The organism is Chitinimonas naiadis (assembly GCF_054780835.1).
Genome location: NZ_BAAGVO010000009.1, coordinates 285,072 through 329,454, shown reverse-complemented (window position 1 = coordinate 329,454; position 44,383 = coordinate 285,072). Strand labels below are relative to the sequence as shown.

The 44,383-nt window shown below is 60.5% G+C and carries 60 protein-coding genes (1 of these 60 running past the window's edge); 41 read left to right on the top strand and 19 right to left on the bottom strand.

What is annotated here, in order from left to right; genetic code table 11:
* The 30 genes from ACYVHK_RS24695 to rplQ form a co-directional block, all read left to right on the top strand.
* Positions 1–220: EF-Tu C-terminal domain-related protein (locus ACYVHK_RS24695; RefSeq protein WP_460537126.1), on the top strand; the 220-nt coding region annotated here is incomplete at its 5' end.
* Positions 221–316: 96 nt separating this feature from the next.
* Complete coding sequence (gene rpsJ, locus ACYVHK_RS24690) at positions 317–628, top strand: 30S ribosomal protein S10 (RefSeq protein WP_072428332.1); 312 nt, start codon at positions 317–319, stop codon at positions 626–628.
* A gap of 164 nt (positions 629–792) precedes the next feature.
* A complete protein-coding gene (gene rplC / locus ACYVHK_RS24685; RefSeq protein ID WP_460537735.1) occupies positions 793–1,437 on the top strand; it encodes a large ribosomal subunit protein uL3 in 645 nt (214 codons plus the stop codon).
* Positions 1,437–2,060 (top strand): 50S ribosomal protein L4, encoded by a 624-nt coding sequence (gene rplD, locus ACYVHK_RS24680; RefSeq protein ID WP_460537733.1) that lies wholly within the window; start codon positions 1,437–1,439, stop codon positions 2,058–2,060. The genes rplC and rplD overlap by 1 nt, the downstream gene beginning before the upstream one ends.
* A 5-nt stretch (positions 2,061–2,065) precedes the next feature.
* Positions 2,066–2,362, top strand: a complete 297-nt coding sequence (gene rplW, locus ACYVHK_RS24675) for a 50S ribosomal protein L23 (RefSeq protein ID WP_349258173.1) — start codon at positions 2,066–2,068, stop codon at positions 2,360–2,362.
* 11 nt (positions 2,363–2,373) lie between these two features.
* Positions 2,374–3,204, top strand: a complete 831-nt coding sequence (gene rplB / locus ACYVHK_RS24670; protein WP_460537731.1) for a large ribosomal subunit protein uL2 — start codon at positions 2,374–2,376, stop codon at positions 3,202–3,204.
* Positions 3,205–3,210: 6 nt separating this feature from the next.
* Positions 3,211–3,486 carry a 30S ribosomal protein S19 gene (gene rpsS / locus ACYVHK_RS24665; protein ID WP_028446086.1) on the top strand — a complete coding sequence of 92 codons (276 nt, stop codon included), beginning with the start codon at positions 3,211–3,213 and terminating at the stop codon, positions 3,484–3,486.
* A gap of 9 nt (positions 3,487–3,495) precedes the next feature.
* On the top strand, positions 3,496–3,825 hold the full coding sequence (rplV, locus tag ACYVHK_RS24660) for a large ribosomal subunit protein uL22 (RefSeq protein ID WP_460537729.1): 330 nt from the start codon (positions 3,496–3,498) through the stop codon (positions 3,823–3,825).
* Between the two features lie 7 nt (positions 3,826–3,832).
* Positions 3,833–4,537, top strand: a complete 705-nt coding sequence (gene rpsC, locus ACYVHK_RS24655) for a small ribosomal subunit protein uS3 (RefSeq protein WP_460537726.1) — start codon at positions 3,833–3,835, stop codon at positions 4,535–4,537.
* Positions 4,521–4,937: a 50S ribosomal protein L16 gene (rplP, locus tag ACYVHK_RS24650; RefSeq protein ID WP_072428324.1), complete on the top strand. Its 417-nt coding sequence runs from the start codon at positions 4,521–4,523 to the stop codon at positions 4,935–4,937. The genes rpsC and rplP overlap by 17 nt, the downstream gene beginning before the upstream one ends.
* Position 4,938: 1 nt before the next feature.
* Complete coding sequence (rpmC, locus tag ACYVHK_RS24645; protein ID WP_460537724.1) at positions 4,939–5,127, top strand: 50S ribosomal protein L29; 189 nt, start codon at positions 4,939–4,941, stop codon at positions 5,125–5,127.
* Positions 5,128–5,391, top strand: coding sequence for a small ribosomal subunit protein uS17 (gene rpsQ / locus ACYVHK_RS24640; RefSeq protein ID WP_460537722.1), 264 nt, complete (start codon positions 5,128–5,130; stop codon positions 5,389–5,391).
* Positions 5,392–5,616: 225 nt separating this feature from the next.
* A complete protein-coding gene (gene rplN / locus ACYVHK_RS24635) occupies positions 5,617–5,985 on the top strand; it encodes a 50S ribosomal protein L14 (protein ID WP_099407148.1) in 369 nt (122 codons plus the stop codon).
* Between the two features lie 11 nt (positions 5,986–5,996).
* Positions 5,997–6,314 carry a 50S ribosomal protein L24 gene (rplX, locus tag ACYVHK_RS24630; protein WP_460537719.1) on the top strand — a complete coding sequence of 106 codons (318 nt, stop codon included), beginning with the start codon at positions 5,997–5,999 and terminating at the stop codon, positions 6,312–6,314.
* A 10-nt stretch (positions 6,315–6,324) separates the two neighbouring features.
* On the top strand, positions 6,325–6,864 hold the full coding sequence (rplE, locus tag ACYVHK_RS24625) for a large ribosomal subunit protein uL5 (protein ID WP_460537717.1): 540 nt from the start codon (positions 6,325–6,327) through the stop codon (positions 6,862–6,864).
* A gap of 8 nt (positions 6,865–6,872) precedes the next feature.
* On the top strand, positions 6,873–7,178 hold the full coding sequence (gene rpsN, locus ACYVHK_RS24620; RefSeq protein ID WP_331982249.1) for a 30S ribosomal protein S14: 306 nt from the start codon (positions 6,873–6,875) through the stop codon (positions 7,176–7,178).
* Positions 7,179–7,189: 11 nt separating this feature from the next.
* A complete protein-coding gene (gene rpsH / locus ACYVHK_RS24615) occupies positions 7,190–7,585 on the top strand; it encodes a 30S ribosomal protein S8 (protein WP_460537714.1) in 396 nt (131 codons plus the stop codon).
* Positions 7,586–7,596: 11 nt separating this feature from the next.
* Positions 7,597–8,130, top strand: coding sequence for a 50S ribosomal protein L6 (gene rplF, locus ACYVHK_RS24610; protein WP_460537712.1), 534 nt, complete (start codon positions 7,597–7,599; stop codon positions 8,128–8,130).
* A 14-nt stretch (positions 8,131–8,144) separates the two neighbouring features.
* Positions 8,145–8,498 (top strand): 50S ribosomal protein L18, encoded by a 354-nt coding sequence (gene rplR, locus ACYVHK_RS24605; RefSeq protein WP_460537710.1) that lies wholly within the window; start codon positions 8,145–8,147, stop codon positions 8,496–8,498.
* A gap of 9 nt (positions 8,499–8,507) precedes the next feature.
* Positions 8,508–9,023 carry a 30S ribosomal protein S5 gene (rpsE, locus tag ACYVHK_RS24600; protein WP_460537708.1) on the top strand — a complete coding sequence of 172 codons (516 nt, stop codon included), beginning with the start codon at positions 8,508–8,510 and terminating at the stop codon, positions 9,021–9,023.
* Positions 9,023–9,208 (top strand): uL30 family ribosomal protein, encoded by a 186-nt coding sequence (gene rpmD, locus ACYVHK_RS24595; RefSeq protein ID WP_460537706.1) that lies wholly within the window; start codon positions 9,023–9,025, stop codon positions 9,206–9,208. Before rpsE ends, rpmD begins: the two co-directional genes overlap by 1 nt.
* Entirely contained in the window at positions 9,209–9,643 is a 435-nt protein-coding gene (rplO, locus tag ACYVHK_RS24590; protein WP_460537704.1) for a large ribosomal subunit protein uL15, read from the top strand. It abuts the gene before it with no gap.
* Between the two features lie 37 nt (positions 9,644–9,680).
* Positions 9,681–10,979: a preprotein translocase subunit SecY gene (gene secY, locus ACYVHK_RS24585; RefSeq protein ID WP_460537743.1), complete on the top strand. Its 1,299-nt coding sequence runs from the start codon at positions 9,681–9,683 to the stop codon at positions 10,977–10,979.
* A gap of 39 nt (positions 10,980–11,018) precedes the next feature.
* Entirely contained in the window at positions 11,019–11,237 is a 219-nt protein-coding gene (gene infA / locus ACYVHK_RS24580; RefSeq protein WP_005674242.1) for a translation initiation factor IF-1, read from the top strand.
* A 28-nt stretch (positions 11,238–11,265) separates the two neighbouring features.
* Positions 11,266–11,379: a 50S ribosomal protein L36 gene (gene rpmJ / locus ACYVHK_RS24575; protein WP_018748524.1), complete on the top strand. Its 114-nt coding sequence runs from the start codon at positions 11,266–11,268 to the stop codon at positions 11,377–11,379.
* 73 nt (positions 11,380–11,452) lie between these two features.
* Positions 11,453–11,815: a 30S ribosomal protein S13 gene (gene rpsM, locus ACYVHK_RS24570; RefSeq protein WP_460537700.1), complete on the top strand. Its 363-nt coding sequence runs from the start codon at positions 11,453–11,455 to the stop codon at positions 11,813–11,815.
* A 17-nt stretch (positions 11,816–11,832) separates the two neighbouring features.
* Positions 11,833–12,225, top strand: coding sequence for a 30S ribosomal protein S11 (gene rpsK / locus ACYVHK_RS24565; protein ID WP_072428309.1), 393 nt, complete (start codon positions 11,833–11,835; stop codon positions 12,223–12,225).
* Positions 12,226–12,240: 15 nt separating this feature from the next.
* Complete coding sequence (gene rpsD / locus ACYVHK_RS24560; RefSeq protein ID WP_460537697.1) at positions 12,241–12,861, top strand: 30S ribosomal protein S4; 621 nt, start codon at positions 12,241–12,243, stop codon at positions 12,859–12,861.
* A 68-nt stretch (positions 12,862–12,929) separates the two neighbouring features.
* Positions 12,930–13,913: a DNA-directed RNA polymerase subunit alpha gene (locus tag ACYVHK_RS24555; RefSeq protein ID WP_460537695.1), complete on the top strand. Its 984-nt coding sequence runs from the start codon at positions 12,930–12,932 to the stop codon at positions 13,911–13,913.
* 30 nt (positions 13,914–13,943) lie between these two features.
* Positions 13,944–14,333 carry a bL17 family ribosomal protein gene (gene rplQ / locus ACYVHK_RS24550; protein WP_460537693.1) on the top strand — a complete coding sequence of 130 codons (390 nt, stop codon included), beginning with the start codon at positions 13,944–13,946 and terminating at the stop codon, positions 14,331–14,333.
* Positions 14,334–14,386: 53 nt separating this feature from the next.
* On the opposite strand, the gene ACYVHK_RS24545 is transcribed toward rplQ, so the two are convergent.
* A complete protein-coding gene (locus tag ACYVHK_RS24545; RefSeq protein ID WP_460537691.1) occupies positions 14,387–15,292 on the bottom strand; it encodes an HDOD domain-containing protein in 906 nt (301 codons plus the stop codon).
* Positions 15,293–15,412: 120 nt separating this feature from the next.
* Between ACYVHK_RS24545 and ACYVHK_RS24540 the strand changes: the two genes are divergently transcribed.
* A complete protein-coding gene (locus ACYVHK_RS24540; RefSeq protein ID WP_460537689.1) occupies positions 15,413–16,231 on the top strand; it encodes a diadenosine tetraphosphatase in 819 nt (272 codons plus the stop codon).
* Here ACYVHK_RS24540 and ACYVHK_RS24535 read toward each other — a convergent pair.
* The 9 genes from ACYVHK_RS24535 to ACYVHK_RS24495 all read right to left on the bottom strand — a co-directional run bounded on the left by ACYVHK_RS24535 (position 16,170) and on the right by ACYVHK_RS24495 (position 24,495).
* The gene (locus ACYVHK_RS24535) at positions 16,170–16,988 is read right to left on the bottom strand and encodes a lysophospholipid acyltransferase family protein (protein WP_460537687.1); all 819 of its coding nucleotides are present in this window, start codon (positions 16,986–16,988) and stop codon (positions 16,170–16,172) included. The two genes, ACYVHK_RS24540 and ACYVHK_RS24535, sit on opposite strands and share 62 nt — an antisense overlap.
* A 122-nt stretch (positions 16,989–17,110) precedes the next feature.
* Positions 17,111–17,866: a GNAT family N-acetyltransferase gene (locus ACYVHK_RS24530; protein WP_460537685.1), complete on the bottom strand. Its 756-nt coding sequence runs from the start codon at positions 17,864–17,866 to the stop codon at positions 17,111–17,113.
* 87 nt (positions 17,867–17,953) lie between these two features.
* Positions 17,954–18,151: a DNA gyrase inhibitor YacG gene (locus ACYVHK_RS24525; protein ID WP_460537683.1), complete on the bottom strand. Its 198-nt coding sequence runs from the start codon at positions 18,149–18,151 to the stop codon at positions 17,954–17,956.
* Complete coding sequence (gene zapD, locus ACYVHK_RS24520; protein ID WP_460537681.1) at positions 18,151–18,909, bottom strand: cell division protein ZapD; 759 nt, start codon at positions 18,907–18,909, stop codon at positions 18,151–18,153. Before zapD ends, ACYVHK_RS24525 begins: the two co-directional genes overlap by 1 nt.
* A gap of 71 nt (positions 18,910–18,980) precedes the next feature.
* Positions 18,981–19,601, bottom strand: coding sequence for a dephospho-CoA kinase (coaE, locus tag ACYVHK_RS24515; protein ID WP_460537679.1), 621 nt, complete (start codon positions 19,599–19,601; stop codon positions 18,981–18,983).
* 3 nt (positions 19,602–19,604) lie between these two features.
* Positions 19,605–20,477 (bottom strand): prepilin peptidase, encoded by an 873-nt coding sequence (locus ACYVHK_RS24510; protein WP_460537677.1) that lies wholly within the window; start codon positions 20,475–20,477, stop codon positions 19,605–19,607.
* A 3-nt stretch (positions 20,478–20,480) separates the two neighbouring features.
* Positions 20,481–21,704 carry a type II secretion system F family protein gene (locus tag ACYVHK_RS24505; protein ID WP_460537675.1) on the bottom strand — a complete coding sequence of 408 codons (1,224 nt, stop codon included), beginning with the start codon at positions 21,702–21,704 and terminating at the stop codon, positions 20,481–20,483.
* A 19-nt stretch (positions 21,705–21,723) separates the two neighbouring features.
* Positions 21,724–23,433 (bottom strand): type IV pilus assembly protein, encoded by a 1,710-nt coding sequence (pilB, locus tag ACYVHK_RS24500; protein ID WP_460537673.1) that lies wholly within the window; start codon positions 23,431–23,433, stop codon positions 21,724–21,726.
* Positions 23,434–23,679: 246 nt separating this feature from the next.
* The gene (locus ACYVHK_RS24495; RefSeq protein WP_460537671.1) at positions 23,680–24,495 is read right to left on the bottom strand and encodes a cytochrome C assembly family protein; all 816 of its coding nucleotides are present in this window, start codon (positions 24,493–24,495) and stop codon (positions 23,680–23,682) included.
* A gap of 82 nt (positions 24,496–24,577) precedes the next feature.
* Between ACYVHK_RS24495 and ffh the strand changes: the two genes are divergently transcribed.
* The 6 genes from ffh (at position 24,578) to xerD (ending at position 29,070) form a co-directional block, all read left to right on the top strand.
* Entirely contained in the window at positions 24,578–25,927 is a 1,350-nt protein-coding gene (ffh, locus tag ACYVHK_RS24490; protein ID WP_460537669.1) for a signal recognition particle protein, read from the top strand.
* 116 nt (positions 25,928–26,043) lie between these two features.
* Positions 26,044–26,286, top strand: coding sequence for a small ribosomal subunit protein bS16 (rpsP, locus tag ACYVHK_RS24485; RefSeq protein ID WP_460537667.1), 243 nt, complete (start codon positions 26,044–26,046; stop codon positions 26,284–26,286).
* Between the two features lie 24 nt (positions 26,287–26,310).
* Positions 26,311–26,859, top strand: a complete 549-nt coding sequence (gene rimM / locus ACYVHK_RS24480; RefSeq protein WP_460537665.1) for a ribosome maturation factor RimM — start codon at positions 26,311–26,313, stop codon at positions 26,857–26,859.
* Between the two features lies 1 nt (position 26,860).
* On the top strand, positions 26,861–27,622 hold the full coding sequence (gene trmD, locus ACYVHK_RS24475) for a tRNA (guanine(37)-N(1))-methyltransferase (protein ID WP_460537663.1): 762 nt from the start codon (positions 26,861–26,863) through the stop codon (positions 27,620–27,622).
* Between the two features lie 5 nt (positions 27,623–27,627).
* Complete coding sequence (gene rplS / locus ACYVHK_RS24470; RefSeq protein WP_460537661.1) at positions 27,628–28,014, top strand: 50S ribosomal protein L19; 387 nt, start codon at positions 27,628–27,630, stop codon at positions 28,012–28,014.
* Positions 28,015–28,089: 75 nt separating this feature from the next.
* Complete coding sequence (gene xerD, locus ACYVHK_RS24465) at positions 28,090–29,070, top strand: site-specific tyrosine recombinase XerD (RefSeq protein ID WP_460537659.1); 981 nt, start codon at positions 28,090–28,092, stop codon at positions 29,068–29,070.
* A gap of 47 nt (positions 29,071–29,117) precedes the next feature.
* On the opposite strand, the gene ACYVHK_RS24460 is transcribed toward xerD, so the two are convergent.
* Entirely contained in the window at positions 29,118–29,429 is a 312-nt protein-coding gene (locus ACYVHK_RS24460; RefSeq protein WP_460537657.1) for a PsiF family protein, read from the bottom strand.
* Between the two features lie 129 nt (positions 29,430–29,558).
* Between ACYVHK_RS24460 and ACYVHK_RS24455 the strand changes: the two genes are divergently transcribed.
* From ACYVHK_RS24455 to ACYVHK_RS24440, 4 genes are all read left to right on the top strand, one after another.
* On the top strand, positions 29,559–30,284 hold the full coding sequence (locus ACYVHK_RS24455) for a YebC/PmpR family DNA-binding transcriptional regulator (RefSeq protein WP_460537655.1): 726 nt from the start codon (positions 29,559–29,561) through the stop codon (positions 30,282–30,284).
* Positions 30,285–30,408: 124 nt separating this feature from the next.
* Entirely contained in the window at positions 30,409–32,286 is a 1,878-nt protein-coding gene (locus ACYVHK_RS24450) for a CHASE2 domain-containing protein (RefSeq protein WP_460537653.1), read from the top strand.
* 20 nt (positions 32,287–32,306) lie between these two features.
* Complete coding sequence (locus ACYVHK_RS24445) at positions 32,307–32,810, top strand: SH3 domain-containing protein (protein WP_460537651.1); 504 nt, start codon at positions 32,307–32,309, stop codon at positions 32,808–32,810.
* Positions 32,811–32,821: 11 nt separating this feature from the next.
* The gene (locus ACYVHK_RS24440) at positions 32,822–33,664 is read left to right on the top strand and encodes a M48 family metalloprotease (RefSeq protein WP_460537649.1); all 843 of its coding nucleotides are present in this window, start codon (positions 32,822–32,824) and stop codon (positions 33,662–33,664) included.
* Positions 33,665–33,932: 268 nt separating this feature from the next.
* Here the strand turns inward: ACYVHK_RS24440 and ACYVHK_RS24435 are convergent, their stop codons facing one another.
* From ACYVHK_RS24435 to nagA, 8 genes are all read right to left on the bottom strand, one after another.
* A complete protein-coding gene (locus ACYVHK_RS24435; protein ID WP_460537647.1) occupies positions 33,933–36,650 on the bottom strand; it encodes a TonB-dependent receptor in 2,718 nt (905 codons plus the stop codon).
* Between the two features lie 94 nt (positions 36,651–36,744).
* A complete protein-coding gene (locus tag ACYVHK_RS24430) occupies positions 36,745–37,854 on the bottom strand; it encodes an ABC transporter ATP-binding protein (protein ID WP_460537645.1) in 1,110 nt (369 codons plus the stop codon).
* Positions 37,855–38,012: 158 nt separating this feature from the next.
* Entirely contained in the window at positions 38,013–39,509 is a 1,497-nt protein-coding gene (gene nagZ, locus ACYVHK_RS24425; protein ID WP_460537643.1) for a beta-N-acetylhexosaminidase, read from the bottom strand.
* 6 nt (positions 39,510–39,515) lie between these two features.
* A complete protein-coding gene (locus ACYVHK_RS24420) occupies positions 39,516–40,403 on the bottom strand; it encodes a carbohydrate ABC transporter permease (RefSeq protein WP_460537641.1) in 888 nt (295 codons plus the stop codon).
* A gap of 3 nt (positions 40,404–40,406) precedes the next feature.
* Positions 40,407–41,291: a carbohydrate ABC transporter permease gene (locus ACYVHK_RS24415; protein ID WP_460537639.1), complete on the bottom strand. Its 885-nt coding sequence runs from the start codon at positions 41,289–41,291 to the stop codon at positions 40,407–40,409.
* A gap of 72 nt (positions 41,292–41,363) precedes the next feature.
* Entirely contained in the window at positions 41,364–42,626 is a 1,263-nt protein-coding gene (locus tag ACYVHK_RS24410; protein WP_460537637.1) for an extracellular solute-binding protein, read from the bottom strand.
* A gap of 166 nt (positions 42,627–42,792) precedes the next feature.
* A complete protein-coding gene (locus tag ACYVHK_RS24405) occupies positions 42,793–43,791 on the bottom strand; it encodes an SIS domain-containing protein (RefSeq protein WP_460537635.1) in 999 nt (332 codons plus the stop codon).
* 20 nt (positions 43,792–43,811) lie between these two features.
* Positions 43,812–44,383 carry the 3' portion of an N-acetylglucosamine-6-phosphate deacetylase gene (nagA, locus tag ACYVHK_RS24400; protein WP_460537633.1) on the bottom strand. It continues 538 nt past the right edge of the window, so 572 of the gene's 1,110 nt are visible here — the last part of the coding sequence; its start codon lies beyond the right edge, outside the window — the gene reads right to left on this strand; the stop codon is at positions 43,812–43,814.

The following is a 44,383-nucleotide window of genomic DNA, read 5'->3' as shown; positions in this document are numbered from 1 at the left end:
GTTCTTCAACGGCTACCGTCCTCAGTTCTACTTCCGCACCACCGACGTGACCGGCGCAGTTGAACTGCCTGCTGGTACCGAAATGGTGATGCCAGGTGACAACGTTGAAGTGGTTGTTGCCCTGATCGCTCCGATCGCCATGGAAAACGGTCTGCGCTTCGCGATTCGCGAAGGTGGCCGTACCGTTGGCGCCGGCGTTGTCGGTAAGATCATTGAGTAATATGTGAATCGGACGGGCAGGCCGTGAGGTTTGTCCGTCTTCGTTCTTTAATGCAATCCGGTGGCCGCAAGGTCGCCTCGCTCTTTAGGAATCATCATGGCTAACCAAAAGATTCGCATCCGCCTCAAGGCTTACGACTACGCGTTGATCGACCGTTCGGCCCAGGAAATCGTTGACACTGCCAAGCGCACTGGCGCTGTGGTCAAGGGTCCGGTTCCGCTGCCGACCAAGATCGAGCGCTTCGATGTGCTCCGTTCGCCGCACGTGAACAAGACTTCGCGCGACCAGCTCGAGATCCGTACTCACCTGCGCCTGATGGACATCGTCGATCCGACCGACAAGACGGTTGACGCGCTGATGAAGCTGGACCTGCCGGCTGGCGTGGATGTAGAGATCAAGCTGCAATAATTTCTTGCATTAAGTCAAGAAGTTGCGATAAGATCGCGGGCTCGCTGTATAGGCGAGCCCGTTTCGCATTCTGGAGCGGGAGTTTCGTTCGATGCAGGCCGCCCTGCGCGGCTTGCGAATGATCGCCGGCCAATCGTAGCTGGCCCTTTTAAAAGGAAAGAACGATGAGCTTAGGACTTATCGGGCGCAAGGTCGGTATGACCCGCGTGTTCGTCGAGGATGGTGCTTCCATCCCGGTGACCGTGCTGGATCTGTCGTCCAATCGCGTCGCGCAAATCAAGACGCCGGATGTAGATGGCTATGCCGCTGTGCAAGTCACCTTCGGCGAACGTCGCGCCAATCGTGTTAACAAGGCTGAAGCCGGTCACTTCGCTAAGGCGGGTGTCGAGGCTGGTCGTGGTCTGCACGAGTTCGCGCTGACGGCTGACGAGCTGGCAAAGTTCCAGCCTGGCAGCCAGATCACCGTTGAGATCTTCTCGGTGGGTCAACTGGTCGATGTGACCGGTACCTCGCAGGGTAAGGGTTTCTCTGGTGCTATCAAGCGTCACAACTTCAGTTCGCAACGCGCTTCCCACGGTAACTCCGTGTCGCACAATGCTCCTGGTTCGATCGGTATGGCGCAGGATCCGGGTCGTGTTTTCCCGGGTAAGCGTATGGCCGGTCAGTACGGTAACGTCAAGAGCACCGTACAAAACCTGGAAGTGGTTCGTGTTGACGCCGAGCGCGGCCTGTTGCTCGTCAAGGGTGCCGTTCCTGGCTCCAAGGGCAACGATGTCGTCGTTCGTCCTAGCGTGAAGGCAGGTGCGTAATGGAACTTAAAGTCATCAATGCAAGTGGCGAAGCTGCCGCTAGCGTGACCGCTTCCGACACCCTGTTCGGTCGCGATTACAACGAAGCCCTGGTTCACCAGGTCGTTACTGCTTACCTCGCTAATGCCCGTAGCGGCAACCGCGCCCAAAAGGGCCGTAGCGAAGTGGCCAAGTCCACTCGCAAGCCGTGGCGTCAAAAAGGTACGGGTCGTGCTCGTGCTGGTATGGCGTCCAGCCCGCTGTGGCGTGGTGGCGGTAAGATTTTCCCGAGCTCGCCTGACGAGAACTTCACCCAGAAGGTCAACCGCAAGATGTATCGCGCTGGCCTGGCGACCATCCTGTCGCAACTGGTTCGTGAAGAGCGTTTGGTAGTGGTTGATGCCTTCACGGCTGACACCCCTAAGACCAAGGCGTTTGCCGCCAAGCTGGCTGCCATGGGTCTGAACGAGCGTACCCTCATCGTTACCGACAACCTGGACGAGAACCTGTACCTGGCTTCGCGCAATCTGCCGAACGTCCTGGTGCTCGAGCCGTCGCAAGCCGACCCGGTCAGCCTGGTCCGCTTCAAGAAGGTGCTGGTAACCCGCGAGGCGCTCAAGCAAATCGAGGAGATCCTGGCATGACTCAGCTGAATGAAGATCGTTTGCTGCAAGTTCTGCTGGCCCCGGTGATCTCTGAAAAGAGCACCCTGGTTGCCGAAAAGAACGAGCAAGTTGTTTTCCGCGTGGCCAGCGATGCAACCAAGCCTGAGATCAAGGCTGCGGTTGAGCTGCTGTTCAAAGTGCAGGTCGAATCCGTCCAAGTCACCAATGTGAAGCCGAAGCAGAAGCGCTTTGGTCGTAGCACTGGCTGGCGCAAGGGCTGGAAGAAGGCCTACGTTGCCCTGAAGCCTGGTCAAGAAATTGACCTGCAGGCTGCGCAGTAAGGAGAACGACGATGCTGGTAAAAGTAAAACCAACTTCCCCCGGTCGCCGCGCGGTCGTTAAAGTTGTCAGCCCTGAGCTGCACAAAGGCAAGCCGCACGCCGCCCTGGTGGAAAGCCAAAGCAAGAACGCCGGTCGTAACAACCGCGGTATTATCACTGTCCGCCATCACGGCGGCGGTCATAAGCAACACTACCGCATGATCGATTTCCGTCGTAACAAGGATGGCATCACTGCCACCGTGGAACGTCTGGAATACGACCCGAACCGTACCGCCCACATCGCGCTGCTGTGCTACGCCGATGGTGAGCGTCGCTACATCATCGCTCCGCGTGGCCTGAAGGCCGGCGCGCAAGTGGTGAGCGGTTCGGAAGCACCGATCAAGGTCGGCAACACCCTGCCGCTGCGCAACATCCCTGTCGGTAGCACCATCCACTGCATCGAAATGCAACCAGGCAAGGGCGCGCAGATTGCTCGTTCGGCCGGTGCTTCGGTTCAGCTGTTGGCTCGCGAAGGCGCTTACGCCCAGTTGCGTCTGCGTTCCGGTGAAATCCGCAAGGTGCACGTCGATTGCCGTGCCACCATCGGTGAAGTCGGTAACGAAGAGCACAACCTGCGCAAGATCGGTAAAGCCGGTGCAAACCGCTGGCGTGGTATTCGTCCGACCGTTCGCGGTACGGCGATGAACCCGATCGATCACCCGCACGGTGGTGGTGAAGGCCGCACTGGTGAAGGTCGTGTGCCGGTTAGCCCATGGGGTACCCCGACTAAGGGTTACCGTACCCGCAGCAATAAGCGCACCGACAATATGATCGTGCGCCGCCGGTATTCGAATAAGGGGTAATTAGACATGGCTCGTTCCGTTAAAAAAGGCCCGTTCGTCGACGCCCATCTGCTCAAGAAGATTGAAGCAGTGCGCGCGACCAACGACAAGCGCCCGGTAAAGACCTGGTCCCGTCGCTCCACCGTGCTGCCCGACTTCGTCGGTCTGACTATCGCGGTGCACAACGGCAAACAACATGTTCCCGTGTATATCAACGAGAACATGGTCGGTCACAAACTAGGCGAATTCTCGCTGACCCGTACGTTCAAGGGTCATGCTGCCGACAAAAAAGCCAAGAAGTAAGGTGCTGCCATGCAAACTTCCGCTATTTTGACTGGCGCACGCCTGTCGGCTCAGAAAGCTCGCCTGGTCGCTGACCTGGTGCGCGGCAAGCCGGTTGAGCACGCCATCAACATTCTGACCTTTAGCCCCAAAAAGGGCGCGGTCCTCATCAAGAAGTTGTTGCTGTCGGCGATTGCTAATGCCGAACACAATGACGGCGCCGATATCGACGCTCTCAAGGTGACGACCATTTATGTAGACAAGGGACCTTCCCTGAAGCGTTTCGCTGCTCGTGCCAAGGGCCGCGGCAACCGCATCGAGAAGCAAACTTGCCACATTACCCTTACTGTGGGCGAATGAGGACGTTATGGGACAGAAAATTCATCCGATTGGCTTCCGTTTAGCCGTCAACAAGAACTGGGCCTCGAAGTGGTATGCGAATAGCAAAAACTTCCCGGCCATGCTCGCCGAAGACATCAAGGTGCGCGAGTTCCTGAAGAAAAAGTTGTCGCACGCCTCGGTTGGCCGCATCGTTATCGAGCGTCCTGCCAAGAACGCCCGAATCACCATTCATAGCGCCCGTCCGGGTGTTGTGATCGGCAAGAAGGGCGAAGACATCGAGATCCTGAAGCGTGACCTGGTCAAGCTGATGGGCGTGCCGGTGCACATCAACATCGAAGAAATCCGCAAGCCGGAAACCGATGCTCAGGTGATCGCCGACTCCATCGCCGCTCAGCTGGAAAAGCGCGTGATGTTCCGTCGTGCCATGAAGCGTGCGATGCAGAACGCCATGCGTCTGGGTGCCCAAGGCATCAAGATCATGTCGTCCGGTCGTCTGAATGGTATCGAAATCGCCCGTACCGAATGGTATCGCGAAGGCCGTGTGCCCCTGCACACCCTGCGCGCTGACATCGATTACGCGACGTCCGAAGCCAAGACCACCTACGGCATCATCGGTATCAAGGTGTGGGTGTACAAGGGTGAAGTGAAGGCTGGCCAAGAAGTTGCCGCTCAGCCGGAACAAGCCGAACGCAAGCCGCGAAAGGGGCCACGAAATGCTGCAGCCAACTAGACTCAAGTACCGCAAACAGCAGAAGGGCCGTAACACCGGCGTTGCTACCCGCGGTAACAAGGTTAGCTTCGGTGAGTGGGGCCTGAAGGCCATCGGCCGTGGTCGTTTGACCGCGCGTCAGATCGAAGCCGCTCGTCGCGCCATGACCCGTCACATCAAGCGTGGCGGTCGTGTGTGGATCCGTGTATTCCCGGACAAGCCGATCTCTTCCAAGCCCGCTGAAGTCCGGATGGGTAATGGTAAGGGTAGCCCGGAATACTACGTTGCAGAAATCCAGCCTGGTAAGGTGCTGTACGAGATGGACGGCGTGGACGAGACTCTCGCCCGCGAAGCCTTCCGTCTGGCCGCCGCCAAGTTGCCGATTGCGACGACTTTCGTAACCCGACATGTGGGGCAGTGAGATGAAAGCGACTGAATTGCGTAACAAGTCGGTCGATGAGCTCAAGTCCGAGCTCACCTCGCTCCTGAAGGCCCAGTTCGGCCTGCGCATGCAGCTGGCTACCCAGCAGCTTGCCAAGACCAGCGAACTGAAGCGCGTTCGCCGCGATATCGCGCGTGTTCGCACCATCCTGGCTCAGAAGGTGGCGTAAATGACCGAGACCAAACTGAAACGTTCGCTGACCGGCCGTGTGGTTAGCAACAAGATGGACAAGACTGTGACCGTGCTGGTCGAGCGTAAAGTGAAGCACCCGCTCTACGGCAAGATCATCCGTCTGTCCAAGAAGTACCACGCGCACGACGAAACCAACGCCTACGGCGAAGGTGATGTGGTGACGATCGAGGAAACCCGTCCGCTGTCCAAGACCAAAGCTTGGATCGTGACTGGTCTTATCGAAAAGGCTCGTAACGTTTAATTTGTGATTTAACATCACAAACTTACGTTAGTTGCTTGTCAGGGCATTCTACTTCTTGTAGAATGCCCTGCTGTTTATCCCTTGCCGAAAAGTAGCGTTCTGCTGCTTGATGGTTTGGGAAGTGTCTCCCTATCGGGATCCAAAACTGGCCGTTGTGCCGTGGTTTGCTACGGCGCTGCCGGGTACGCCGGCGGAATTGACGGGTTAAGTTGGAGGTTTATTTAAATGATTCAAATGCAATCCATGCTGGATGTTGCTGACAACACCGGTGCGCGCTCTGTTATGTGCATCAAGGTGCTGGGTGGCTCCAAGCGTCGTTACGCCTCGGTGGGTGACATCATCAAGGTGACTATCAAGGACGCCGCTCCCCGTGGTCGCGTGAAGAAGGGTGACGTCTACAACGCCGTCGTCGTTCGCACCGCCAAGGGTGTTCGTCGTGCCGATGGTCAGCTCATCAAGTTTGATGGCAATGCCGCCGTGCTGCTCAACAACAAGCTTGAGCCTATCGGGACCCGCATCTTCGGGCCAGTTACGCGTGAACTGCGTACTGAGCGTTTCATGAAGATCGTCTCGCTCGCGCCAGAAGTGCTGTAAGGGGTTAGCGCATGAATAAGATTCGTAAAGGCGACGAAGTCGTCGTAATCACCGGTAAAGACAAGGGCAAGCGCGGCACCGTGCTGCGTGTCCTGGTAGGTGACAAGGTTATCGTTGAGGGTATCAACGTTGCGAAGAAGCACCAGAAGCCGAATCCGGTTCGCGGTGTTGCTGGCGGCGTGATCGAGAAGACGATGCCGATTCAGGTTTCCAACGTGGCCATCTTCAATAAAGCGACCCAAAAGGCTGACCGTGTCGGCTTCAAGTTGCTCGACGACGGCAAAAAGGTTCGCGTGTTCAAATCGAACGGCGAAGTGGTCGGGGGCTAAGGGGTAGAACATGGCTCGTTTGCAAGAATTCTACAAAGAGACGGTCGTTCCGCAGCTCACCGAAAAGTTCGGCTACAAGTCGATCATGGAAGTGCCGCGGATCGAGAAGATCACCATCAACATGGGCGTGGGCGAAGCTGTAGCCGATAAAAAGGTTATGGAACACGCTGTTGGCGACCTGACCAAGATTGCCGGTCAGAAGCCAGTAGTTACCCTGTCCAAGAAGTCGATTGCCGGCTTCAAAATCCGTGACAACTATCCGGTTGGCTGCAAGGTCACCCTGCGTCGCGATCGTATGTATGAGTTTCTGGATCGTCTGGTCACCATCGCCATGCCGCGTATTCGCGACTTCCGCGGTGTTTCCGGCAAGTCCTTTGATGGCCGTGGTAACTACAACATGGGCGTCAAGGAACAGATCATTTTCCCGGAAATCGAGTACGACAAGATCGACGCGCTGCGTGGTATGAACATCACGATTACCACCACCGCGAAGACCGACGAAGAAGCCCGTGCGCTGCTCGCCGCGTTCAAGTTCCCGTTTAAGAACTGAGGTTTGCCATGGCTAAACTCGCTTTGATCAACCGTCAAGACAAGCGCGAAAAGCTGGTGGCGAAGTTCGCCGCCAAGCGCGAACAGCTGCTGGCAATCATCAATGACCAGAACCTGAGCGACGAAGAGCGCTTCGCCGCCCGCCTGAAACTCCAGGCCCTGCCGCGTAATGCCAACCCGACGCGTCTGCGTAACCGTTGTTCGGTTACCGGTCGCCCGCGTGGTGTGTTCCGCAAGTTCGGCCTTGGCCGTAACAAGCTCCGTGAAATCGCCATGCGTGGTGAGATCCCGGGTGTCGTCAAGGCCAGCTGGTAAGGAGATCACGAATGAGCATGCATGATCCCATCGCCGATATGCTGACCCGCATCCGCAACGCTCAGCGTGCGGACAAGCCGTCGGTAACGATGCCCTCGTCCAAGCTGAAGGTGGCTATTGCCGCCGTGCTGAAGGATGAAGGTTATATCGAAAACTTCGCCGTAACTGGCGATGAGAAGAAGCCCCAGCTCGATATCGAGTTGAAGTATTACGCCGGTCGTCCGGTTATCGAGCGCATTGATCGCGTTTCGAAGCCTGGTCTGCGTATCTACAAGGGCGTAAACGACATTCCCAAGGTCATGAATGGCCTCGGTATCGCCATTGTCTCCACCTCCATGGGTGTGATGACCGATCGCAAAGCACGCGCCCAGGGTATCGGTGGCGAATTGCTCTGCTTCGTGGCGTAAGGAGCTGAACAATGTCACGCGTAGCTAAGAACCCAATCGCCCTGCCGTCTGGTGTTGAAGTCAAGATGGCCGGTGGCGAGATTGTTGTTAAGGGCCCGCTCGGTACCGCTTCGCGTCCTCTGGACGTCGCAGTCGAGATCGCAGTCGAGAACAATGCTCTGACCTTCAAGGCGGCAGACGAAAGCAAGCACTCCCGCGCCATGTCCGGCACGATGCGCGCTCTGCTGAACAACATGGTAATCGGTGTCTCGAAGGGTTTTGAGCGCAAGCTCAACCTGGTAGGCGTGGGTTACCGTGCTGCTGCTCAAGGTGAAAGTCTGAATCTGACGCTCGGTTTCTCCCATCCCGTCTCGCACAAGATGCCGGCCGGTGTGAAGGTTGAGACCCCGTCCCAGACCGAAATCATCCTGAAGGGTGTGGACAAGCAGCAGGTTGGTCAGGTTGCCGCCGAAATTCGCGCTTACCGCGCGCCTGAGCCTTATAAGGGCAAGGGTGTTCGTTATAGCGACGAAGTGGTGGTCCTGAAAGAAACCAAGAAGAAGTAATCGAGGCTGAAATCATGGACAAGAACGAAACACGCTTGCGCAGGGCCCGCAAAACCCGTGCCCGTATCGCTGGCTTGAAAGTGGTGCGCCTGTCGGTGCATCGCACCAACGGCCATATCTACGCTCAAGTTATTGATGAGACTGGTGGCAAGGTGCTGGCCAGCGCGTCGACCCTGGAAGTCGAAGTTCGCAAGGACATCGCTAACGGTGGCAACGTTGCTGCAGCCGCAGCTGTTGGTAAGCGTATCGCCGAAAAGGCGAAGGCTGCTGGCGTAACCGCCGTCGCCTTTGACCGCTCGGGCTTCCATTACCACGGCCGCGTCAAGGCCCTGGCCGATGCGGCTCGTGAAGCCGGCCTCGAATTCTAAGGAGTAATCATGGCTAAGTCTGAAATCGAAGATCGCGGCGACGGCTTGCGGGAGAAGATGATCAGCGTCAACCGCGTCACGAAAGTGGTGAAGGGTGGCCGGATCATGGGTTTCGCCGCGCTGACCGTGGTTGGTGATGGTGATGGCCGTATCGGCATGGGTAAGGGCAAGTCCAAGGAAGTGCCTGTCGCCGTGCAGAAGGCAATGGAAGAGGCCCGTCGCAAGCTGGTGAAGATCAGCTTGAAGAACGGTACCGTACAACACGCAGTGGTCGGCAAGCACGGTGCAACCACCGTGTTCATGCAGCCCGCCGCCGAAGGTGCTGGTATCAAGGCCGGTGGCCCGATGCGCGCTGTGTTCGAAGTGATGGGTGTTACCAACATTTCGGCCAAGTGCCACGGTTCGACCAACCCTTACAACCTCGTGCGCGCTACCCTGGACGCTTTGTCCAAGCTGCGCAGCCCGGCTGAAGTTGCTGCAAAGCGTGGCAAGGCGATCGAGGACATCCTGGGAGCTGACGCGTAATGGCTACTACTTCCAAGATCAAAGTAACGCTGGTCAAGAGCCTGATCGGCCGCCTCGAAGCACACAAGGCGTGTGCCCGTGGCCTGGGTCTGCGTCGCATCAACCAATCGGTTGAAGTGATCGACACCCCGGAAAACCGCGGCATGATCAACAAGATCAGCTACCTGCTGAAAAGCGAGAGCTAAATGGAACTGAATACGATTAAGCCCGCTGAGGGCGCCAAGCACGCTTCCAAGCGTGTTGGCCGTGGCATCGGTTCTGGCCTGGGCAAGACCTGCGGTCGTGGCCACAAGGGTCAGAAGTCGCGTTCGGGTGGTTTCCACAAGGTTGGCTTCGAAGGCGGTCAAATGCCGCTGCAACGTCGCCTGCCGAAGCGTGGCTTCAAGTCGTTGACCAAGGGTCTGACGGCTGAGCTGCGTACGGGTGACCTGAGCCGTCTGCCGGTTGAAGAAGCCGACATCCTGGTCCTGAAGCAAGCCGGTCTGGTGCCTCACGGCGCCAAGGTCGTCAAGCTGATACTGGCTGGTGAAGTTGGTAAGGCGATCAAGCTGCGCGGTGTTCTGGCTACGGCCGGTGCTCGTGCTGCTCTGGAAGCCGCTGGCGGCAGCATTGCCGAATAAAGCTTGAGATAAGGCGATATACGTGGCAAATCCCGCGATGGCCAGTACCGCAAGCAAGTTTGCGGATCTGAAAAAGCGTATCTGGTTCCTGATTGGTGCCTTGATCGTTTATCGCATTGGCGCGCATATCCCGGTGCCGGGTATCAACCCGGTGGAGCTCGCCCATCTCTTCGATACCACGAAGAGCGGGGCGGGCCTCCTGAACATGTTCAACATGTTCTCCGGCGGTGCGTTGTCGCGATTTACTGTGTTTGCCATCGGCATCATGCCGTACATCTCGTCCTCCATCATCCTGCAGCTGGCTTCCGAGGTGCTTCCGGCACTGAAGGAGCTGAAGAAGGAAGGTGAGGCAGGTCGGCGCAAGATCACGCAGTACACCCGCTATGCGACGGTGATACTGGCGACGTTCCAGAGTTTTGGTATCGCCGTGATGTTGTACCGCACGCCTAACTTGGTAATGACCGGTCAGGTGGAGTTCTACTTCACTACCGTCGTTACCCTGGTTACCGGGACGATGTTCCTGATGTGGCTTGGTGAGCAGATCACCGAGCGTGGCCTGGGCAATGGTATTTCGATCCTGATTTTCTCGGGCATCGCTGCAGGTATTCCGGCTTCGATCGGCAAGACCCTTGAGCTAACTAGCCAAGGTGCTTTGCCCATTCTGCTGGTGCTTGCTCTGGCAGCTGGTGTGGTACTGATCATTGCGGGCGTCGTGTTCGTTGAACGCGGTCAACGCAAGGTCTTGGTCAATTATGCGAAGCGCCAGGTTGGCAATCGCGTAATGCAGGGCCAGAGTACGCACTTGCCGCTGAAGTTGAATATGGCTGGTGTCATTCCGCCGATTTTTGCTTCGAGCATCATTCTGTTCCCTGCCACGGTACTGTCGTGGACGGGTAATTCGGAATCGTTCTCCTGGCTCAAGCGCGTGGGCGACATGCTGCACCCCGGCCAGCCTTTGTATGTGCTGCTTTACGCAGCTGCAATTATCTTCTTCTGCTATTTCTACACGGCCTTGGTTTTCAACCCCAAGGAAACGGCAGATAACCTGAAGAAGAGTGGCGCGTTCATTCCTGGCATCCGCCCTGGTGAACAAACTGCAAAGTATATTGAACGAGTCATTCTGCGTTTGACGTTGATCGGTGCGATCTACATCACGACGGTTTGTCTGATTCCGGAATTCTTGCTGCTGCAGTGGAACCTTCCGTTCTACTTTGGTGGTACGTCGCTCCTGATCGTTGTCGTGGTGACCATGGATTTCATGGCGCAGGTTCAGTCCTACTTGCTGTCCCACCAGTACGAAAGTTTGCTGAAGAAGGCGAACTTCAAGGCTGGTTGAAGAGCACTGGACTAACCATCTAGATAATCCGAACTCGTCATGTCGAAAGAAGACGTAATTCAGATGCAGGGGGAGGTTCTTGAGAACCTTCCCAACGCGACTTTTCGCGTGAAGTTGGAAAATGGGCACGTGGTTCTGGGCCATATTTCCGGGAAGATGCGGATGCACTACATCCGCATACTGCCTGGCGATAAGGTGACAGTTGAGCTAACCCCTTACGATTTGTCCCGTGCCCGAATCGTCTTCCGCGCGAAATAGAGCGGTTTTTCATTGAAAGGAAAGAGCGATGCGAGTTCAAGCTTCGGTCAAAAAAATCTGCCGTAACTGCAAAATCATCCGCCGCAACCGCGTTGTGCGTGTGATCTGCACGGATCCGCGGCACAAGCAACGTCAAGGCTAAGCCGCGATCAGTTGTCGTCGGCTAGCCTTAGTGCTAGAATCCGCAACTTTTTACATCTGGGGTAACGAGAATCATGGCCCGTATTGCTGGGGTAAACATTCCCAATCATCAGCATACCGTCATTGGCCTTCAGGCCATTTACGGGATCGGACAGACTCGCGCCAAGGCTATCTGTGCTATCGCCGCCGTTCCTACTGATCGCAAGATCAAGGATCTGACGGACGCAGAGATGGACAAGCTGCGCGAAGAAGTCGGCAAGTTCACGGTTGAAGGCGATCTTCGCCGTGAGATTACGATGAACATCAAGCGTCTGATGGACCTCGGTTGTTACCGTGGTCTGCGCCATCGCAAGGGCTTGCCCGCGCGTGGTCAGCGCACCCGCACGAACGCGCGTACCCGTAAGGGCCCGCGTAAGTCGATCGCAGGGAAGAAGTAAGCACTTAAGGAATAGCAATGGCTAAAGCAAACACAGTGCGTGTACGTAAGAAAGTCAAAAAGGTCGTATCTGAAGGCATCGTGCACGTGCACGCTTCTTTCAACAATACGATCGTGACCATCACTGATCGTCAAGGGAATGCTCTCTCCTGGGCTACCTCGGGCGGTGCTGGTTTTAAAGGCTCTCGGAAAAGTACACCATTCGCGGCTCAGGTAGCTGCGGAGCATGCTGGTAAAGTTGCCCAGGAATATGGTGTCAAGAACCTCGAAGTCCGCATCAAGGGACCCGGCCCCGGCCGTGACTCCGCTGTGCGTGCGTTGAATGCGCTGGGTTTCAAGATTACCAGCATTTCCGACGTTACCCCCGTACCGCACAACGGCTGTCGTCCGCCGAAAAAGCGTCGTATCTAATTCCGGAGACCCGAGATGGCACGTTATATCGGACCGAAATGTAAACTTTCGCGCCGCGAAGGCACTGATCTGTTCCTCAAGAGCGCTCGTCGCGCTCTGGACACCAAGTGCAAGCTGGATAGTAAGCCTGGTCAACACGGTGCTAAGCAGCCCCGTCTGTCCGGCTTTGGCATACAACTGCGGGAAAAGCAAAAGATCCGCCGTATTTACGGCGTTCTGGAGCGTCAGTTCCGCCGTTACTTTGAAGAGGCTGCTCGCCGCAAGGGCTCGACCGGTGAAAACCTGTTGAAGATCCTGGAAGCACGCCTGGACAACGTCGTTTATCGTATGGGCTTCGGCTCGACCCGCTCGGAAGCTCGTCAGCTGGTCAGCCACAAGTCGATCACGGTCAATGGCGTCGTTGTGAACATTGCGTCTTACCAGGTCAAGGCCGGTGACGTCGTGGCTGTGCGCGACAAGTCCAAGAAGCAGGTTCGTATTCAGGAAGCGCTCGCGCTGGCTGAACAAATCGGTTTCCCGGGCTGGGTCAGTGTCGATGGCAAGAAGATGGAAGGCGTTTACAAGAGCGCTCCAGAACGCAGCGACCTGTCCAGCGACATCAACGAGCAGCTCGTTGTCGAGTTCTACTCGAAGTAATTGGGCCTTAAGCAGACGAACCGGCTAGTCCGGTTCGCCGCTCGTTTCGATAAAGGGATTGATTGTTTATGCAAAGCAACGCGAATGACTTGCTGAAGCCGCGCATCATTGATGTGCAGGCGTCGTCGTCTACCCAGGCGCGTGTCGTGATGGAGCCGTTTGAGCGTGGTTATGGCCATACGCTCGGCAATGCATTGCGTCGCATCCTGTTGTCGTCGATGCCTGGCTATGCTCCGACCGAAGTTAAGATCGAGGGCGTGCTCCACGAGTACTCCGCGCTGGACGGTGTCCAGGAAGATGTCGTTGATATCTTGCTGAACCTCAAGGGCGTGGTCCTCAAGTTGCATGGTCGAGGCGAAGCACTGCTGACCCTCAAGAAAGATGGCGAAGGCGTTGTCAAGGCCAGCGATATCGAAGTCCCGCACGACGTCGAGATCGTTAACCCGGATCACGTGATCGCCAACCTGTCTTCTGGCGGCAAGCTCGCTATGGAGATCAAGGTTGAGAAGGGTCGTGGGTATCAACCGGCCGTGGTTCGTGTGGACAAGGAAGAGGGCCGTAACATCGGTTCCATCCTGTTGGATGCCTCGTTCAGCCCGATCCGTCGCGTCAGCTATGCTGTTGAAAGCGCTCGCGTTGAACAGCGTACCGACCTCGACAAGCTGGTTATGGACATCGAGACCAACGGTGCGATCGATCCTGAAGAGGCGGTGCGTTTTGCTGCCCGCGTCTTGGTCGAGCAACTGGCTGTGTTCGCTGACCTCAAGAGCACCGAAGTCGAACCTGAAGCGCCTCGCGCGCCGCAGGTCGATCCGATCCTGCTCCGTCCGGTTGACGATCTTGAGCTGACCGTACGTTCGGCGAACTGCCTGAAGGCTGAAAACATCTATTACATCGGCGACCTGATCCAGCGTACCGAAACCGAATTGCTGAAGACTCCGAACCTGGGTCGCAAGTCCTTGAATGAGATCAAGGAAGTGCTGGCCTCCAAGGGTCTGACGCTCGGCATGAAGCTGGAAAACTGGCCGCCGGTCGGCCTGGAAAAGCCTTAATCCAGGCTGGAAAGACAAGGGATAAACACCATGCGTCACCGTCAAAGTAACCGCAAACTGAATCGCACGACGAGCCATCGTCTGGCGATGCTGCGCAACCTGGCCAACGCACTGCTGAAGCACGAAGTCATCCAGACGACGCTGCCGAAGGCAAAGGAACTGCGTCGCGTGGCTGAGCCGCTGATCACCCTGGGCAAGCAGGAGCGCTCCGTCGCTAACCTGCGCTTGGCTTTCGACCGCACTCGCGATCGTGAGCTGACGCTCAAGTTGTTCGATGTGCTGGGCCCACGTTACAAGAACCGTAACGGCGGCTATCTGCGTATTCTGAAGAACGGCTTCCGCAAGGGCGACAATGCTCCTATGGCATTGGTCGAACTGGTTGACCGTCCTGATGTGGCAGAGGTTGTGGAAGCGGCTTAATCAGCGCTTGCCAGACACAGAAAAGCCAACCGCGAGGTTGGCTTTTTTGCGTTCTAGGCCTGGCTGCCGTCATCAAGCTCGAACGGTGGGGGTGGGGGTGGTATTTTGTCGCCGTACCAGGCCCAGGCTTCCTGTGCCTTGCGGCTGGCTTCGAGGCTGATGTAGCGCGCCTTGTCGTAACCCAGGCCAGTGATTTCCGACGCTGCCTGGTAATCGTCCGGCAGGGCGGCGTCTTCCCAGCTGGTGGCGGCGTGGCGGGCATAGGCGACGGCGGTGGCGACGGTGCGGACGCGGGGGTGTTCGGCGTGGTGCTCGTCCATCAGCATCTTGAGGATGGGCGGCAGCTTCCATTGCTCGATCAGCATGAGCTGCAGGTCGATGAAGGGAAAGCCCAGTACGGCTTTCTGGGCAACCTGGCTGCGCAGCCGCCGGTCCAGCTGTTGCATGGCACGGATGCGCAGGATCAGCTTTGGGGCGAAGCATCCGACCAGCACTTCGGCGATGTCTCGCAGCAGCGCGGCGGTCTGGACTTCAGTGCCGTCGATATCGTGCCGGTAGTCCGCCCAGACGTTGGCCACCAGGGCCGCGTGGTAGGCACGGCCCAGCACCGAATGCACGGCGTCCAGGGCGTGGGGATGGCCCTGCAGCAGCTCTTCTACCGTCTCGCTGTGGCTGAAGGCCTTGAGCAGGGGATCGACGCCCAGCATCAGGATCACGCGGTCCACGGTTGTGACGTCGGTCAGCTGATGCGCAGAGCGGTGTTGCTGCAGGTAACGCAATACCTGTAGCGCAAGCAGGGCGTCGTGCCGCACGATGCTGGCCAGTTCCATTACGCTGGCGTCGTCACCCTTGGCGGCGAGTGCCTGCAGGGCCTCACGGGTGTGGGCGAGGATGGGTATGGGGCTTGCCTCGAAGAGGCGGATCCAGGCCTCCTGGTTGGCGAGCGGGTGTTCTATCATGGCGGTCTCCTCGCTGCAGTCTAGAGTCTGTTGACCAGGTTTGCCTGTCCAGGTGCTCCATGGCCCTGTTTGGGCTGCGCTGCTGGCTATAATCGCGCCATTTGCCTACGAAAGCACGCTATGTCTACCTACGCCGTCGGCGATCTGCAGGGTTGCCTGCAGGAGTTGCTGTCCTTGCTGGAGCAGGTCGGGTTCGATCATGGCCGGGACAGGCTCTATCTCGTCGGTGACTTGGTGAACCGGGGGCCGGAGTCGCTGGCGGTACTGCGCTGGGTGCATGCGCACCAGGCATCGGTGCGCGTTGTGCTTGGTAATCATGACCTGCATCTGCTGGCGGTGCAGGCGGGCCTGGCGCGCAGCAAGGGGCGCGATACCTTGCAGGAGATACTGCGGGCCGACGATGCGGCGACCTTGCTGGACTGGCTGCGCGAGCAGCCGCTGGTGCGGCGAGAGGGGGGCTTCCTGTTCGTCCATGCCGGGCTGCTGCCTGCGTGGACGGCTGAGCAGGCGCTGACGCTTTCCGAGGAGGTGCGACAGCAGTTGCGAGGGCCGACCTATCAGGACTTCCTGGCAGCGATGTATGGTAACCAGCCCTCGCGCTGGGAAGAGGGCTTACAGGGGTTTGATCGTCTGCGGCTGATCGTCAACGCCTGCACCCGTATGCGTCTGCTGGATTCAGCCGGTGGGCTGGATTTCGAGTTCAAGGGCGAGTTGGCGGATGCGCCGGCGGGCCTCTCTGCATGGTTCGATGCGCCGGGGCGGCTCAGCCGCGACGTGACCGTCGTCTGTGGTCATTGGTCTGCGCTGGGTTTGCTGGTGAGGCCTGACGTAATTGCGCTGGATACCGGTTGCGTATGGGGTGGCAGCCTGACGGCGATCAGGCTTGATGATGGTCGGGTATCTCAGGTGCCATCACGGCAGCCGCGGAGTATAGAGTAGGCGCCGGGGCCTCATGATGAACCGTCGCCCGTATGAGGGTCTGCGCCTGCCGTGCCAGGTCACGTCGATTGCCGCCGCTGGTGGCAATGGGCGGGAAGTAGGTTAATTCGGCGCGCAGGCCGGGCTCGGCCAGTAGCGTGAGCATGGATTCCAGTAGGCTCATTTCGCCTACGTAGCAGGCTGCCTTGCTGCGCTCTCCGTGGCGATTGTAGTAGCACAGTGCAACCGGGATGATCTGGGCACCTGCGTCGATGGCAGGCTGCAGCAGGGAGGCGTTGAAGGTGGCGACGTCGAAACCGTCGGTGGTGCCACCTTCGGGAAATACGGCGATGCAGTCGCCCTGGGCGAGTGCGCTGGTGATCTCGTTGTTGACCCGCCGGGTATCGTGTCGCCGCTCCCGGGTAACGAAGAGGGTACCGGTGCGCTGGCACAGCCAGCCGAGTAGCGGCCAGCTGCGGACCTCGGCCTTGGCGACGAAGCGCGAGACGGTGCCGGCGTTCATGACGAAGATATCCAACCAGGAGGTGTGGTTGGCGACCAGCATGGTGTTGGTGGGGAGGAAGCCCGGCGGCTGGCCTTGCAGACTGACTTCGACACCGAGGATGACGCAGAGCTGCCTGGACCAGCGCTCGATGGTATGGGCACGTTCTGCCGGGCTGCGCCTGGTATAGAAACAGGCTGCTTCGAGCAGGCCGAGCAGCAGATGATTGAACAGGCGGGCGAAGCGCCACGCTTGGCTAAGGCGAGATGTTTTCATGGCGGCAGGCCGCAGTGTAGCGTCGTGCGCGCCTGTTATGAACTATTTCCCGAACTTGTGGCGGATATAGCCATAACAGGCGCCGAGGCGGCCTGGGGATATGAGCGTAACGGCTGGATCGCTTATTCGCTTTGCAGGAAGTGGCGCAGGTAGCGCTTGTTCATGCGGCTGAGGGGCATGAGGATCAGGACGTCGGCGGTGTTGAAGTCAGGATCCCATGCGGGGTCGCCGCAGACGTAGGCACCGAGGCGCAGATAGCCCTTCAGCAGCGGAGGGAGCTCGACATCGAGGGTCTTGTCCAGCGCGTCCAGCGGCAGGGCGCAGCGGGGCGCCACGCGCCATTCGACAGGGGACATGGCGGTCTGGCTGATCTGCTGGAAGATGCTGGCAGCCATGTGGCCACCGTCCGCCATGCTGATACTGGCACAGCCGACCAGGTATTCATAGCGATTGCGGGTCATGTAGTCGGCAAGGCCGGCCCATAGCAGGGTGATGGTGCCGCCATTGCGGTAGTCGGGATGCACGCAGGAGCGGCCGACTTCGACCATGCTGCTGCGGATATGCTGCAGGCGGGTCAGGTCGAATTCGGTCTCGGAGTAGTAGCTGCCGAGTTCACGTGCTTGCGAGGGCGGCAGGATTCGGTAGGTGCCGACAACTTCGCCGCTCTGCTCGTCACGCACCAGCAGGTGATCACACCAGCTATCGAACAGGTCGACATCCAGGCCGGGTTCCCGGCAGTTGAGACGGGCGCCCATTTCTTCGCCGAATACCTTGTAACGCAGCGCCTGGGCAGCACGAATGTCGGCTTCGCTGCTGGCGAGCGACACACTCAGCTTGCGCTTCTGGGTCTGGCTGGTCTGGCTATCGGGGTGCAGCATGGCGTCTGGCCTCCTGAGCATTGGGTACATGTCAGGAGGGAAGTTAGAGCGCTGCGGTGACTGCGAAGTGACTGTTTGGTGAAGGATTTATGAATCGGACGCGTGCGGCGGCAGATTGTCTTCGGGGGCCGGGTCGCCCGGTACGCGGAACTGCTCGGTGGCCCACAGCCCGAGGTCGATCAGCTTGCAGCGCTCGGAGCAGAATGGACGCCAGCGTAGCTCGGGAGTCCAAAGGCTGAGCGTGCCGCAGGTGGGGCAGGCAACTTGTTTAGGGGTGGAGGACATCAGAGATTGCAGAAGGCGAGGACGAATTCGATATCGTGTTCACATTGCCGCGGACGGTCAGAGCCGGCGGCAGGGGAAACGAAGCGAACGTTGATGGCGTACTTGTTGGCAGACAGCTCGGGTACATAAGGCAGGTCGGCCGCCAGGGAGATTTTCAGCAATTGCACCAGCTTGCCGCCGGACATCTGCTGGAATGCACCGTTGCGGGCGGTGAGCGGGACGACCTTGGCGCTGTTGCGCAGTATGCGCAGGACGATGTCGATGCCGTCCTTGATGGGTAGCATGGGGCCTAGCCAACCGTTGAGGTCGTGCTGGCGCTCCTGCACCGGCCGCTGTTGCCAGTAGTGGTAAGAGGGCAGGTCAAACTCGCAGACGCCGCCGGGGATGCCCGAGCGCTGCTTGATAGCCATCAGCCATTCGTTCTCGCGCAGGTGCTGGGCGAACTTGCCGGTCGGCTCAAGCAGGCGACCGTGCGTATGCTCGATATCGGCAAGGACCATATCGAGCGCTTCCTCGGAAATCTGCGGGTTGTCGCGCAGGGTTTCCAGTGTCTGGCGCTGCCGTTCGAGTTCCTGCAGCAGATCGGACTTCAGATCGGCACGGCCGGCGACTTCCATGATTTCGAAAAGGCAGAGCAGCGCGGCGTGATGTTCCAGCGCGTGTTCACGACCGGCAAAGAACGAGGCGCGATCGTACAGATCCTCCAGCCGCAGGAGGGTGCGGATGCGTTCGTTGACGGGGAATTCGTAGCTGATCACGTTGTGTGGGTTGCTGCTTGCGCTGTATTAGCGGTCGATTGTGCAAGATTCAGGCAGTTTTGACAAATTCATTAGCCTAAATTTTGTTCCGATTCAGACGCTTGCATGTACTTCCGATGTAATTCCTTAACTCTTTCCGTGAGTTGCAGCAAATCACCCTCGTTTTCGATGACGGCATCGGCGTGCGACAAACGCGTCATCCGATCGACCTGATTGGCCATTATGGCCCGAACTTCTGCTTCGGTGAGCTGGCTGCGCGACATGACGCGGGCGATCTGGGTGGCTTCGGCGCAGTCGACGACCCAGGCCTGGTCGATGATGTCCTGATAGGCGCCAGTTTCGAACAGCAGTGGGACCGCCAGCAGGCAGTAGGTGGTCTGCGGCGGGATTGCGGCCAGCGCCGCTTGCACGCCAAGCCGTATCAGCGGATGCAGGGCTGCTTCGAGCTTGCGCTTGGCCTCCGCGTCGCCAAATATCTTGCCGCGCAGGCGGGGGCGGTCGATGGCGCCTTCCTCGGTAAGGAAATCCTGGCCAAACAGCGCGGCGACGGCAGCCGCGCCGGGCTGGCCGGGCTGGCTCAGCGCATGCGCGATGGCGTCGGTATCGACCAAGGGTACGCCGAGAGCCTGGAATGCGGTGGCCACGGTGGATTTGCCGGAGCCTATGCCCCCAGTCAGGCCGACGACACGCATGGCTTAACGGGGTACACCCCAGAGCATTTGCTGCAGCTGTGGTCCCCACACCAGGGTGATCAGCCCGGCAATGGCGAGGTAGGGGCCAAACGGCAGCGGTTTGCTCCAGCCGCGTTTGGCCAGCACGATCATGGCGACCCCGATGACGGCACCGACGACCGATGACAGCAGGACGACGATGGGCAGGCTCTGCCAGCCCAACCAGGCGCCGATGGCGGCCAACAGCTTGAAATCGCCATAACCCATACCTTCCTTACCGGTAGCAAGCTTGAAAAGCCAGTAGACCGACCAGAGGCAGAGATAGCCGGCGACGGCGCCGACGACGGCCTGCTGCAAGGGTACATAGGTGCCCTGCAGGTTGAAGAGCAGGCCGAGCCAGAGCAAGGGAAGGGTCAGGCTGTCGGGCAGCAGGTAGGTATCGGCATCGATCCAAAACAGCGCCACCATGAACCAGCCGAAAAGCAGGGCGCCGATAGCGGCGTCGCTCCAGCCGAAATGCCAGGCCAGGCCTGCGGAGAGCAGGCCGGTGGCGAGTTCGACCAAAGGGTAGCGGATGGAGATGCCGGTCTTGCAATGGCGACAGCGGCCCCGCAGCAGCAGCCAGGAGACAATCGGGATGTTGTCGTAGCCAGCGATCAGCTTGCCGCATCCGGGGCAGGCCGAGCGCGGTACCACCAGGTTGTACTTGGGCAGCGCCGGCGTAGGCGCGTCTTCCGGCAGGTCCAGCATGCTGCAATCGCGCCGGAACTCGGCCTCCATCATCCTGGGCAGGCGATGGATGACCACGTTCAGGAAGCTGCCGATCAACAACCCCAGCAGCAGGGCGGTAAGGCTAAACAGGGTAGGGTAGAGGGCCAGCGCTTGCCAGAGGGACATCGCTTAACCGCCGACCGCCGCGCCCATCTTGAAGATGGGAAGGTACATGGCGATGATGATACCGCCGATGATGGGGCCGAGCACCATCATGATCATCGGCTCCATGAGGCTGGTCAGTGCGTCGACAGCCTCGTCAACTTCCTGCTCGAAGAAGTCGGCGATCTTGCCCAGCATGGCGTCCAGCGCGCCGGATTCTTCACCGATGGCGACCATCTGCAGCACCATGGGCGGGAAGACGTCGGCGTTCTGCATCGCAACCGTGAGGCTGGTGCCGGTGCTGACCTCGGTCTGGATACGCTTGGTGGCATCGGCATACACGACGTTGCCGGAGGCGCCGCCAACCGAGTCCAGCGCTTCTACCAGTGGCACGCCGGCCGCGAACATGGTGGACATGGTTCGGGTCCAGCGGGCAATGGTCGACTTGCGCAGCACTTCGCCGAAAATAGGTAACCGCAATGCGGTTCTGTCTATCCAGCCCTGAAAGGTGACCGAGCGTTTCTTTGCTTCCAGTATGCCAAAAATGGTGCCGCCAATGCCGCCGAAGATCGCCCACCAGTAGTTCAGGAATATTTCGGAAATATCGATCACCAGCTGGGTTGGCCCGGGCAGATCGGCACCGAAGCCGGAGAATAGGTCCTTGAAGGCCGGGATCACGAAAATCATGATCACGGTGATCACGATGAAGGCCGCGACGATAATGGCGGTGGGGTAGAACATGGCGGATTTGATCTTGCCCTTGATGGCCAGGATCTTTTCCTTGTAGTCCGCCAACCGCTCCAGCAGCGTGTCCAGAATACCGGCCTGTTCACCCGCCTGAACCAGGTTGCAGAACAGCTGGTCAAATTGCAGCGGATGCTTGCGGAAGGCCTGGGTCAGGCTGGAGCCGGTTTCCACATCGTTCTTGATGTCTAGCAGCAGGCGAGTGACGCTGGGATTGCTGTGCCCCTTGGCAACGATGTCGAAAGCCTGCAGCAGGGGTACGCCGGACTTCATCATCACGGCCATCTGCCGGGTAAAGAAGGCAATGTCCTTTTCGGTGATCTTGCGACCCATCGTACGGGACTGCTTCTTGACCTTGGTGACCATGATGCCCTGACGCCGCAGGTTGGCACGCACCACGGCGTCGCCGCCCGCGCGCATCTCACCCTTCAGGGTCTTGCCGGTCTTGTCCTTGCCCTCCCAGGAGAACGTCAGTTCCTTGACCTGGGCTTTCTTGTCCACCGCCATTGCGTGTGCTCCTGGATTCTTATTCGTTGGTGACGGCTTCGACTTCAGTCAGCGACGTCATACCCTGTTTGACCTTCAAGAGGCCGGATTGCCGCAGGTCACGCACGCCTTCGCGTTTGGCCTGATCTGCGATATCGATTGAGGTGCCCTGTTGCATGATGATGCGTTGCATTTCCTCGGAGATGGGCATGACCTGGTAGATGCCGACCCGACCCTTGTAGCCGGTACCTTTGCAGGTATCGCAGCCCACAGGGCCGTAGGGCTGCCAGCTACCATCCAGTTCTTCTTCCTTGAAGCCGGCGCGCAGCAGGGCCTCGTGCGGGATTTCGATGGGCTTCTTGCAGGCTGTACAAAGCTTGCGCGCCAATCGCTGGCCGGTAATCAGGATGACTGACGAGGCGATGTTGAATGGAGCGATGCCCATGTTCAGCATCCGCGAAAGCGTTGCCGGGGCATCGTTGGTGTGCAGGGTCGAGAACACCATGTGACCGGTCTGCGCCGCCTTGATTGCGATGTCGGCGGTTTCCAGGTCCCGGATTTCACCGACCATGATGATGTCGGGATCTTGACGCAGAAAGGACTTCAGCGCGGCGGAGAAGGTCAGGCCGGCCTTGTCATTAACGTTGACCTGGTTGATGCCGGGCAGGTTGATTTCGGCCGGGTCTTCTGCGGTCGAGATATTGATGCCGGGCTCGTTCAGGATATTGAGACAGGTATAGAGCGACACCGTCTTGCCGGAGCCGGTCGGGCCCGTCACGAGCACCATGCCGTAAGGGCGATGGACGGCTTCAAGCAGGGCCGCTTTCTGGTCTGGCTCATAGCCCAGGGCGTCGATACCCAGGGTGGCGGAGCTGGGGTCCAGAATCCGCATACAGATCTTCTCGCCGAACAGGGTCGGCAGGGTCGAGACCCGGAAGTCGATTGCACGGCTCTTGGACAGGACCAGCTTCATCCGGCCATCCTGCGGGATGCGCTTTTCCGAGATGTCGAGCTTGGAGATCACCTTGATACGCGAGGAGATCTTTTCCTTGATCGCCAGCGGTGGCTGGGCAATCTCGCGCAGCACACCGTCGATGCGATAGCGGACCCGATAGAATTTTTCGTAGGGTTCAAAGTGGATATCGGAGGCGCCGCCGTTGATGGCGTCCAGCAGCAGCTTCTGGATGTATTTGACGACGGGCGCGTCGTCGACCTCACTGGTGTTGTCAACCTCCGGCGGTGCTTCCTCGCCGCTGCCTAGATTCAGGTCGTCCTGATCCAGAGCCATATCCTTGAGGTTGGCACCGCTGGCTTCGATCAGTTTTTCGATCAGTTGGCCCAGCTTGGGGTCTTCGACCACGATGGGTTCGATGACGGTGCCGGTCTGGAACTTGGCGTCTTCCAGGGCCTGGACTTCTGTCGGGTCGGAGATCGCGACAAATAGCTTGGTGCCGCGCTTGTAGAGCGGTGCAATGCGCCGGCTTTGCATCAGCTTGGCGTCGAGGACGCCGGCGGGGATATAGGCAGAGTCGAGCTGCGCCAGATCGAGCAGGGGATAGCCGAAGGTGCCCGCCGCGAGTTCCGCAACGCGAAGCGCCGTCAGCTTCTTGCTGGCAACCAGCGCCTGCACAAAGCCGACATGTGTGCTCTGTGCCTGGGCTTGGATGGTTTCGGCTTCACTGGCCTGCAAATGGCCCTGCTGTACAAGGATGCGGGCAAGGCCGGACAAAGGGGTAGGGGCTTGCGCCATGGGTAATGACGTCCTTGCAAAGGCGACGCTAATTGCGTCGTATATTAGAGGCTGGCATAAATAATGCCTTTGTCAAGTTCGCCTGTAAAGCTGGAAACCCTTGTCCCGCTTGGTTTTGCGGGTGGCGCACCGGATTTCTGCCTCGGCTGCCGCGGTGATCGGCGTGATGCAGGCTGAGGCAAGGCTGCAATTGAGCCAGGGCGCCAGTTTAATACATTGTCATGAGAGATGTGTGGTGAAACTGCATCAGCGATGCAGCAGGGTGTCGAGAACAAAGCGGCTGCCGACATAGGCCAGCAGCAGCAGGCCAAAACCGGCCAATGTCCAGTTGACTGCAAGGCGGCCGCGCCAGCCGCGCGTCCTGCGGCCCCACAGCAGGATGGCGAAGACCAGCCACGCCGCCAGCGAGAAGATGACCTTGTGGTTCAGCGTCATGGGCTTGCCGAACAACTCTTCGGCAAAGACGGCGCCGGTTGCCAGTGTGGCGGTCAGCAGGCTGAAGCCCAAGGCCAGCGTGGCAAATAGTAGTCTTTCCAGTGCCAGCAGCGGTGGTAATTGCCTGAGCAGGCTGTTGGCGGGCGTATGCAGCGCGCGGTCGGCCAGTCGCATCAGTACGGCGAGGCCGGCGGCGACGGCAAGAAAACCGTAAGCGAGCATGGCAATGGCGAAGTGCGCCTGCATCAGCGGGGCGCTGAGCCAGGGGGTGGCGTGGCCGGCAGGCAGCAGCAAGCTGGCGCCGAGGCTGAGTGTGGCGACCGGCAGCAGGATGGTCTGCAGGCCTTCGAGTCGGATCAGGAACGCGGCGGTCCAATAGATCAGTACCGCGACCCAGGTCAGCAGGCTCAGGGCCTCGCGCGCGCCAAAGTGGGGCAGTGGTCCGGCCAGGGGCAAAAATGCCAGCGGCGCATGGACGAGCAGCAAGGCGCCGAGCAGTGCGTGCTCGAGCTTTTGTCGTTGCGGCAGGGCGGGCGCAGGCTGGCTGCGACCGGCCAAAAGCCAGGCGGCGAGGCCGACGTAACCGAACCAGACGAGGGTATATAGCAAGGGATGAGGTATGAGCATGAGAGAAGCGCAAGCAAGTCGGGTAAACTTACGCGTTCGAGTTTAACAGAGCGCCGCGTGGCGCTGATTGAGAATTGCTCCCATGTTTGACAACCTGCAAAGCCGCCTGTCTTCCGTCGTCAAGACCTTGCGAGGTCATGCGCGCCTGACCGAGGACAATATCTCCGATGCCATGCGCGAGGTGCGTATGGCCTTGCTGGAGGCCGATGTGGCCTTGCCGGTGGTCAAAACCTTTGTCGCCGAGGTCAAGCAACGGGCGCTGGGCCAGGAGGTGATGGGCAGCCTCACGCCGGGCCAGGCCGTGATCGGTGTGGTGCACGAGGAGCTGAAGAAGCTCATGGGCGACCACAACGACGCGCTGAATCTCGCGGCGGTGCCGCCGGCCGTGGTGCTGATGGCGGGCCTGCAGGGCGCGGGCAAGACCACGACCAGCGGCAAGCTGGCCAAGCGGCTCAAGGAAGAATCCAAGAAGAAGGTGCTGGTAGTGTCGGCCGACGTCTATCGTCCCGCGGCCATCGAGCAGTTGAAGTTGCTGGCGGCACAGGTCGGCGTCGAATGGTTTCCGTCCGACCCCAAGCAGGCGCCGGTGGAGATTGCCCGGGCGGCGCTGGATCATGCCAAGCGGCATTTCTTTGATGTATTGATCGTCGATACCGCCGGCCGCCTGGCGATCGATGAGGCCATGATGATCGAGATCAAGCAGCTGCATGCGGCTTTGAACCCGATCGAGACCCTGTTCGTGGTGGATGCCATGCAGGGGCAGGATGCGGTCAATACCGCCAAGGCGTTTGGCGAGGCGCTGCCGCTGACCGGGGTGATCCTGACCAAGCTCGACGGCGATGCGCGGGGCGGCGCGGCCTTGTCGGTCCGTCATGTGACCGGCAAGCCGATCAAGTTTGTCGGTGTGGGTGAAAAGGTCGGCGGGCTGGAGCCATTCCATCCGGAGCGGATGGCGTCGCGCATCCTGGGCATGGGCGATGTATTGAGCCTGATCGAGCAGGTGCAGCAGACGGTCGACGTTGAAGAGGCCGAAAAGCTTGCCAAGAAGATGAAGAGCGGCAAAGGCTTCGACCTGGAGGATTTCAAGGCGCAGATCCAGCAGATGAAGAAGATGGGCGGCATGGCCGGCCTGATCGACAAGCTGCCGGGCATGGGCCAGATGAGCCAGGCCATGCAGGGGCCGGAGGCGGACAAGGCAATGCGTAGGGTGGAGGGCATCATCAACGCCATGACGCCGCTGGAACGGCGCAAGCCGGAATTGCTGAAGGCCAGCCGCAAGCGCCGCATTGCGGCGGGCTCCGGCGTCAGCGTGCAGGAGGTGAACCGCCTGCTGAAGCAGTTTGAGGACATGCAGAAGATGATGAAGCAGTTCTCAGGCAAGAACATGTTCAAGCTGATGAAGGGCATGAAAGGCATGATGCCGGGCATGTAATCGGGCCGCGCATCAACGCTAATTGCTTGAGTTGCAAGAAGTTCTTGCTCATGGTTGAGCTTGGGCTGTAGAATGCTCGGCTTTCTCCGCCTAACTAGATTTTTAGGAACAACATAATGGTTGTGATTCGTCTTGCCCGTGGTGGCGCCAAAGATCGTCCGTTCTTCCACGTGGTTGTGGCCGACAAGCGCTGCCGCCGCGACGGTCGCTTCATCGAACGCCTCGGCTTTTACAACCCGGTAGCCAAGGATGGCGAGGAAGGTCTGCGCATTGCTGCTGACCGTCTGAACCACTGGATTGGCACTGGCGCGCAACTGGCCGACAGCGTCAAGAAGCTGGTCAAGCGTCTGCCGGCTTAAGTGCCGAAAGCTGCAAGCGCCGATATGACATCGGCGAGCCGACAACCCATCGCTGCATCGCAGGCCGCTACGCCGGCTGACTTGGTGCCGATGGGTTTTGTCGCAGGCGCGTTTGGCATACGTGGCTGGGTCAAGGTGGTTGCCGATACCCAGTACGCCGATAGCTTGCTCGATTACGATACCTGGTGGTTGGGTCGTAATGGTGACTGGCGCGCCTACAAGGTTGAAGAATCGCAAAGCCAGCCCAAGGCATTGAACGTCCGGCTGGCCGGGATCGATGACCGCGATGTGGCCTTTGCCATGAAGGGCATGACGATAGCCGTGCCCCGATCACAAATGCCGGACGCTGATGAGGGTGAGTACTACTGGGCCGATCTGATCGGTCTGGCGGTGGTCAACTTGCAGGGCGAGTCGCTGGGCGTGGTGGACAGTCTCTTGAGCACTGGCGCGAACGATGTGCTGGTGGTCAAGGATGGTCAGACCGAGCGCCTGCTGCCTTTTGTCGGCGCGGTGATTGTCGAGGTCGATCAATCGGCCCGCGTGATCAAGGTCGATTGGGGCCTGGACTACTGACGTGCGTTTTGACGTCGTCACGATTTTTCCCGCCATGTTCGAGGCGATATCCGAACATGGCGTGACGCAGCGAGCAAGCGAGCAGGCTATTTTCAGCCTGCAGTGCTGGAACCCGCGCGATTACAGCACCGGTAACTACCGCCGTGTCGACGATCGGCCCTATGGGGGTGGTCCGGGCATGGTGATGTTGCCGGAACCGCTGGAAGCCGCGATTGATGGGGCCAGGGCTGCACAAGCTGCCGCCGGCGTTGTGCGTTCGCGCGTGGTTTATATGTCGCCGCAGGGTGCGCCCTTGACGCATGAAACGGTGATGCGCTTGCTCCTTGAGCCCGGCCTGATCGTACTGGCGGGGCGCTACGAGGGCATCGACGAGCGGGTGATCGAGCGCCAGGTGGATGAGGAAATCTCCATTGGCGACTATGTGCTGTCGGGCGGTGAATTGCCGGCCATGGTGCTGATCGATTCGCTGGTACGGCAGTTGCCGGGCGTGTTGAACGACGCGGCCTCGGCGCAGGAAGACAGTTTCGTGGATGGGTTGCTGGATTGTCCGCACTACACCCGTCCCGAGGAATATCGCGGCATGGCCGTTCCGGAAGTTCTGCTTTCGGGTAACCATGCGGCGATCAGGCGTTGGCGTTTGAAGCAGTCCCTGGGGCGCACCTGGTTGCGCAGACCGGAGTTGCTGCAAGAGCGCCAGCTGACAAAAGAGGAAGCTCGGCTTCTGGCAGAGTTCCAGAAGGAACAAGCTTCACAATCGGAGTAATGACGATGAATCTCATCGCTAAGCTGGAACAAGAAGAAATTGCCCGCCTGGGCAAGACCATCCCCGAATTCGCCCCCGGTGACACCGTCATCGTGCAGGTGAAGGTGAAGGAAGGTACCCGTGAACGTCTGCAGGCTTACGAAGGCGTCGTGATCGCCAAGCGTAACCGCGGTCTGAACAGCGCTTTCATCGTCCGCAAGATTTCTTCGGGCGAAGGCGTTGAGCGTACTTTCCAAACCTACTCGCCGCTGGTTGCTTCCATCGAAGTGAAGCGTCGTGGCGATGTGCGTCGCGCCAAGCTGTACTACCTGCGCGATCGTTCGGGCAAGTCCGCACGTATCAAGGAAAAGCTGCCGGCCCGCAAGGTTGCCGCTGTTGCTGCTGCCGAATAAGCAGGCTGCTTTTGCTGTACTCGAAACGCGGCTGTCGCAAGACAGCCGCGTTTTTTCTTGCCCATAATGCCGGCCATGTCCAAGCATTCCGATACCGATGAAACCCGCATCGACAGCTATGTCGATGCAGCCTGGCTGGCGGAGGGCTGGTCGCCACACACTGCCGACAGCTATCGACGCGATCTGCGTCAGTGGGCGTCCTGGCTATCTGGGCGCGGCCTCGACAGCTTTGGTGCCAATGCCGAGCAGATACGGGATTTCCTTGCGGAACTGGCAACGGCCTATGAGGCCAGCAAGTCCCTGGCCGAGGCTGAGAAGCGCAAGCTGCCGGCCATGGCGCGCGGCAAGAATGCTGCTTCGCGCGCCCGGCTGCTGTCGGCGCTGCGCAGCTACTATCGCCATTGGCTCTCGCTGGAATTGATAGACCGCGATCCGAGTGCGGACCTGGAAGGGCCGCATCTGGTGCGACCTCTGCCGAAGACCCTATCTGAGGCGGAGGTGGAGGCGGTGCTGAATGCGCCGGAGCAGGATACTGTACTGGGGATGCGTGATCTTGCCATGCTGGAACTGATGTACGCCTCAGGCTTGCGGGTGTCGGAGCTGGTCAGCCTGCACCTGGCGGCCATGAATCTCAACGAAGGGTCGATACGCATCGAGCACGGAAAGGGTGACAAGACCCGGCTGGTGCCCATGGGGCAGCCGGCCCAGGCGGCATTCCGGCGCTACCTGGCGGAGGGCCGGCCGGTGCTGTTGGGCGGGCGTGCGCATCCGGTGGCGTTTCTCAATGCCCACGGTGAACCGCTGACGCGGCAGGGCTTCTGGTACATCGTCAAGCAGTACGCCTTGCGAGCGGGAATCGCTGCGGACCGGCTCAGCCCGCACGTATTACGGCACGCCTTTGCGACCCATCTGGTCAACCATGGTGCCGACCTGCGGGTGGTGCAATTGTTGCTAGGGCATGCCGATATCACGACCACCCAGATTTACACCCATGTGGCCAAGGCGAGGCTGGCCAAGCTGCACGCCGACCATCATCCGCGCGGTCGCCGCAAATAAGCAAACAACCCGCAAAGCGGGCTGTTGCGGGCTGCGCTTCGGGTGGCCTACTTCTTGAGGCATTCGCTCATGAAGGCCTTGCGCTCGTCACCCTTCTTGCCGGTGGCTTCCTTGTTGCACCACTTCATCTTTTCCTTCTGGTCGGTGGGCTTGGCGGAAGCGTCTGCAGCCGGCTTGGCCTTGAGGCATTCGCTCATGAACTTCTTGCGCTCGTCACCCTTCTTGCCTTCGGCGTCCTTGTTGCATTGAGACATTTTGTTCTGCTGCTTGTTGGGAGCGGCATCTGCTGCTGGCGCAGGATCAGCGGCGTGGACGACGCCGAAGGAGAGCAGGGCAGCAGCAAGAAAGGCAAGCTTCATGGCGGACTCCGGTTTGGGTAGGGGATAGCTTGAGTGTAGAAGAGTGGCCGGTTGGCAGCAAATGCAGCGTGCGGCCCCTGTGCTAAAATCCCGGCCTTCCCGTGACTTGTTCTGCAAGAGGTTTACACCATGGCCGGCCATTCCAAGTGGGCGAATATTCAACATCGCAAGGGGCGTCAGGACGCCAAGCGTGGTCAGCTGTTCACTCGGCTGATCAAGGAAATCACCGTCGCTGCCAAGATGGGTGATCCTGATCCCGCCACCAACCCGCGTTTGCGCCTGGCTGTCGACAAGGCCCTGGGTGCGAACATGCCCAAGGACAATATCCAGCGCGCCATCGATCGCGGTGCCGGTAACCTGGAAGGCGTCGATTATCTGGAAACCCGTTATGAGGGTTACGGCATCGGCGGTGCGGCGGTGATGGTTGACTGCCTGACCGACAACAAGACCCGTACCGTGGCCGATGTGCGCCACGCCTTCAGCAAGTACGGTGGCAATATGGGCACCGACGGTTGCGTGTCGTTCCAGTTCAAGCATTGCGGCTACCTGATCTTTGCGCCGGGTACCGATGAGGATGCCTTGATGGAAGCGGCGCTCGAGGCGGGTGCCGACGACGTGGTGACCAACGACGATGGTTCGATCGAGGTGATCACGCCACCTTACGATTTCGTGACCATCAAGGAAACGCTGGAAAAGGCGGGCTTCAAGGCCGAGATGGGCGAAGCCACCATGCGGCCCCAGGCGGAAACGCCGTTATCCGGTGACGATGTGATCAAGATGCAGAAGCTGCTGGATGCACTTGAGAGCCTGGATGACGTGCAAGAGGTGTACACGACGGCCTTGATGGACGAGTGAGTATCCTCACGTCTGCCAAGTCGTACCAGCAAGGGCCGGATACTCCGGCCCTTGTTTTTTGCGCGCGCGCTGGTGATAAATCGGCCGGACTGCTAAAAACAAGGCTCTGAGCCACGGATTCCCTATGCGCCCCATGCCCTCGCTTTTGTCGCTACGTCGCTTTTCCTGGTGGCATGCCCTGGCCGTGTTCGTACTGCTGGTGCTGCTGGACTATGGCCTGCTGGGTGTCAGCCGTATCGTGGACCAGCGCGGCGGCGATATCCTGCTGCGTTTGCATGCGGCGCAGCGTGCACCGTCGGGCGATGTGGTGGTGGTTGATATCGACCAGCGCTCGCTCGAGGAGATGAATGAAATCGCCGGTAGCTGGCCCTGGCCTCGCTCGGTGCATGCGGAGCTGATCGAGTACCTGAACCGCCAGGGGGCGAAGGCGGTGGTGTCGGACATCCTGACCAACGAGGTGGATAGCTTCCGCATCGACAGTGATCGCTACTATATCGAGGTACTGAGCCAGGCCAGCAATGTCTACCTGCCACAGACGCTCAATGAGAATGGCCTGGGGCAACCGATAGAGCGCTTCCCCCGCTCCTTCGGCATCGTTCCGACACCGCAGGCCGTTGCGGGCGCGCGGATACCGCTGATGGTGCCGGCCGCCGCCCTGCAGGCGCCGTCCAGCGACAAGGATGCGTTGCCCTTGCCGCAGTGGGAGCGGATCAAGGCAGGTCTGATCAACTTCAATGAGGATAGTGACCAGGTCGGGCGCCACTACCATGTCTACATGGAACAGCAGGGCTGGCGCTTCCTGTCGCTGCCGGCCAGGGTGGCTGCCGACCTTGGCTGGACTTTGCCCGAGGCTTCGCAGCTGATGCTGAACTGGCGACCTGCGCCATCGCATGTGGCCTACGCCGATATCTATCTCGATAGCCAGCGCGAGGTCTCGGCCCGGCCCAAAGATGAATTCAAGGGCAAGATCGTGGTGATTGGCGCCCGCGCGCCGGGATTGCAGGATCTGCGGGTAACGCCCTTGTCCAGTGTCTATCCCGGAGTGGACATCCTGGCGACCGCCATCGACAACCTGCGCCAGGGTGACTGGTTGCGCGAAGCACCCAGGCAGACAGGGCTGCCGCTGGCCTTGCTGCTATTACTGGGGCTGACGCTGGCGTTCAATCGAGGCTTTACTGCGACCCGGATCGCCTATGGCCTGGCCGGGGTCAATGTGCTGGTGCTGGCCCTGGCCTGGTGGGGCCTGGGCCTGGGCTGGTGGTTGCCCTTCTATGCACCACTGCTGTGTGCCTGGCTTTACTACTGGTTGGGTGCGCTGCTGGCCTATCTGAAAGAGCGGCAGCAGCGCGAGCGAGCGATCGGCATGTTCCAGCGCTTTCTGGATCCGCGCGTGGTGGGAGACCTGGTGGCGCGCGGTGAGATCGATACCGGCATCAATGCCGAAAGCCGGCAGGTGACGGTGCTGTTCTCCGATATCCGCGGCTTTACCACCTTGTCCGAAACACGGACGCCGGAAGCCATCGTGTCCTTGTTAAACCGCTACTTCTCCACCCAGGTCGAGATCATCTTCCGGCACGGCGGCACGCTCGACAAGTTCATCGGTGATGCCATCATGGCGTTCTGGGGGGCGCCGGTGAATGATCCGGACCATGCGCGGCATGCCATCATGGCGGCGATCGAGATGTCGGCGGCTTTGGTACGCTTCAAGGCGGAACTGACTGAACTGGGCGATGAATTCGATATCGGCATCGGCCTCAACAGCGGCCCTGCGGTTGTCGGCTTTATCGGTTCCAGTGATCGACTGGACTACACTGCGATTGGGGATACGGTCAATCTGGCCAGCCGGATCGAAGGGCAGACCAAGGGGGTCGCGCGGGTGCTAGTGGCAGAGTCCACCATGCTTGCGGCGGGGGATGCCTTCGTCTACCGCGACTGTGGCTCGCATCACGTCAAGGGTCGCGAGCAGGAAGTACGATTGTTTGAACCCAGCCTCAAGGCATAGACAGACAGGGAGTGGTGGCGATGAAGACGGGTTGGTTGTGGTTTGCTGTACTGGCAGGCTTCGTGCAGGCGGCGGAGACCGGGACCTTGCTCCGGGCTGCCGAACTCAAGCAGCGGCCGTATATTGATGGTGGCAAGGTGGCGGATCTGAATGCGCAGACGCCGCTCGAGATTCTCGGTCGGCAGGGAGCCTGGATGCAGGTCAAGGCGGCCGGGCAGACCGGTTGGGTCAAGATGCTCAACGTGCGTACCGGATCGGGTGATACCAAGGGTGGCGGCGGTGGTTTGCTGTCGGCGGTGAATATCTTCAAGACCGGTAGTTCCGGTACGACAGTCACGACCGGGGTCAAGGGCCTCTCCGAGGAAGACATTACCAACGCACAGCCCAACAAGGAGCAGTTGGCCAAGCTCGGCAGCTATGCGGCATCGGCTGATGAGGCCGAGAAGTTCGCCCGCGCCGGCAAGCTCGCCAGCAGCAAGATCGACTATCTGCCCAAGCCCAGTGGCTCGGACAACAACCGTTAAGGAGCGGTGCCATGCGTAAACTGATACTGCCCATGTTGTTGGCGGCTGCGTTGCCCGCTGCTGCGATCGATTTCGGCAAACTGAACCTGGACAAGGTGCTGAAGGGTGTGGAGACGGTCAAGAAAGCCGCCGATGCCAGTCGGGATATCGGCGAGCCGGAAGAGATCCAGATGGGGGGCGACCTGGCGGCTACATTGTTGGGTGCTTCACCGCTGGTGAACGATGCCGAGACGCAGCGCTATGTGAACCGTGTCGGCATGTGGCTGGCACAACATACCGAGCGGGCCGGCCTGCCCTGGAAGTTCGGGGTGATCGATCATCCGAACGTCAATGCTTTTGCCACCCCCGGCGGCTATGTGCTGATTACGCGCGGCTTGTTCCAGCGCCTGCGTAGCGAGGCGGAACTGGCCGGGGTGCTGGCGCACGAGATGTCGCATGTGCTGCAGAAGCACCAACTGAAGGCGATCCAGAAGGCGCTTGGCAGCTCCATCCTCAATGATGTGGCGGCCCAGTACAAGGAGAATACCGGCTCGGCCAAGGCGGACATGGTGTCCAAGGTGGTGGGAGGTGGCAAGGAGGTATTCCTGCGAGGACTCGACAAGGACGATGAGTTCGAGGCCGACCGCATGGGCGTGGTGATCGCCGCGCGGGCAGGCTACAACCCCTACGGCCTAGTCGGCGTGTTGCAGACGCTGGCCGAGAGTCCGAGCGACGGTGCATTTGCGCTGATGTTCAAGACCCATCCCAGCCCCAATGACCGTCTGGACAAGCTTGGCGTGGCCATGGGTGATCGTCTCGACGGTCTGGACAAGAGCGTCGACAACCTGCCGCGTTTCGCGAAGATCAAGCGTTAGCTCGCGGCCGCTACGTCGAACCCTGCTACGACGAGGCCTGCTTCCTTTGGGAGCAGGCCTTTTTGTCTGGGTGGGCCTGCAAGCAAAAAAGAAGCGCGGCCGCCGGGGGAGACCGGACGGGCGCGCGCCAGAGAGGAGTGAACCAAGGAAGATGAAGTCGTGAATTCTTGGCCTGGTCGCCGGTGGCGACAGCCCCCTCAGGCTGTCGTACCGGCTGGCAGGGGATAACAGGGGGAGCCTGGCCGCTCCCCCTTTCGCAGCGCGTTGCTTAGTACTTGGCGTGCAGGGTCAGGTAGTACTGGGCACCGTTTTTGTACAGCGAGCCTGGCAGATCAGCAGCACCCGGGGTGTGGATAATCGAACGCACCATCGGGTTGTTAATGTCCTTGCCATCCAGCGTCACGCTCAGGTTCGGGCTGATTTGGTAACCCAGCGACAGGGCAACCGTGCCGATGTCGTCCTGGAAGGCCGAGTTGTTGCGGCTCGTACCGTTCAGGAAGCCCGAACGCCAGCTGTAGGTAACGCGGGCGCTGAACTTGTCGTCTTCATAGAAAGCACCCAGGTTGTAGGCGTTCTTGGAAGTACCGATCAGGGTGCAATCCGGGTTACTGACAGCGCCGCAAGCGGAGCCTGGCGCCTTGCCGGTTTCCTTGCCGATGGTGTGTGTGTAGTTGGCATTCACACCAAAGCCGCCCCACAGTGCCTGCTGGTAAGCCAGTTCGAGACCCTTGACCTCGGCCGTGGTATTGACCGGGGTGCTGACCTGATAGGTGGTGTTCTTGAACTGCAGCTGGTTGTAGAAGGTAGCCGTGCCCTGACCGTAGGTCACGTAGCCATCCAGCGAGGAGTAGAACAGGCTGGCGGCCAACAGCGACTTGTTGTCGCCACCGAAATACCACTCGGTCGTAACTTCCGCGTTGTTGGAACGGATGGGCTTGAGGTTGGGGTTACCAGCGGTACCGGTCAGCTGTACGTCACGCAAATCGACGCCAGCCATCTGGCCTAGCTCCGGGCGTGCCATGGTGCGGCTCAGCGCGAAACGCAGGTCCACATCTTTGCTTAGATCCAACTTGAAGTTGGCGCTTGGCAGTACATCCACATAGTTGTTGATGTAGTTGCGCGGCTCATATCCACCTGACTTGCCGATTTCGTAGCGGGTCACGTCTTCCTTGGTGTGTACAAGGCGGACGCCGAAGTTGCCCGAGAAGGCCTCACCGCCGAACTCGGCCATCGCGTAGGCTGACTCGGTCGGTTCCTTGATGGAGAATTCGGACTGACGCAGGTTACCGCTGTAGTAGGCGTACTTCGACAGCCAGCTGTTGACGGCATCCTGCGAGAAGGTCCAGTAGCCGGCGCCGTTGGCACCCAGGTCGTTGAACGAGCTCGGAAAAGCGGTCAGGCCAGACATCGGCAGGTTCGCGACGTTGTCGAGACCGGCGCCGGCATTGATGCCGATGCTGGTCAATTCACGCTTGTGGCGGGCCACGCGGGCACCGAACTTCACGCGCTGAATGGTGCCCAAGTCAAGCTTGTACACGCCATCGGCCTGGCCGTAGTCTTCGGTGTCCGTTGCGGTGACATGCGAGCCGTAGGTATACGGCGTGGCCTGCATACCACCGATGGAGAACTTGTCGGCGCCCGGGATGTTGTAGGTTACGGCCTGGTCTACGCCGTGAATCTGATAGCTGCCACCGACCCAAGGCATCCAGACACCCAAGGCGCCGGACACGGTATTACCGACACCCTTGGTGGTACCGAGCTTGCCGCTGACAGTCAGCTTGTCGTTGACGCGGAACTTGCCGTCGACGTTCAGGAACTGCGACTTGCTCTCGGCGATCGGGCGGGAGAACTCCTCCTGCACGGCGCTGGAGAGGCCGGCACATGGCGCACCGCAATTAGCAGGCAGGCCTGCATTGAGCGAAGTGACGATGCCGTTGCTGACGGTGCCGGTAATGTTGCCTGCCGGGTAGTTGGCGGGTGCCGCCCAGCTGGGTGCCAGCATGCGGCCCAGCGACTGCATGAAGTTGTGGTTGATGTTGGGCGCATCGAGATGCGAGTAGAAGCCGGTGACATCGAAGGACACGTCGCTGGAAGGCTTGAACTGTACGTCGATCAGGCCGCCCTTGCGGGTACGGACCTGTTCGAACCAGGCGGTGCCACCCAGGTAGCTGGTTACGGCCCCAACTGAGCCGGGCACGGCATTCGCAATCGGGGTGCCGGCATCGACCTTGTCATACCAGATCTGGTTTTCCTGACCAACACGGCTCAGGGTGCGCTTTTCATGGAAGCCCTGCAGCAGAACGCCGACGGTGCTCTGGTCGTTCTTCCAGGCAAACAGGCCGTTGACTTGGGGGTCGGTCTTCTTGGAGTTCTCCGAGTAGACACCACCGATACTGACCTGGCCGTTGAGCTGCTTCTTGAAGTCCAGCGGCTTGCGGGTCTGGATGTCGACCACGCCCATGGCGCCGCCTTCGAGCAGGTCAGCCTGAGCGCCCTTGTGCACCAGAACTTGGCCGATCAGTTCCGACGGGAACAACGAGAAGCTGACGCTGCGACCACCGCCAACGATGTTGTCGGCAAACCAGTCACCACTGGAGACCGAGTGACCGTTCAGCGAGGTCAGGGTCAGTGCGAACGGGGTGCCGCGCAGGGCGACCCGGTCGTTTTCGCCGAAGCTGCCTTCACCCGCACCGGCTGCAGCGACGCTGACGCCGGCAACACGTTGCAGCGAGTCGGCGACATTCTTGTCCGGCATTTTGCCCACGTCTTCGGCAGTGATCACCTCGACGATGGAGTCGGCATTGCGCTTTTGCGTTAACGACTGCTTGAGGGAGGCGCGAATGCCGGTGATGACGACTGCGTCTTCCTTGGCCGGTGCGGCATCTTCCGCAAATACCGGTGCTGCCATGCCCATCATGGCAAAGGCGACCGCCAGTGCGACGGGCCTTGGTTGGTGCTGCTTTGCAAATACCCTTTTGTTAAACATGCCGCTCTCCTGTGGTTTAGATAGGTACAACATTGCTGCTTGAACAAAGCAGCCAGCCTTGCGGTTACTGCTGCCAGACCGGCTTTAAATCAGCTCAGGCGCCAACGGCCCGCCCGGCCAGGGTTTGGCCTGCTGCATCGAACAGATGGCAGGCTTCGAATTCGGGTTTGAGGAAGACACGGTCGCCGCGCTGTGGCGCCACATCCTTACTGGGTAGGGAGAAAGCGATCTGGCTGTCCACGCCCTCGGCGCGGGCATAGACGATCTGCTCGCCACCGAGGTGTTCGATCAGGTCGATGCTGGCCGGGATGGTGTTGGTACCGGCCTGGGGTTGCCAGCCGATGTGCTCGGGCCGGATGCCCAGCGTGAGTGCGCTACCCGCGGCCAGACTGCATTTTTGCGGTACACTAATACCGGTATTACCGACCAGGTCGAGCTGACTGCCTTCGGCGCCGCTTGCGGCCAGCCGGGCGGGCAGGAAGTTCATCTTGGGCGAGCCCAGGAAGCCGGCAACAAACTGGTTGACCGGCTGCTGGTACAGCTCCAGCGGTGTGCCAACCTGCTCGATGCGGCCGCCGTTGAACACGGCGATGCGATCGCCCAGGGTCATGGCTTCGACCTGATCGTGGGTGACGTAGACCATGGTGGTAGCGAGGTCCTTGTGCAGCTTGGCCAGCTCGATGCGCATCTGTACGCGCAGCGAGGCATCCAGGTTGGACAGGGGCTCATCGAACAGGAAGACATCGGGCTTGCGCACGATGGCGCGGCCGATGGCCACCCGTTGGCGTTGGCCACCCGACAGGGCTTTGGGCTTGCGATCAAGCAGGTGCGTGATCTGCAGGATGTCGGCGGCGTGGCCGACGGCATCGTCGATCTCGTCCTTGGGTTTCTTGGCGAGCTTGAGGCCAAAGCCCATGTTTTCGCGCACGGTCATGTGCGGGTACAGGGCGTAGCTCTGGAACACCATTGCCACACCGCGCTTGGCGGCGGGAACGTCGTTGACCTGGCGCTTGCCGATGCTGAGTTCGCCGCCGCTGATGTCTTCGAGGCCGGCGATCATGCGCAGGGTCGTGGTCTTGCCGCAGCCCGAGGGGCCGACGAAGACCATGAATTCACCGTCGCGGATATCGAGATCGATACCGTGGATGACGGTAGGGCCGTTGTCGTAGGTCTTTTGCAGGTTACGCAGTTTCAGTTCGGCCATGGCCGGTGTTCCTTCGTTTTTCGCGACCCGATCTGGGTCTGCGGGGTGGTTTTGCGCTGATTTCAGGCAAAAACCGTCCTATACCGCCTTGCATCAGCAAGGCGGCTGTCCTTATGCAGCTAGCGGGAAAGGGCGTCAGCCCGACGGATATTTCCTGCCTAGTTCGTACTCTCCAGTGGTGCCGGCAATTGGCCGTGTGCTTCCAGTTCGTTTTTCAGCCAGCTCACTACCGCGTCCAGCGCCGGCTCGGCAAAGCCGTAGCTCACCAGCGCCGGGCAGGGCAAGTCGGCCGCTGCGTAGGGGTTCCAGAGCGCGAGGTGCAGGTCCGGCCGCCAGTTCCGGCGCTCCGTTTCGGCATAGCGTTCGCGGGTAGTGGCGGCGACGATGGTGAAGGCGCCATCGCGCGGCAGGTCCTGCCAGCGCAGCTCGCTGCGCTGGGCGTAGCTCACGACGTCGAGCTGATAGAGCGGTGCCAGCTTGGCGATCAGGGTGCTGGCCGAGAGGCCGGCTTCCGACACGCCGTCGGAGGGAGCGTCGGCTTGCAGTACCAGCCGGACCTTGCTACCCAGTGCCGGGCGACGGGCCTCGCCAACCAGGGTCAGCGCGCGGCGCCAAGCCTCGGCAAACAGTTGTCGGTCGGCGGCTTCCTGTTCGGCGTTGTAGTCGCGCTGTACTGCCGGGTAGCGGCGGGCCATGGCGCTGACGCGGGCATCTGCCTCGGCCAGTCTGGCTTCGGACAGTTCACCCGCCTTGACGGCGGCAATCAGGGCGGTGCGCGATGCGGTCATCTCGTCGCCAAATTGCAGGACCAGGGACAGGTCGGCGCCGGCACGCAGGGCCAGCACGGTGCCCTGGGCCTGGCCCCAGCGCTCGCGGATGGCCTTCATGTTCATGCCGTCGGTAATGGTCACGCCTTCGTAGCCCCATTCATCGCGCAGCAGGTCCTGCAGGATGGCCGGCGACAGGGTGGCCGGCAGCTCGTCGTCGAAAGCCGGGAAGACAATGTGGGCGCTCATCAGGCCGGGCGTCTGCTTGATCAGTGCATGGAAGGGCGACAGCTCGTACTGCTCGATGGCGGCACGGCTCTTGTCAACGATGGGCAAGGCCAGGTGCGAGTCGGTATGCGTGTCGCCGTGACCGGGGAAATGCTTGACGCAGGTGGCGACGCCTTCGCTCAGGTGGCCGGCCATCCAGGCGCCGGCCAGGCGGGCGGCGCGCTCGGGATCGGCACCGAAGCTGCGCTCGCCGATCACCGGATTACGTGGGTTGTTGTTGAGGTCAAGGACCGGTGCGTAGTTCCAATTGATGCCCAGCGAGGCCAGGCCGCGGGCGATGGCGGCACCAACGCGGTAGGCCAGGGTCTCGTCGCCGACGGCGCCCAGGGCCATGGCGCTCGGGGCGGCCGGCATGAACAGGGTGCGCATGACGGCGCCACCTTCCTGGTCGATGCCGATCACGGCGTCGTCGCCGATCACGGCCTTCAGGTCGGCGACCAGCTTGCGGGTCCGTTCAGCGCTGCTCACATTGCGGCGGAACAGGCAGATGGCACGTACCTGCTGGTCGCGCAGGAAGGCGGCGTCATCAGCCGTCAGCTCGTCGCCGGGGACGTCTACCATCAGGGCCCGGCCGGCCAGTTTGGGGAGGTTCTGGTTCATGGTCATTTACTTCACGGCACCGTCAAAGCCACGCAGGAAGAAACGCTGCGTGAACACGAATACGATCAGCATGGGCAGGATGGTCAGTACGGCACCGGCTGCCACCACGCGGGTCTTGGAACTGAATGCGCTGGAGAGGTACTGCACGCCAACGCTCAGCGGGAAATTGTCCGGGCTGGTCATGACCACGGAAGGCCAGATGTACTGATTCCAGGCGCTGACCATGGTCAGGATGGTGAGCGCGCCGAGGGCGGGCTTGGCCAGTGGCAGCATGATCTTCCAGTAGATCTGCCATTCATTGGCGCCATCAATGCGGGCGGCGTCGATCAGGTCGCCGGGAACGGCCTCGAAGGCCTGCTTCATCAGGAAGATGCCGACGGCACCGGCGAGATTGGGCAGGACCACGCCGGCAATGGTGTCGACCAGGTTGAACTTGGCGATGGTGATGAAGTTGACCAGGAAGTTGATCTCGGCCGGCAGGATCATGGTGGCGATGATGGCGCCGAACACGATGCGCTTGCCGGCGAATTCCATGCGTGCCAGCGGGTAGGCGGCCAGGCTGCAGATCACCAGCGTGCCGACCACGGTCGAGGCGGCGATCAGGACCGAGGTCTTGTAGAAGGTCAGCAGCTTGATGGTGTTGAACACCTCGATGAAGTTGACCAGGCTAGGGTCCTGCGGCCACAGCGGTGGCGGAAAGCTGTAGATGTCGCCGCTGGTGGACAGGGCGGTGACCAGGGTCCACCAGAATGGATAGACCGTGATGACGGCGAGCAGCGACAGCAGCACATAGTGCGGCAGGTGGCGGCTCAGGCGGCGCCAGATCGCCCTGGTGGCGATTGCCTGCTCGGGCTTTGGGGGTGTCGGCAGCGACATGGTGTGGGCTTTGCTCATGGCTTATCGGTTCTTGGGCTGCAGGTAGCGGAAGTTGAGCCAGGCGAGGGCGATGCAGACCGCCGACATGACGAGGCTGGCGGCCAGTGCGCGGCCGAACTTGAGTTCCTGGATGCCGAACTTGTAGGCATAGAACAGCACGGTATAGGTCGACTGCGAAGGGCCGCCGTCGGTCATGATCTGGACTTCCTCGAAGGCCTTGACCGCCGCCAGCATGGACATCAGCGAGCACAGCAGGATGGTGGGCGACAACAGCGGCACGGTGATGCGCCAGAAGCGCTGCCAGGCGTTGGCGCCATCCAGCAGGGCGGCTTCGTAGACGTCGGCCGGGATGGACTGCAGGCCGGCGAGGTAGAGCACCATGTACCAGCCGAGGCCGCGCCAGACGGTGACGAACATCACGGCGAACAGGGCGATGCGATCGTCGGTCAGGATACCGATGGGCTGGTCGATCAGGTGCAGGAACTGCAGCGTGTGGTTGAGCGCGACGGTCAGGGCGCCACCGTCGGCGCTGTACATGAAGTTCCAGATGATGCCGACCACGGAGACGGCGGTGACCACGGGCACGTAGTAGGCGGCACGGAAAAACTTGATGCCGGGCAACTGGTTGTTGACCAGCACGGCCAGCACGATGGCCAGTACCTGGATGACGGGCACCACCAGCAAATAGAGGGCGGAGTTCTTCAGGGAGACCAGGAACAGCTCTTCGCTGAACAGGTCGCGGAAGTTCTCGAGGCCTATCCATTGCGGGGCATCGATCAGGTTGTACTTGGTAAAGGCGATATAGGAGCCAAAGCCGACCGGCCAGAACGAGAACACCAGCAGCAGCGCGAGGGCGGGTGCCAGGAACAGGTAGGCGGTCAGTGTGCTGCTGCGGGCGTGGGCCACGTCTATCTCACTGGTTCGGTTGAGGCGGTGGTGCTGGGTGCACCGGTCATCTTGTTGCTGTTGCAGCGGGGCTTATCCGCCCAGTTTCTTGTTCCAGAAGGCAACGGCCTCATCCAGGGCCTGCTTGGTGTCCTTGCGGCCGGTGACCGCCTGCTCGACCGCGGAGGAGAGCTTGGTCGACAACAGCTCGGAATCCTTAACGCCGGACAGGTAGATGGTGCGGACGTATTCCAGGTTCTGGACGGCAGCGATCACGCCCTTTTCGGCCGCCCCTGCATTGGCAGGTACGGCATGGAAGTAGGGGTGGGCTGCGGTGACGCGGTTGGTCGGCAGCGTGCCGGCCAGTTTGGCGAAGGCCAGCTGGTTCTCGGCATTGGTCAGGTACTGGGCCAGCTTGGCGATCTCGGGCAGGAGCTTGGGGTCGACGTTCTTGGGCACGACATAGGTGAACTGCCAGCCGCCTGCGGCAATCTTGCTGGGGCTCAGCGGCACCGGGGCCACGCCGGTGACCTTGTAGACCTCGGGTGCATCATCGCGGACCCGCCCCAGTGCTGCGGGGACGGTGACCAGCATGGCCATCCGGCCGCTGTTGTAGGCAGCCATGGACAACTGGAAGTTGTCCTGGGCGAACAGGCCGTCCTTGAGCAGGGCGCCGCTGCGATAGGCCAGGGCCAGCTTGTTGACCAGGGCGATATGGGCGGGCGAGTTGAAGACGGCGCGACCATTGCGGATCACGTCCAGCCCTTCCTGGCTCATCAGGCCCTCGAGCTTGGTGGGGCCGAGGGTGGGGGCGAAGCCGGCGACGCCGGTTTTGGCCTTGATGATGCCGGCCAGCCGTAGCTGTTCGTCCAGCGAGGTGGGCGGTTTCTCGGGATCGAGCCCGGCCTGCTTGAACAGCTGGGTGTTGTAGGCGATGACGTTGGCGCCGTTATAGAACGGGACCGCCCAGGTCTTGCCTTCAAAGGTGACGTCCTGCACGGCGCCGGCCATGTACTGGTTGCGATCGACCAGCTTGTCGACCGGCTGAATCAGCCCGTTGAGGTGGTATTCATAGGCCCAGGGCACATCCATGTTGGCGAGGGCGGGTGGGCGGCCAGCGGCAATGGCGGCGGTGAACTTGGGTCGGATAACGTTCCAGGGATAGTCGATCCAGACCACTTCCACATTGGGGTTGGCTGCGTTGTAACGAGCGACCAGGGATTTGAAGTATGGGTCGAACTTGGGCGCCAGGCTCTGCGTCCAGAATTCGAGGCGCGGCTTGTCAGCCATGGCCCTGTCGCTCAGGGCAAGGCCGGCCAGCAGCATCAGCGCTTGCGTAATGTGTCTCCACTGCATGATTCGTAAGCCCCGTAGTACTTCGTCTTCAGCCGGGTGCGAGCCATGCCGCACCACCCACTCCTGCACCATGGCTCATAGGCCCGGTGTCAATTTGATACTCACCCTTGCCGTTTTCGTTGGGCGACAAAGGTCGTTGCTGCGGTGCTACCTGTTTGCTGCGGCCTCAACGGGTTAGCGTGACCTTGTTGAGGTGTCGTGGTTGGTCCGGGTCGAAACCGCGGGCGCGGGCCAGGGCTTCGATCATGGGGTAGAAGGCCGCGACCGCGGCGATCGGGTCCAGTTCGGGTACCGGGCCCAGCGGGAGGGTCAGTTCGCGTTCGGCGATGTCGGCCGGGGCGGCGAGCAGGACCTTGGCGCCACGACCGCGCATTTCTTCGGCCAGCTTGATCAGGCCCGACTGGGCTGCGCCACGCGGGGCGAAGATCAGCAGGGGGTAGCCTTCGTCGATCAGGGCCATCGGGCCGTGCTTGATCTCGGCGCCGGAGAAGGCCTCGGCCTGGATGGCAGCGGTTTCCTTGCACTTTAGCGCGGCCTCCATGGCGACCGGCAGGGTCAGCCCCCGGCCGACGACCATGATGCGATCGGCGTCCTTGAGTGCTTCCACGCCACGGCTCCAGTCGGCTTCCTGCGCCAGGGCCAGGGCGTCCGGCAGGGCGGCCAGGCCGTTGAGCAGGGTGGCGTCGTCGGCCCAGTGGGCCACCAGGCGGGCACCGGCACCGAGGCTGGCGATATAGCTCTTGGTGGCGGCGACGGCGTATTCCGGGCCGGCTTCCAGCGGCAGGGTCCATTCGGCTGCCTCGCCCAGCGGGGAGGCCGGGTCGTTCACCAGCGCGACGGTCTGGGCGCGGCCTTCACGGAAGCGGCGGATCGGTTCGACCACGTCCGGGCTGCGACCCGATTGCGAGATGGCGACCGCTACCGTGCCGGCGACGTCCAGCGGGGCGTCGTACATGGTGACCAGCGACATCGGCAGCGACAGCGACAGGCGACCCAGGCGCAACATGGTCAGATAGCTCAGATAGGCCGAGGCGTGGTCCGAACTCCCGCGGGCCACGGTCACCAGCGCGTGCGGGTCGGTGTGGCGCAGGCGTGCGCCGAGTTCCGCATAGCGTGCGTCCTGTTTTTCTGCCTGGCGGGCGATGGCCTCGGGGCCTTCGCGCATCTCTTTCCACATGCAAGTTGTCACTGCTGCTCTCCGGGAATCAGCTCGCCTTCGACATAGACGGCCTTCAATTTCAGGTTGCGGTCGAACACCACGATGTCGGCGTAGGCGCCGACCTTGAGCTGGCCTCGATCGACCAGGCCCAGCATCTCGGCCTGGAAGGTCGAAAGCCGGCGGGCGGCGTCGTCGAGGTCCAGGCCCAGGCTCACCAGGTTGCGCAGAGCTTCGTCCAGCGTCAGGGTGGAGCCGGCGAGGGTGCCGTCGGGCAGGCGTACACCGCCCATGCACTTGGTCACGGTATGGCGGCCCAGCTTGTAGTTGCCGTCCGGCATGCCGGCGGCTGCGGTGGAGTCGGTCACGCAATAGAGCTTGGGGATCGCACGCAGGGCGGTCTTGATTGCGCCTGGATGCACGTGCAGCAGATCGGGGATCAGTTCGGCGTACTCGGCGTGAGCCAGGGCGGCACCGACCATGCCGGGTTCGCGGTGGTGCAGGCCGGTCATGGCATTGAACAGGTGGGTGAAGCTGGTGGCACCGTGCTTGAGCGCCTCGACGCCGTCCTCATAGCTGCCCAGGGTATGGCCGAGCTGGA

Bases quoted from the DNA above. Each gene is read 5' to 3' on its own strand.
- rpsJ (WP_072428332.1), top strand. From the start codon at position 317: ATGGCTAACCAAAAGATTCGCATCCGCCTCAAGGCTTACGACTACGCG.
- rplC (WP_460537735.1), top strand. From the start codon at position 793: ATGAGCTTAGGACTTATCGGGCGCAAGGTCGGTATGACCCGCGTGTTC.
- rplD (WP_460537733.1), top strand. From the start codon at position 1,437: ATGGAACTTAAAGTCATCAATGCAAGTGGCGAAGCTGCCGCTAGCGTG.
- rplB (WP_460537731.1), top strand. From the start codon at position 2,374: ATGCTGGTAAAAGTAAAACCAACTTCCCCCGGTCGCCGCGCGGTCGTT.
- rpsS (WP_028446086.1), top strand. From the start codon at position 3,211: ATGGCTCGTTCCGTTAAAAAAGGCCCGTTCGTCGACGCCCATCTGCTC.
- rplV (WP_460537729.1), top strand. From the start codon at position 3,496: ATGCAAACTTCCGCTATTTTGACTGGCGCACGCCTGTCGGCTCAGAAA.
- rpsC (WP_460537726.1), top strand. From the start codon at position 3,833: ATGGGACAGAAAATTCATCCGATTGGCTTCCGTTTAGCCGTCAACAAG.
- rplP (WP_072428324.1), top strand. From the start codon at position 4,521: ATGCTGCAGCCAACTAGACTCAAGTACCGCAAACAGCAGAAGGGCCGT.
- rpmC (WP_460537724.1), top strand. From the start codon at position 4,939: ATGAAAGCGACTGAATTGCGTAACAAGTCGGTCGATGAGCTCAAGTCC.
- rpsQ (WP_460537722.1), top strand. From the start codon at position 5,128: ATGACCGAGACCAAACTGAAACGTTCGCTGACCGGCCGTGTGGTTAGC.
- rplN (WP_099407148.1), top strand. From the start codon at position 5,617: ATGATTCAAATGCAATCCATGCTGGATGTTGCTGACAACACCGGTGCG.
- rplX (WP_460537719.1), top strand. From the start codon at position 5,997: ATGAATAAGATTCGTAAAGGCGACGAAGTCGTCGTAATCACCGGTAAA.
- rplE (WP_460537717.1), top strand. From the start codon at position 6,325: ATGGCTCGTTTGCAAGAATTCTACAAAGAGACGGTCGTTCCGCAGCTC.
- rpsN (WP_331982249.1), top strand. From the start codon at position 6,873: ATGGCTAAACTCGCTTTGATCAACCGTCAAGACAAGCGCGAAAAGCTG.
- rpsH (WP_460537714.1), top strand. From the start codon at position 7,190: ATGAGCATGCATGATCCCATCGCCGATATGCTGACCCGCATCCGCAAC.
- rplF (WP_460537712.1), top strand. From the start codon at position 7,597: ATGTCACGCGTAGCTAAGAACCCAATCGCCCTGCCGTCTGGTGTTGAA.
- rplR (WP_460537710.1), top strand. From the start codon at position 8,145: ATGGACAAGAACGAAACACGCTTGCGCAGGGCCCGCAAAACCCGTGCC.
- rpsE (WP_460537708.1), top strand. From the start codon at position 8,508: ATGGCTAAGTCTGAAATCGAAGATCGCGGCGACGGCTTGCGGGAGAAG.
- rpmD (WP_460537706.1), top strand. From the start codon at position 9,023: ATGGCTACTACTTCCAAGATCAAAGTAACGCTGGTCAAGAGCCTGATC.
- rplO (WP_460537704.1), top strand. From the start codon at position 9,209: ATGGAACTGAATACGATTAAGCCCGCTGAGGGCGCCAAGCACGCTTCC.
- secY (WP_460537743.1), top strand. From the start codon at position 9,681: ATGGCCAGTACCGCAAGCAAGTTTGCGGATCTGAAAAAGCGTATCTGG.
- infA (WP_005674242.1), top strand. From the start codon at position 11,019: ATGTCGAAAGAAGACGTAATTCAGATGCAGGGGGAGGTTCTTGAGAAC.
- rpmJ (WP_018748524.1), top strand. From the start codon at position 11,266: ATGCGAGTTCAAGCTTCGGTCAAAAAAATCTGCCGTAACTGCAAAATC.
- rpsM (WP_460537700.1), top strand. From the start codon at position 11,453: ATGGCCCGTATTGCTGGGGTAAACATTCCCAATCATCAGCATACCGTC.
- rpsK (WP_072428309.1), top strand. From the start codon at position 11,833: ATGGCTAAAGCAAACACAGTGCGTGTACGTAAGAAAGTCAAAAAGGTC.
- rpsD (WP_460537697.1), top strand. From the start codon at position 12,241: ATGGCACGTTATATCGGACCGAAATGTAAACTTTCGCGCCGCGAAGGC.
- ACYVHK_RS24555 (WP_460537695.1), top strand. From the start codon at position 12,930: ATGCAAAGCAACGCGAATGACTTGCTGAAGCCGCGCATCATTGATGTG.
- rplQ (WP_460537693.1), top strand. From the start codon at position 13,944: ATGCGTCACCGTCAAAGTAACCGCAAACTGAATCGCACGACGAGCCAT.
- ACYVHK_RS24545 (WP_460537691.1), bottom strand. From the start codon at position 15,292: ATGATAGAACACCCGCTCGCCAACCAGGAGGCCTGGATCCGCCTCTTC.
- ACYVHK_RS24540 (WP_460537689.1), top strand. From the start codon at position 15,413: ATGTCTACCTACGCCGTCGGCGATCTGCAGGGTTGCCTGCAGGAGTTG.
- ACYVHK_RS24535 (WP_460537687.1), bottom strand. From the start codon at position 16,988: ATGAAAACATCTCGCCTTAGCCAAGCGTGGCGCTTCGCCCGCCTGTTC.
- ACYVHK_RS24530 (WP_460537685.1), bottom strand. From the start codon at position 17,866: ATGCTGCACCCCGATAGCCAGACCAGCCAGACCCAGAAGCGCAAGCTG.
- ACYVHK_RS24525 (WP_460537683.1), bottom strand. From the start codon at position 18,151: ATGTCCTCCACCCCTAAACAAGTTGCCTGCCCCACCTGCGGCACGCTC.
- coaE (WP_460537679.1), bottom strand. From the start codon at position 19,601: ATGCGTGTCGTCGGCCTGACTGGGGGCATAGGCTCCGGCAAATCCACC.
- ACYVHK_RS24510 (WP_460537677.1), bottom strand. From the start codon at position 20,477: ATGTCCCTCTGGCAAGCGCTGGCCCTCTACCCTACCCTGTTTAGCCTT.
- ACYVHK_RS24505 (WP_460537675.1), bottom strand. From the start codon at position 21,704: ATGGCGGTGGACAAGAAAGCCCAGGTCAAGGAACTGACGTTCTCCTGG.
- pilB (WP_460537673.1), bottom strand. From the start codon at position 23,433: ATGGCGCAAGCCCCTACCCCTTTGTCCGGCCTTGCCCGCATCCTTGTA.
- ACYVHK_RS24495 (WP_460537671.1), bottom strand. From the start codon at position 24,495: ATGCTCATACCTCATCCCTTGCTATATACCCTCGTCTGGTTCGGTTAC.
- ffh (WP_460537669.1), top strand. From the start codon at position 24,578: ATGTTTGACAACCTGCAAAGCCGCCTGTCTTCCGTCGTCAAGACCTTG.
- rpsP (WP_460537667.1), top strand. From the start codon at position 26,044: ATGGTTGTGATTCGTCTTGCCCGTGGTGGCGCCAAAGATCGTCCGTTC.
- rimM (WP_460537665.1), top strand. From the start codon at position 26,311: ATGACATCGGCGAGCCGACAACCCATCGCTGCATCGCAGGCCGCTACG.
- rplS (WP_460537661.1), top strand. From the start codon at position 27,628: ATGAATCTCATCGCTAAGCTGGAACAAGAAGAAATTGCCCGCCTGGGC.
- xerD (WP_460537659.1), top strand. From the start codon at position 28,090: ATGTCCAAGCATTCCGATACCGATGAAACCCGCATCGACAGCTATGTC.
- ACYVHK_RS24460 (WP_460537657.1), bottom strand. From the start codon at position 29,429: ATGAAGCTTGCCTTTCTTGCTGCTGCCCTGCTCTCCTTCGGCGTCGTC.
- ACYVHK_RS24455 (WP_460537655.1), top strand. From the start codon at position 29,559: ATGGCCGGCCATTCCAAGTGGGCGAATATTCAACATCGCAAGGGGCGT.
- ACYVHK_RS24450 (WP_460537653.1), top strand. From the start codon at position 30,409: ATGCGCCCCATGCCCTCGCTTTTGTCGCTACGTCGCTTTTCCTGGTGG.
- ACYVHK_RS24445 (WP_460537651.1), top strand. From the start codon at position 32,307: ATGAAGACGGGTTGGTTGTGGTTTGCTGTACTGGCAGGCTTCGTGCAG.
- ACYVHK_RS24440 (WP_460537649.1), top strand. From the start codon at position 32,822: ATGCGTAAACTGATACTGCCCATGTTGTTGGCGGCTGCGTTGCCCGCT.
- ACYVHK_RS24435 (WP_460537647.1), bottom strand. From the start codon at position 36,650: ATGTTTAACAAAAGGGTATTTGCAAAGCAGCACCAACCAAGGCCCGTC.
- ACYVHK_RS24430 (WP_460537645.1), bottom strand. From the start codon at position 37,854: ATGGCCGAACTGAAACTGCGTAACCTGCAAAAGACCTACGACAACGGC.
- nagZ (WP_460537643.1), bottom strand. From the start codon at position 39,509: ATGAACCAGAACCTCCCCAAACTGGCCGGCCGGGCCCTGATGGTAGAC.
- ACYVHK_RS24420 (WP_460537641.1), bottom strand. From the start codon at position 40,403: ATGAGCAAAGCCCACACCATGTCGCTGCCGACACCCCCAAAGCCCGAG.
- ACYVHK_RS24410 (WP_460537637.1), bottom strand. From the start codon at position 42,626: ATGCAGTGGAGACACATTACGCAAGCGCTGATGCTGCTGGCCGGCCTT.
- ACYVHK_RS24405 (WP_460537635.1), bottom strand. From the start codon at position 43,791: ATGCGCGAAGGCCCCGAGGCCATCGCCCGCCAGGCAGAAAAACAGGAC.